Origin of the sequence: Psychroserpens luteus (genome assembly GCF_015319355.1) — a bacterium.
GTDB classification, from domain to species: domain Bacteria; phylum Bacteroidota; class Bacteroidia; order Flavobacteriales; family Flavobacteriaceae; genus Psychroserpens; species Psychroserpens luteus.
Genome location: NZ_JADILU010000009.1, coordinates 1 through 57,671, shown reverse-complemented (window position 1 = coordinate 57,671; position 57,671 = coordinate 1). Strand labels below are relative to the sequence as shown.

The 57,671-nt window shown below is 31.9% G+C and carries 54 protein-coding genes and 2 tRNA genes (1 of these 56 running past the window's edge); 30 read left to right on the top strand and 26 right to left on the bottom strand.

Annotation, left to right across the window (positions count from 1 at the left end):
• The 5 genes from IM744_RS18480 to IM744_RS18460 form a co-directional block, all read left to right on the top strand.
• On the top strand, positions 1-493 hold the 3' end of the coding sequence (locus tag IM744_RS18480) for an imelysin family protein (RefSeq protein ID WP_194509661.1). Its footprint begins 620 nt before the window's first position; 493 of the gene's 1,113 nt are visible here — the last part of the coding sequence; its start codon lies beyond the left edge, outside the window; its stop codon occupies positions 491-493.
• 95 nt (positions 494-588) lie between these two features.
• A complete protein-coding gene (locus IM744_RS18475) occupies positions 589-1,956 on the top strand; it encodes an HTTM domain-containing protein (protein WP_194509660.1) in 1,368 nt (455 codons plus the stop codon).
• Positions 1,937-4,363, top strand: a complete 2,427-nt coding sequence (locus tag IM744_RS18470) for a TonB-dependent receptor domain-containing protein (RefSeq protein ID WP_194509659.1) — start codon at positions 1,937-1,939, stop codon at positions 4,361-4,363. Before IM744_RS18475 ends, IM744_RS18470 begins: the two co-directional genes overlap by 20 nt.
• A 93-nt stretch (positions 4,364-4,456) precedes the next feature.
• The gene (gene guaB, locus IM744_RS18465; RefSeq protein ID WP_194509658.1) at positions 4,457-5,929 is read left to right on the top strand and encodes an IMP dehydrogenase; all 1,473 of its coding nucleotides are present in this window, start codon (positions 4,457-4,459) and stop codon (positions 5,927-5,929) included.
• Between the two features lie 118 nt (positions 5,930-6,047).
• Complete coding sequence (locus tag IM744_RS18460) at positions 6,048-6,191, top strand: hypothetical protein (RefSeq protein ID WP_194509657.1); 144 nt, start codon at positions 6,048-6,050, stop codon at positions 6,189-6,191.
• A gap of 106 nt (positions 6,192-6,297) precedes the next feature.
• On the opposite strand, the gene IM744_RS18455 is transcribed toward IM744_RS18460, so the two are convergent.
• The 3 genes from IM744_RS18455 to IM744_RS18445 form a co-directional block, all read right to left on the bottom strand.
• Positions 6,298-6,984, bottom strand: a complete 687-nt coding sequence (locus IM744_RS18455; RefSeq protein ID WP_194509656.1) for a hypothetical protein — start codon at positions 6,982-6,984, stop codon at positions 6,298-6,300.
• 79 nt (positions 6,985-7,063) lie between these two features.
• Complete coding sequence (locus IM744_RS18450) at positions 7,064-7,906, bottom strand: mechanosensitive ion channel family protein (RefSeq protein ID WP_194509655.1); 843 nt, start codon at positions 7,904-7,906, stop codon at positions 7,064-7,066.
• 86 nt (positions 7,907-7,992) lie between these two features.
• Complete coding sequence (locus IM744_RS18445; RefSeq protein WP_194509654.1) at positions 7,993-8,415, bottom strand: PH domain-containing protein; 423 nt, start codon at positions 8,413-8,415, stop codon at positions 7,993-7,995.
• Positions 8,416-8,673: 258 nt separating this feature from the next.
• Here IM744_RS18445 and IM744_RS18440 point away from each other — a divergent pair, with 258 nt between their 5' ends.
• Together IM744_RS18440 and IM744_RS18435 are read left to right on the top strand one after the other, a co-directional pair.
• Positions 8,674-9,591, top strand: a complete 918-nt coding sequence (locus tag IM744_RS18440) for an ABC transporter ATP-binding protein (RefSeq protein WP_194509653.1) — start codon at positions 8,674-8,676, stop codon at positions 9,589-9,591.
• A gap of 5 nt (positions 9,592-9,596) precedes the next feature.
• The gene (locus tag IM744_RS18435) at positions 9,597-10,379 is read left to right on the top strand and encodes an ABC transporter permease (RefSeq protein ID WP_194509652.1); all 783 of its coding nucleotides are present in this window, start codon (positions 9,597-9,599) and stop codon (positions 10,377-10,379) included.
• Between the two features lie 423 nt (positions 10,380-10,802).
• Here IM744_RS18435 and IM744_RS18430 read toward each other — a convergent pair whose 3' ends face one another.
• The 3 genes from IM744_RS18430 to IM744_RS18420 all read right to left on the bottom strand — a co-directional run bounded on the left by IM744_RS18430 (position 10,803) and on the right by IM744_RS18420 (position 13,447).
• Positions 10,803-12,659: a M1 family metallopeptidase gene (locus IM744_RS18430; RefSeq protein WP_194509651.1), complete on the bottom strand. Its 1,857-nt coding sequence runs from the start codon at positions 12,657-12,659 to the stop codon at positions 10,803-10,805.
• A 103-nt stretch (positions 12,660-12,762) separates the two neighbouring features.
• The gene (locus tag IM744_RS18425) at positions 12,763-12,999 is read right to left on the bottom strand and encodes a hypothetical protein (RefSeq protein ID WP_194509650.1); all 237 of its coding nucleotides are present in this window, start codon (positions 12,997-12,999) and stop codon (positions 12,763-12,765) included.
• Positions 12,992-13,447 carry an SRPBCC family protein gene (locus IM744_RS18420; protein WP_194509649.1) on the bottom strand — a complete coding sequence of 152 codons (456 nt, stop codon included), beginning with the start codon at positions 13,445-13,447 and terminating at the stop codon, positions 12,992-12,994. The genes IM744_RS18425 and IM744_RS18420 overlap by 8 nt, the downstream gene beginning before the upstream one ends.
• Before the next feature lie 394 nt (positions 13,448-13,841).
• On the opposite strand from IM744_RS18420, the gene IM744_RS18415 reads away from it, so the two are divergent.
• Genes IM744_RS18415 through IM744_RS18395 form a run of 5 tightly spaced genes read left to right on the top strand, consistent with a single transcriptional unit; the run spans position 13,842 to position 19,216 of the window.
• Positions 13,842-15,788 (top strand): peptidylprolyl isomerase, encoded by a 1,947-nt coding sequence (locus tag IM744_RS18415; RefSeq protein WP_194509648.1) that lies wholly within the window; start codon positions 13,842-13,844, stop codon positions 15,786-15,788.
• A gap of 1 nt (position 15,789) precedes the next feature.
• Positions 15,790-16,641 carry a peptidyl-prolyl cis-trans isomerase gene (locus tag IM744_RS18410; protein WP_194509647.1) on the top strand — a complete coding sequence of 284 codons (852 nt, stop codon included), beginning with the start codon at positions 15,790-15,792 and terminating at the stop codon, positions 16,639-16,641.
• A complete protein-coding gene (locus IM744_RS18405; protein ID WP_317175405.1) occupies positions 16,625-18,061 on the top strand; it encodes a peptidylprolyl isomerase in 1,437 nt (478 codons plus the stop codon). The genes IM744_RS18410 and IM744_RS18405 overlap by 17 nt, the downstream gene beginning before the upstream one ends.
• 5 nt (positions 18,062-18,066) lie before the next feature.
• Positions 18,067-19,020 carry an AAA family ATPase gene (locus tag IM744_RS18400; protein ID WP_194509645.1) on the top strand — a complete coding sequence of 318 codons (954 nt, stop codon included), beginning with the start codon at positions 18,067-18,069 and terminating at the stop codon, positions 19,018-19,020.
• A 1-nt stretch (position 19,021) separates the two neighbouring features.
• Positions 19,022-19,216, top strand: coding sequence for a GldL-related protein (locus tag IM744_RS18395; protein ID WP_194509644.1), 195 nt, complete (start codon positions 19,022-19,024; stop codon positions 19,214-19,216).
• Here the strand turns inward: IM744_RS18395 and IM744_RS18390 are convergent.
• Both IM744_RS18390 and IM744_RS18385 read right to left on the bottom strand, forming a co-directional pair.
• Positions 19,213-19,806, bottom strand: a complete 594-nt coding sequence (locus IM744_RS18390) for an SCO family protein (RefSeq protein ID WP_194509643.1) — start codon at positions 19,804-19,806, stop codon at positions 19,213-19,215. The two genes, IM744_RS18395 and IM744_RS18390, sit on opposite strands and share 4 nt — an antisense overlap.
• 3 nt (positions 19,807-19,809) lie before the next feature.
• A complete protein-coding gene (locus tag IM744_RS18385; RefSeq protein ID WP_194509642.1) occupies positions 19,810-20,952 on the bottom strand; it encodes a hypothetical protein in 1,143 nt (380 codons plus the stop codon).
• A gap of 38 nt (positions 20,953-20,990) precedes the next feature.
• On the opposite strand from IM744_RS18385, the gene IM744_RS18380 reads away from it, so the two are divergent.
• The 5 genes from IM744_RS18380 to IM744_RS18360 all read left to right on the top strand — a co-directional run bounded on the left by IM744_RS18380 (position 20,991) and on the right by IM744_RS18360 (position 27,019).
• A complete protein-coding gene (locus IM744_RS18380; RefSeq protein WP_194509641.1) occupies positions 20,991-22,127 on the top strand; it encodes an acyltransferase family protein in 1,137 nt (378 codons plus the stop codon).
• A gap of 191 nt (positions 22,128-22,318) precedes the next feature.
• Positions 22,319-24,589: an aconitate hydratase gene (locus IM744_RS18375; RefSeq protein WP_194509640.1), complete on the top strand. Its 2,271-nt coding sequence runs from the start codon at positions 22,319-22,321 to the stop codon at positions 24,587-24,589.
• Between the two features lie 126 nt (positions 24,590-24,715).
• Positions 24,716-25,387, top strand: a complete 672-nt coding sequence (locus tag IM744_RS18370; protein ID WP_194509639.1) for a Crp/Fnr family transcriptional regulator — start codon at positions 24,716-24,718, stop codon at positions 25,385-25,387.
• An 83-nt stretch (positions 25,388-25,470) separates the two neighbouring features.
• Entirely contained in the window at positions 25,471-26,346 is an 876-nt protein-coding gene (locus IM744_RS18365; RefSeq protein ID WP_194509638.1) for an anti-sigma factor, read from the top strand.
• Positions 26,347-26,440: 94 nt separating this feature from the next.
• Positions 26,441-27,019 (top strand): TlpA family protein disulfide reductase, encoded by a 579-nt coding sequence (locus IM744_RS18360; RefSeq protein ID WP_194509637.1) that lies wholly within the window; start codon positions 26,441-26,443, stop codon positions 27,017-27,019.
• Here IM744_RS18360 and IM744_RS18355 read toward each other — a convergent pair.
• From IM744_RS18355 to IM744_RS18325, 7 genes are all read right to left on the bottom strand, one after another.
• Positions 27,006-28,151: a lycopene cyclase family protein gene (locus IM744_RS18355; RefSeq protein WP_194509636.1), complete on the bottom strand. Its 1,146-nt coding sequence runs from the start codon at positions 28,149-28,151 to the stop codon at positions 27,006-27,008. The genes IM744_RS18360 and IM744_RS18355 overlap by 14 nt on opposite strands.
• 15 nt (positions 28,152-28,166) lie before the next feature.
• Complete coding sequence (locus IM744_RS18350) at positions 28,167-28,616, bottom strand: sterol desaturase family protein (protein ID WP_194509635.1); 450 nt, start codon at positions 28,614-28,616, stop codon at positions 28,167-28,169.
• A 4-nt stretch (positions 28,617-28,620) separates the two neighbouring features.
• Positions 28,621-29,460, bottom strand: a complete 840-nt coding sequence (locus IM744_RS18345; protein ID WP_194509634.1) for a phytoene/squalene synthase family protein — start codon at positions 29,458-29,460, stop codon at positions 28,621-28,623.
• 1 nt (position 29,461) lies between these two features.
• Positions 29,462-30,928: a phytoene desaturase family protein gene (locus tag IM744_RS18340; RefSeq protein ID WP_194509633.1), complete on the bottom strand. Its 1,467-nt coding sequence runs from the start codon at positions 30,926-30,928 to the stop codon at positions 29,462-29,464.
• A gap of 54 nt (positions 30,929-30,982) precedes the next feature.
• A complete protein-coding gene (locus IM744_RS18335) occupies positions 30,983-31,882 on the bottom strand; it encodes a MerR family transcriptional regulator (protein WP_194509632.1) in 900 nt (299 codons plus the stop codon).
• 199 nt (positions 31,883-32,081) lie between these two features.
• A tRNA-Leu gene (locus tag IM744_RS18330) sits at positions 32,082-32,165 on the bottom strand.
• A gap of 56 nt (positions 32,166-32,221) precedes the next feature.
• Positions 32,222-32,294: transfer RNA gene (locus IM744_RS18325), tRNA-Lys, on the bottom strand.
• A 129-nt stretch (positions 32,295-32,423) separates the two neighbouring features.
• On the opposite strand from IM744_RS18325, the gene IM744_RS18320 reads away from it, so the two are divergent.
• The gene (locus IM744_RS18320) at positions 32,424-32,942 is read left to right on the top strand and encodes a shikimate kinase (RefSeq protein ID WP_194509631.1); all 519 of its coding nucleotides are present in this window, start codon (positions 32,424-32,426) and stop codon (positions 32,940-32,942) included.
• Here the strand turns inward: IM744_RS18320 and IM744_RS18315 are convergent.
• Positions 32,934-33,437 carry a phosphoribosyltransferase family protein gene (locus IM744_RS18315; protein ID WP_194509630.1) on the bottom strand — a complete coding sequence of 168 codons (504 nt, stop codon included), beginning with the start codon at positions 33,435-33,437 and terminating at the stop codon, positions 32,934-32,936. The genes IM744_RS18320 and IM744_RS18315 overlap by 9 nt on opposite strands.
• Positions 33,438-33,494: 57 nt before the next feature.
• Positions 33,495-33,875 (bottom strand): RNA-binding S4 domain-containing protein, encoded by a 381-nt coding sequence (locus IM744_RS18310; RefSeq protein WP_194509629.1) that lies wholly within the window; start codon positions 33,873-33,875, stop codon positions 33,495-33,497.
• Between the two features lie 126 nt (positions 33,876-34,001).
• Between IM744_RS18310 and IM744_RS18305 the strand changes: the two genes are divergently transcribed.
• Positions 34,002-34,937, top strand: a complete 936-nt coding sequence (locus IM744_RS18305; RefSeq protein WP_194509628.1) for an FKBP-type peptidyl-prolyl cis-trans isomerase — start codon at positions 34,002-34,004, stop codon at positions 34,935-34,937.
• Positions 34,938-35,014: 77 nt separating this feature from the next.
• Here the strand turns inward: IM744_RS18305 and IM744_RS18300 are convergent, their stop codons facing one another.
• The 3 genes from IM744_RS18300 to IM744_RS18290 all read right to left on the bottom strand — a co-directional run bounded on the left by IM744_RS18300 (position 35,015) and on the right by IM744_RS18290 (position 37,593).
• A complete protein-coding gene (locus IM744_RS18300; protein WP_194509627.1) occupies positions 35,015-35,605 on the bottom strand; it encodes a porin family protein in 591 nt (196 codons plus the stop codon).
• Positions 35,606-35,772: 167 nt separating this feature from the next.
• Entirely contained in the window at positions 35,773-36,726 is a 954-nt protein-coding gene (locus IM744_RS18295) for a transketolase family protein (RefSeq protein ID WP_194509626.1), read from the bottom strand.
• 21 nt (positions 36,727-36,747) lie between these two features.
• Entirely contained in the window at positions 36,748-37,593 is an 846-nt protein-coding gene (locus IM744_RS18290) for a transketolase (protein WP_194509625.1), read from the bottom strand.
• Positions 37,594-37,815: 222 nt separating this feature from the next.
• On the opposite strand from IM744_RS18290, the gene tgt reads away from it, so the two are divergent.
• The 10 genes from tgt (at position 37,816) to IM744_RS18240 (ending at position 49,153) form a co-directional block, all read left to right on the top strand.
• Positions 37,816-38,946: a tRNA guanosine(34) transglycosylase Tgt gene (gene tgt, locus IM744_RS18285; protein WP_194509624.1), complete on the top strand. Its 1,131-nt coding sequence runs from the start codon at positions 37,816-37,818 to the stop codon at positions 38,944-38,946.
• A 3-nt stretch (positions 38,947-38,949) separates the two neighbouring features.
• Positions 38,950-40,020: an LptF/LptG family permease gene (locus IM744_RS18280; protein WP_194509623.1), complete on the top strand. Its 1,071-nt coding sequence runs from the start codon at positions 38,950-38,952 to the stop codon at positions 40,018-40,020.
• Positions 40,007-40,918 (top strand): DMT family transporter, encoded by a 912-nt coding sequence (locus IM744_RS18275; protein WP_194509622.1) that lies wholly within the window; start codon positions 40,007-40,009, stop codon positions 40,916-40,918. Before IM744_RS18280 ends, IM744_RS18275 begins: the two co-directional genes overlap by 14 nt.
• Positions 40,919-41,093: 175 nt before the next feature.
• On the top strand, positions 41,094-42,047 hold the full coding sequence (locus IM744_RS18270; protein WP_194509621.1) for an acetyl-CoA carboxylase carboxyltransferase subunit alpha: 954 nt from the start codon (positions 41,094-41,096) through the stop codon (positions 42,045-42,047).
• A 166-nt stretch (positions 42,048-42,213) separates the two neighbouring features.
• Positions 42,214-43,752 (top strand): replicative DNA helicase, encoded by a 1,539-nt coding sequence (gene dnaB / locus IM744_RS18265; protein ID WP_194509620.1) that lies wholly within the window; start codon positions 42,214-42,216, stop codon positions 43,750-43,752.
• A 1-nt stretch (position 43,753) separates the two neighbouring features.
• On the top strand, positions 43,754-44,641 hold the full coding sequence (locus tag IM744_RS18260; protein ID WP_194509619.1) for a hypothetical protein: 888 nt from the start codon (positions 43,754-43,756) through the stop codon (positions 44,639-44,641).
• Between the two features lie 263 nt (positions 44,642-44,904).
• Positions 44,905-45,951, top strand: coding sequence for an AI-2E family transporter (locus IM744_RS18255; RefSeq protein WP_194509618.1), 1,047 nt, complete (start codon positions 44,905-44,907; stop codon positions 45,949-45,951).
• Positions 45,952-46,082: 131 nt separating this feature from the next.
• On the top strand, positions 46,083-47,003 hold the full coding sequence (locus tag IM744_RS18250) for an aminotransferase class IV (protein WP_194509617.1): 921 nt from the start codon (positions 46,083-46,085) through the stop codon (positions 47,001-47,003).
• Positions 46,981-47,724 (top strand): sulfotransferase, encoded by a 744-nt coding sequence (locus IM744_RS18245; protein WP_241738368.1) that lies wholly within the window; start codon positions 46,981-46,983, stop codon positions 47,722-47,724. Before IM744_RS18250 ends, IM744_RS18245 begins: the two co-directional genes overlap by 23 nt.
• A 244-nt stretch (positions 47,725-47,968) precedes the next feature.
• Complete coding sequence (locus IM744_RS18240) at positions 47,969-49,153, top strand: asparagine synthetase B (RefSeq protein ID WP_379660217.1); 1,185 nt, start codon at positions 47,969-47,971, stop codon at positions 49,151-49,153.
• Between the two features lie 42 nt (positions 49,154-49,195).
• On the opposite strand, the gene IM744_RS18235 is transcribed toward IM744_RS18240, so the two are convergent.
• Positions 49,196-49,342: a hypothetical protein gene (locus IM744_RS18235; RefSeq protein WP_194509615.1), complete on the bottom strand. Its 147-nt coding sequence runs from the start codon at positions 49,340-49,342 to the stop codon at positions 49,196-49,198.
• A gap of 112 nt (positions 49,343-49,454) precedes the next feature.
• Here IM744_RS18235 and IM744_RS18230 point away from each other — a divergent pair, with 112 nt between their 5' ends.
• Entirely contained in the window at positions 49,455-50,531 is a 1,077-nt protein-coding gene (locus IM744_RS18230) for an adenylate/guanylate cyclase domain-containing protein (protein ID WP_194509614.1), read from the top strand.
• Between the two features lie 36 nt (positions 50,532-50,567).
• On the opposite strand, the gene IM744_RS18225 is transcribed toward IM744_RS18230, so the two are convergent.
• From IM744_RS18225 to thrS, 5 genes are all read right to left on the bottom strand, one after another.
• On the bottom strand, positions 50,568-53,837 hold the full coding sequence (locus tag IM744_RS18225; RefSeq protein WP_194509613.1) for an amidohydrolase family protein: 3,270 nt from the start codon (positions 53,835-53,837) through the stop codon (positions 50,568-50,570).
• A 166-nt stretch (positions 53,838-54,003) separates the two neighbouring features.
• Positions 54,004-54,348: a 50S ribosomal protein L20 gene (gene rplT / locus IM744_RS18220; RefSeq protein WP_194509612.1), complete on the bottom strand. Its 345-nt coding sequence runs from the start codon at positions 54,346-54,348 to the stop codon at positions 54,004-54,006.
• Between the two features lie 102 nt (positions 54,349-54,450).
• Positions 54,451-54,648 (bottom strand): 50S ribosomal protein L35, encoded by a 198-nt coding sequence (rpmI, locus tag IM744_RS18215; RefSeq protein ID WP_055435293.1) that lies wholly within the window; start codon positions 54,646-54,648, stop codon positions 54,451-54,453.
• A 65-nt stretch (positions 54,649-54,713) separates the two neighbouring features.
• Positions 54,714-55,259, bottom strand: a complete 546-nt coding sequence (gene infC / locus IM744_RS18210; protein WP_194509762.1) for a translation initiation factor IF-3 — start codon at positions 55,257-55,259, stop codon at positions 54,714-54,716.
• A 34-nt stretch (positions 55,260-55,293) separates the two neighbouring features.
• Entirely contained in the window at positions 55,294-57,237 is a 1,944-nt protein-coding gene (gene thrS, locus IM744_RS18205; RefSeq protein WP_194509611.1) for a threonine--tRNA ligase, read from the bottom strand.
• Positions 57,238-57,671: the final 434 nt, after the last annotated feature.

Here is a 57,671-nt window from a genome sequence, read left to right as displayed (position 1 = left end):
TACAGCAACAAGTTCTACCAATAAATTAACTAACGATTTTATATACTATTATGAAAAAGGATTGCGAGCTAATAAATTTGGAATTCCTGCAGGTGTATTTTCAACATTGCCTTTAAATGATAAAGTAGAAGCATATTATAGTAAAGACGCATCTAAAATATTGGCATTAGAAGGATTACAAGCTGTCCAAGATTTTTTCAACGGAAAAGCATATAATTCATCAGTAAATGGAGAGAGTTTCAGTTCTTATTTAAACTATCTAAATACGATAAGTGAAGGTGAGAATTTAAGCACGTTGATTAATAATCAGCTTAATGAAGTTAGAACTAAAATTCAACAACTTAACAATGATTTGTCACTACAAATAGAGACAGATAACGCCAAAATGTTAGAAGTCTATGATGAGTTACAAAGAGCAGTTGTACTTTTAAAAGTAGATATGATTCAGGCGATGAATATAAGCGTTGATTTTGTAGATGCAGATGGAGATTAATCTCACTCACATAAAACAATTAAGATTCTTTAGTGATGCAAATCGCTAAAGAATCTTTTTTTTTAATATACACTAAGTGCTTGATAAACTAATTAATGATTACTAAACTTAAATCATACCTAAACAAAACCACAAACGCTGCACCACTAGCAGTATTTCGTGTGTTTTTTGGTATCATGATGTTTTTTAGTATCATTAGATTTTGGTATCATGGCTGGATTGAAAAGCTCTACATCGATCCTAAATTCCATTTTAAATATTACAATTTTGAATGGGTAAAATCTCTTGGAGACTATAATTATCTTTTATTTTTTATCTGCGGAATTTCAGCACTATTCATCGCATTTGGTTTAAAATATAGAGTAGCAATTATTGTATTCTTTTTGAGCTTTACATATATAGAACTCATAGATAAAACCACGTATCTTAATCACTATTATTTTATAAGTGTATTGAGTTTTTTGATGATTTTTTTACCTGCAAATGCTAAATTTTCGGTAGATAATTTACTTCGGAAACGCAGCTACAATCAAATCCCAAACTGGACAATTGACAGTATAAAACTACTGTTAGGGATTGTTTATTTCTACGCAGGAATTGCAAAACTAAATAGTGATTGGCTATTCAAAGCCATGCCTTTGAAAATCTGGTTACCTTCAAAATATGACCTACCAATTATTGGGAACAATCTTATGCAACAAGATTGGTTTCATTATGCGATGAGTTGGTCTGGGATGTTGTATGATCTAACGATTCCTTTTTTATTGTTGTATAAACGAACACGTCGGTTTGCTTTCGTTTTGGTCGTTGTTTTCCACGTATTCACACGCATTTTATTTTCAATTGGTATGTTTCCTTATATCATGATTGTGGCTACCTTAATTTTCTTTGACGCTAGCGTACATGAAAAAATAATAACAGTAATTAAACGACTGCTTAAACCCTTCCGAAGACAAATAAAAGCACCAAAAACTCAAGATATATATCAATTTTCTAGCCGAAAGATCTTACTCCCAATCCTCGCTATTTTTTTTGCCTTTCAAATTGTATTTCCGTTTAGATATGCGTTTTATAAAAATGAACTATTTTGGACAGAAGAAGGTTACAGATTGTCATGGCGAGTAATGCTCATGGAAAAAGCAGGATTGACGACCTTTAAAATTGCTAATTCTAAAACTGGACAGTACTTTTACGTCCAAAATTCAGATTTTTTAACCGCTTTTCAAGAAAAGCAAATGAGCTTTCAACCTGATTTTATATTAGAATATGCTCATTTTTTAGGCGATCATTTTAAAGCACAAGGACATGAAAATGTACAAGTTTTTGCAGATAGTTACGTAGCACTCAATGGTAGATTAAGCAAGCAATATGTTGATCCAACCATAGATTTATATCAAGAAAAAGAATCATTTAAACCCAAACACTGGATTTTACCATTTAAAGATGAAATTAAAGGATTTTAAATTAATTATAGTACTATTTTTATTTAGTTTGCCAATCATTGGTCAAACCAAAATTTCTGGATATATAACCAATGGCAATACCAATGAAGTCATTGCCAATGTTCAGGTTTTTGATAAGGTTTCAGGATTGTTAGCCACGTCAGATGCTAAAGGTTATTATGAGTTTTCTTCAATAAAAACGAAACTCACAATAGTGTTTTATATTTCAGAATTTGAAATTATTGAATTAGAACAAACCCTTGAGAATGACAAGAACTTAAACGTGGTGTTATTACCATTACAAGAAGATCTTTCAGAAATCATAATCAACGCAAGACGAGCTAAAGTATTTGAACTCAATAGACTCAAGGATGTTGAAGAAACTTCAATTTTTGCAGGTAAAAAAACTGAGGTTGTTCTCGTAGATCAATCGCTGGCAAATTTAGCGACTAATAATGCTCGTCAAATTTATAGTCAAGTTGCAGGATTGAATATTTACCAAAATGATGATGCAGGATTGCAACTTAATATTGGAGGTCGAGGTTTAGATCCAAACCGTACAGCAAATTTCAATACCAGACAAAATGGCTATGATATTAGCGCAGATGTCTTGGGTTATCCAGAAAGTTATTACACACCAGCAGCCGAAGGTTTAAAAGAAATTCAAGTGATTCGTGGTGCAGCATCATTACAATATGGAACACAGTTTGGCGGACTCATAAACTTCAAAACCAAAGCGCCAAATCCAAACAAACCAATTGAGGTAATCACAAGAAATACTGTAGGTAGTTTTGGTCTCTATACAAACTTTACGAGTCTTAGTGGTACAAAAGGTAAGTTTAGCTACTATACTTATTTTAACTATAAAAAAGGGGATGGGTTTAGACCAAATTCAGAATTTGAATCTAAAAATGTGTTTGCACATTTAGGTTATAAATTCAATGAAAAAACCAACATATCTGCAGAGTTTACGCATTTGCATTATCTCGCTCAGCAAGGAGGAGGTTTAACAGATGCTCAGTTTAATGAAGACGCGCTACAAAGTAATAGAGAACGTAATTGGTTTAAGGTGAATTGGTTGCTTTATAACTTAAAATTGAGTCATAAATTTTCAGAAAAAACAAACTTCACATTTAATGCTTTTGGTCTTAATGCGTCTCGTGATGCTTTAGGTTTTAGAACCAATCGTGTAGACCAAATAGATCCAAATGGAGAGCGTGATTTAATTAAAGGTGAATTTAAAAACTATGGAGCAGAAGCTCGATTATTGAGTCAATATAAGTTCTTCGGAAAAGAAGCAACCTTCCTAATAGGTTCTAAGTTTTATAAAGCGAACAACAACGAACAACAAGGTCCAGGATCTGACGGAAGCAGTCCTGATTTTGACTTTTATAACGATGAATTTCCAAATTATTCTGCACAATCACAATTTGATTTTCCAAATTTAAACGTCGCTGTATTTGGAGAGAATATCTTTTACTTAAATGATAAATTTTCTGTTACACCAGGATTTCGATTTGAGTATATAAAAACCGAAAGTGAAGGTTTTTTCAAACGCATTAATACAGATGCAGCAGGAAATGTCATTTTTGAAGAAACCATAAATGATGATCGAGATTTTGAACGTAACTTCGTATTGTTTGGGCTTGGTTTGAGTTATAAGCCTACAACAGCTTTAGAAATTTATGGTAATATTTCACAAAACTACCGTTCTGTAACTTTCTCAGATATTAATATCAATAATCCAGCATTTGCAGTCAATCCAAATATTACAGATGAAGATGGGTTTACCGCAGATTTAGGTTTCCGAGGAAATTATAAAAACAGTGTGTCTTATGATTTAGGAGTTTTCGCTTTATACTATAATGGTAGAATTGGGTTTATCCAAAAATCTTTTGATGATGGTCGTGTGATTAGCGAACGTGGTAATGTTGGTGACGCTAGAATATTTGGAGTAGAATCTTTAGTGGATTTTAATTTGAAAAAGATTCTTAAAATGGATAACGACTTTAGCCTTAACTATTTTGTGAATGCGTCTTTTATTTCTTCGGAATATACAGACTCGCAACAATCTGGTGTTGAAGGTAACGAAGTAGAATTTGTGCCAGATGTCAACATCAAAACTGGATTTCGATTTGGTTATAAAAATCTAATGGCTAATGTGCAGTATTCTTATTTAGGACGTCAGTTTACAGATGCTACAAACTCTGAAGAAGCAAATCTAAGTGGAGTCATTGGAGCGATACCGCAGTATGATATCATGGATGTGTCATTATCATACACATACAAACGTTTTAAATTAGAAACAGGTATCAATAATTTACTAGATGAAACCTATTTTACAAGACGTGCAACGGGTTATCCTGGACCTGGAATAATTCCGTCGGCACCAAGAAATTTTTATGCCACATTGCAAATTAAATTATAATGTTTCTATAGTTTTAGTTTAAGATTTAACCTAGACTTAATACAATTTCTTATTTATATTGTATCTTTGCATGCAATTAATTCTAATTGCATCATGACAGCACACGAAAACAAAATTGTTGGAGAAGGTCTTACTTACGACGACGTACTATTAGTTCCAGCTTTTTCTGAAGTCTTACCAAGAGAAGTTAATATTCAAACCAAATTCACGCGTAACATTACGATAAACATTCCTGTGGTTTCTGCAGCTATGGATACGGTTACAGAGAGCAAAATGGCAATAGCTATGGCTCAAGAAGGTGGTATTGGTGTACTTCATAAAAATATGACGATAGAGCAACAAGCCGAAAAAGTACGTAGAGTAAAACGTGCAGAAAGCGGTATGATTATCGATCCAGTAACATTGCCATTAACAGCAAAAGTGAGTGATGCTAAGCAAAATATGGCAGAACACAGTATTGGAGGAATTCCAATTGTGGATGATAATGGTTTACTTAAAGGAATTGTGACAAATCGTGATTTGCGTTTTGAGCATGAAAATGACAGACCTATTGTTGAAGTAATGACTTCGGAAAATTTAGTAACTGCAAAAGAAGGCACTTCTTTGAAAGATGCCGAGAAGATATTACAGCAAAATAAGATTGAAAAATTATTGATTGTTGATGATCATTTTAAACTAAAAGGACTCATTACATTTAGAGATATTACTAAAGTAACCCAAAAACCAAATGCAAATAAGGATACCTACGGAAGGCTTCGCGTTGCAGCTGCTATTGGAGTTACAGGAGATGCTGTTGAACGCGCAACTGCATTAGTAAATGCAGGAGTAGATGCAGTTATTATTGATACAGCACATGGTCATACTAAAGGTGTGGTTTTAGTATTAAAAGATATAAAGAAGAAATTCCCCAAGTTAGATGTTATCGTAGGAAACATAGCAACAGCAGAAGCAGCAAAATATCTTGTTGACGCAGGAGCAGATGCTGTAAAAGTTGGGATTGGTCCAGGATCTATTTGTACGACTAGAGTTGTTGCAGGAGTTGGATTTCCGCAGTTCTCAGCAGTATTAGAAGTCGCAGCAGCTATAAAAGGATCTGGAGTACCAGTGATTGCAGATGGCGGAATTCGTTATACAGGTGATATTCCAAAAGCAATAGCAGCAGGAGCAGATTGCGTGATGTTAGGGTCGTTATTAGCAGGAACAAAAGAAAGTCCTGGAGATACCATTATTTATGAAGGACGAAAGTTTAAATCGTATCGTGGAATGGGATCTGTAGAAGCTATGAAACAGGGAAGTAAGGATCGTTATTTCCAAGATGTAGAAGATGATATTAAAAAATTAGTACCAGAAGGTATTGTTGGTCGTGTACCGTATAAAGGTGAATTGGTAGAAAGTATTCATCAGTTTATTGGCGGATTGAGAGCAGGAATGGGTTATTGTGGTGCAAAAGATATTGAGACTTTAAAAGAAACAGGACGTTTTGTGAAAATTACTGCGTCTGGTATTAATGAAAGTCATCCTCATGATGTGACAATTACTAATGAATCTCCTAATTATTCGAGATAGAATTAATATTACATATAATAGAAAGCACAACGTTATGTTGTGCTTTTTCTGTTTTATAATAGTTTGTTTATGAGATAATCATTCTAAGGTGTCTTGATTTTTAGTTTTAATACAATGGATGAGAGATATAAAAGAGACGATTGTTCAAACTCTTTCCAGTAAAATGACAGGTAAGTTTAATAAAACAAAAACTAAACAGGCTATTGTTGCTCCAGATAGATTTAATAATTCAAAAGATTTTTACATTTCCGAAGGTATTTAATACATAAGAAAGGAGAATTTAAAATATACCAATGGATCCAATCTAATCTATGGTCGTCATTTAGTTTTTATTGAAAGGTGTGTTTTGATTATTAGCAAGATGCTTTTTACAATTCTTGCAAAGGCGTTTTATTATTGATTTGAATTTTTACTTCAGATTTTTTTACTTTTCTTTCTATAATTGATACTGCCTTAATTTGTTGTTTCCAATAGACGCCTTTATTAATAGTTTCAATTGCTATTCCTTTACCAGATTTTATGATCTCATTAAAATTACCTTCTTTGTAATTTACATACCAATCTGGATTTACAGGCAAATCTTTGGCATATTTAAAGATTCCTTCTATTTCAAAAGGCTCTTCGTTATGGTTTTTTAAAGAAACAGCAGATTTAGTTTTTATGATTGTACAAGGATGATTGAGAATTGTGCTATCTTTTAATACCTCGAAAGTAGTTTTTGACGTGTTCTTTGTAATATCTATCCAGAAGATAGTATCTGAGTCTTTAGTACTCATATAGGATTTATGATCTTTTAAATTCAATATTCTTTCCTGAAGTAATTCGCCATTTGGAGAAAAATATTCCTTTTTATAATTACCTTTTTTGAATGTAAGGATCATTTTTGAACCAACCATTTCTTTAATTCTATCTGGAGAGAAGTTCTTATTATAGGGCGTATATTCAATATTATAGATTACTTGCCCTTCAAAGTATTTTGTTTTTTCTAAACTTGAGTTATAATCACTAGGAGAAAGAAGTGTAATTGAAAATATTAGTAAAATTAGTCTTTTCATAATTTTCAAGTTAATTGTACACTTTCATGTTTACGATTAATTACTCTGGTTTGAACTAAGATAATGAATAGAAAATTAATCAATCTTGTTTCATTTCAGATTTTATATGCACATCCATTTGAGGAAAAGGAATCGTGATATTATTTTCAATAAATTTATGGTTTATTATTCTGCGTATATCACTTTTCATTCTATCTGAACCAAAAATAGTACTACTATAAAAGAGAACTTGGAAGTTTAATGATGAATCTCCAAAATTTACAAGTCTAGCTTCTATTAGTTTTTCATCATTAACTTCTGGATGTTCTTTGGCACTTTCTTCAAGAATCTTAATAATGAATTCTACATCACTACCATAAGCAACTCCAATTTCAATTCTAAATCGATTTTGTTTTTTCTGAAGACTCCAATTAATAACTTTGTTTGTCGTAATTAAAGAATTAGGAATTATTATTGAAATATCATCTGTATTTAATCCTTTTGATGTTCGTAATCCAATTTGTTGTATTTTTAAAATTCCGCCATCTATTTCCAAAATATCACCAACTCTAATTGTTCTTTCAGAAAGTAAAATGATTCCAGATATAATATCGTTAAATGTTTGTTGTAAGCCCAAACCGATACCTACGAGTAAAGCTGCAGAACCAGCTAATAAAAGGGAGAGCTTAACTCCAAATGCTTCTAGAATGATTCCAAAAGTAATGACCCAAACGACGTATTTTATAATTTGATATAAAGAATATGTATTTCCTTCGTTGAATTGATCTTTATTTCTTCTACGAAAAATAGTTTTTTTAATGATCCATAAAATAGCTTTAGTTAAAACAATAAGTAATAATACCAACACCAAAGTACCAACCTTCAAACTATATGTTGAGATACTAAAAAGCTCAAATTCTAAAAATTTATTTAACAATTCCATGTAGTATGATTAGTGGTGTGTTTAAGTACATAATTTAGTAAATAAAAACCGAAAATAAAATCTATAAGAATTTATGTAAATGGTTTTTATTCCGTTATTTTTATTTTAGATTTTAATTTTAGTAAATCCGAAATCAGTTCATTATTATTTTCAGGCGCAATATAAATTTCATCATATTTATTGAACTTGATAACAAGACCATTTCTCGCCAATGCTGGTTTAATTCCGCTCCACATAGTTTTTCCTTTCAATATTTCTTTTATGGTTAGAATTTCAATTTTTCCTCTTAAAAATCCAGAACGATAAATCAGTTCGTTCTTTTCAATTTTATAAAACGTATCATAATAAATCCAAAATATTAAAATCAAAGGACTCAATAATGGTAAAAGAATAAAAGGTTTTTCCGTAAACGTATTCTTATCAAGAAAGAAAACCACTATCGGTAATATCACAGAACCAATTAATAAATAATTGATAAACCCTTTTCTATTTGCTTTATAAATTTTCATTCTATTCAATTTTTTTCAGTTTACACATAACAGTCTTTTATATGAAACGTACCGCTGAAAAGAAGCGATAAAATTTGGCGACTTTCCAAAAAATGCCTAAACCATTGTGTTCGCTAGGACTTGCACTATTTTTATATACGTTGTTTTGCAACATTTTAATTCAATTGAAATATATTAAATTATCATGAATCTGTATAACAGATTGTTACAATTCGTCAATTGATTCGTTTAGTTAGTAAGTAAATCAATCAGACTAGTATGGAACAACTTATTGTAAACACACAAAACCTCAATTTTTCTTATAATAAAACAAAACAGGATATTGAGAATTTGGAACTAAAAATTCCTAAAGGAAGTATCTATGGATTTCTAGGGCCAAATGGTTCTGGGAAAAGCACTACAATTCGGTTGTTGCTAGGACTTCTAAAGAAAAATTCAGGATCAGTTGTTCTATTTGGAGAAACATTTAATAATAAAACTAGGCTTAAAATTTTAAATAGGGTAGGAGCCTTAATCGAGAATCCTTCTTTATATGATCATTTAAATGCGGTTGATAATTTAAGAATTGCAGCTAACTATCGTCAAAATATAGCATCTAACAGAATAAATGAAGTATTAGAAGTTGTAAAATTAACGGATGCAAAAAATAAAAGAATAAAAGAATACTCTCTCGGAATGAAGCAACGCTTAGGGCTTGCAATTTCATTATTAAGTAATCCTGAACTAATCATTTTAGATGAGCCAACAAACGGTTTAGACCCAAAGGGGATTATTGAAATGAGAACACTTATTAAAGATTTAAATGAAACGTATGGGACTACCATATTTATTTCTAGTCATTTGTTAAGTGAAATTGAAAGAACGTGCACACACGTTGGTATTATTAGAAATGGTAAGATGATCTATCAAGATACTGTAGCGAGTTTAAAAGCCTCTAAAGGCTCAAATATAAAATTAGATATAGAAGTAGATAAGCCAATTGAAGCTTTGTCAATTCTAAGGAATTTAAAAATGGAAAATATCTCTTTGCTTGATGATTTTTTACAAATTGAAGTGAAAAATAAAGAAGAAATTACAGGAATTATAGATGTTTTAAGAGCTGAAAAAATTAATATTTATCAAGTATCTATTAAAAATAATTTAGAAGAGCTTTTCTTATCACTAACTGAAAACTAAAAATCATGACAGCATTATCATTCTATATATCAAGTATAAAAAATGAATTTATTAAGTTAAAAAGAACATTTGCTTTTTGGCTTACTATTATTAGCGCACTACTTTTTCCTATATTATTTTTTATAGCATATTTTTTAAAACATAAAACAAATACACCAGAAGTTGGAGTTAATCCTTGGGAAAAATTCATGACTATCCAAATTGAAAATTCCATTCCTTTTTTTATACCAATGTTTATTGTGTTAATTACAAGTTTAATTATGCAGATAGAACATAAATCATTAGGGCTAAAGCATTTGTTTGCTTTGCCAATCCCGAAATGGAGCATCTATTTTGGAAAATTAAGCATAGTGATTTTCGCTATAATTACGACTTATATCTATTATTATTTAGCCATTTTATTATCAGGATTTTTATTAGGATTAATACATCCAGATTTGGCTTTTTTGAATTTTCAGCCAGAACATTTAAAATATATTAAAATGCTAATAATTTCTTTTGTGGCTTCTTTAGGAATTATAGGAATTCAATTTTGGCTAAGTTTTAGATATAAAAACTTTATTGTCCCTTTAGGAATTGGGATGTTTTTAGCAATTATTGGGATAATTGTTTCTCAAGCTCCACAATCTATTTATTTTCCTTACTCTTTTAGTGTGTTATCTGTTTCTTTAGGTGATAAAATGCCTTTAATTTTAGGTGTTTCGTCTGTTACAGTTTTTAGCGTAATATGTTTTTTAGTAACTAGTATTTTGGGTTATATCCATATAAAAAATTTAAATATCAAATAAATATTTATATCTAATTAATGTCAAATTAGTATTTATTTAAATAAATTGAATTCATTATATTTTTAAATAATCTCTCTCTCTGAAGCTGGGTTTTCCGAAATGACGAACAACGTGTTTCTTTAGTTTGTATTACATATCTTTAAATAGGAAAAGAGGAGAGCTCTAAAGTGTTTTAGAATTATAGATTCACTACGCGTACGAGTTCTTTCTTTCTATATAGTTGTCAAGAACCATTTGGAATACCAGGAGAATAATCTCCCAATAAAGTAAGTAGTCAAAGTAACTAATTTAGCAAATAAAAACAGCATACAAAATCTGTAAAAATTTTCGTAAGTAGTCAATAACAACTCAAATATACACTCAAGTTTCAACGTGATTAATGTCTAAAGCAGTGAGTGTGTTAGGTAATCTCTGAGCTTAAAGTTACTTCCCATCATAACCCAATAACTCATCAATTGTATAAGCAGTAACACTATGATAATTAGGTCTAGATTTTTTGTAAATAGCTAAAGCTTCATCAACCTTATCTGCTTTTTTAAAGGCCTTAAATAATGTAGAAACATACCAACGTCTCCCAACTCTTATTAAAAAGTCTTCTATTTTTTGATCAACACTATTACCATGATAATCATGATTAATAGCTTGTTCATACCAAACCATTGCAATATGAGAATTTGTCGAGTTTGTGAAATTAAAAGCGTTATCTAATCGCGTTAAATCATCGGTTGTAATAGTTTCTGGGAAGTTTCTTATAAAATGCACCCATTCTTGTGTGGTCCAGTCTTTAGTTTTAGACACGTCAACAGATTTGGTGTCTAAAAATGATTGCAAGGTTTTCTCAGCATTCTCAAATTTATTAGAAACGATTATAGATTGATTGTCTGGAATTCCTGGTTGGTAAATCCATTCATCAACATTAAAAGTAATAGTGTTAGGTTCTAATAAATTACTATTTAGATACTCAACGAAACCTTCAGTTGTTACTGTAGAAAAGGCATTGGTTTTAAAATAGTTTTTTAGAAATGCATCAAATTTCTCACGACCTACGGTATCTTCCAAAGTTCTTAAAAATAAATAGCCTTTATCGTAAGCAATACTATTCATTCCATCGTCAGGATTTTTGTCGCTCAAATCTAATTTGAGTTTCGTCATATCTGGTTCATCTTTAAAACCTTCAACTTCTTCTTCCAAATCTTGTCTGCCAATTAACGCAATCATGTTTGCTCTATCTTTTCCGTAGAGAGCCTCCATAATTCTAATTTCAAAATAAACCGTAAACCCTTCGTTAAGCCAAAAATCATCCCAAGTAGCATTAGTTACTAAATTTCCAGACCATGAGTGCGCCAATTCGTGAGCAATTAAAGACGTTAGACTTTTATCTCCTGCAATCACAGTTGGAGTTGCAAAGGTTAAACGCGGATTTTCCATACCACCAAACGGAAAACTAGGTGGTAAAACAATGACATCAAATTGATCCCAATCGTAGGCACCATATAAGTTTTCGGCAGCTACGACCATTTTTTCCATGTCACTAAATTCTGCTTGAGCTTTATCAACCATAGATTTTTCGGCATAAACACCAGTACGATTACTCACAGGTTTGTACTCTAAATCTCCAACTGCCAACGCAATAAGATAAGGCGAAATAGGTTGTTTCATTTTAAAATTATAAACACCATCTGCAGTTTTTTCTTTTGGGTTTTCGGCACTCATAACTGCCATCAATTCTTTTGGGACAACGACTTTTGCATTGTATGTAATACGAATTTGCGGACTATCTTGAATAGGAATCCAAGTTCTCGTTAAAATTGCCTGACCTTGTGTAAATAAAAACGGATGTGTTTTATCTGCTGTTTGCTGAGGACTCAACCATTGCAAGGCTTCAGTTTTATTAGTCGTTTTATAGTGTATTGCTATTTGTTTTGTTTCTTCGGAAATTGGAATACGCAAAGCTTGTCCTAATTGTTTATCAAATGTTCCTAATTTGAATGCTGCTGGTTTTCCGTCGGCTTCTGTGCTAATAATATTTAGAAATTTTGTGTCTAGGACGATTTCCGAAGCATTATTATTTTCAATCTTATACGTTGCAGTACCATCTATAATAGCGTTTTCAAAATCAACAACAATATCTAAGTCTAAATGTTTAATTACAGCCTCATTTGGCTTTGCATTAGAGTGCAATTCTTCAACGTATTTAGGAGTCATAGATGTTTCTTTTTTTTCTTCGGCACAATTAAAAGCAAGAATAATTAGCGCACACAAAAGCATTTGTTTTTTCATAATATAAAATTGAAAATCGTGAAATTTATAGTGTAGTGAAAAGTAAATAATTTATATGGAAATGAGAGAAGATTTAGTCCTAAATTAAAATTAGACTATAAATTTAATCTTCATACAATGTGCCACGATGTGGTTTTAGAGCATCTCTAATAGGTTTCATTTCGTCATCTGTAACCACCATAAATGCAATACTATGTGCATCATTGATTTGTTCAAAGCCAGTGATATCGAGGTTTGTGTTTTTAATGGCGATAAATTCTTTGAGATGTTTTTCGTGGTGCTCAGCAATTTTTTGAGCGTCAGGACCTCTAAAGTCCCAAATGAGTTTTAGTTTACGCATTGGTGACAGAGATTCCGTTTTCTGCAAAATTTTTAAAATCTTGCATGTATTTTTGCGATTGTTTTTTGAAGGTTCTTGGCATAAAAAATAACATGAGTCTCATTGAGAAATTTAAAGGTACATACTCACTCTTAGATGTCCATTTTGTGAATCCTTCACTAGTTTTTTCAAAATAATTTTGCTGTACATTATGCATGGATTTTGTGGTGTAATTGGCATGAAACTCGTTTGGGAAATTACGTTTTGTTATGGTTTCAATAATTTGCATTTTACGCTTTCCAAATTTATAATTGAGTTTCATTTTGGCGCCTAATTGACCTAAGTCACCAGATATATGCTCTGCAGAAACCAATCCACGTTGCCAATGTTTCATGTTGTCAACATTATCCATTTTTTTTATAAACTCATCTAAAGGAACATTAACCTTTATTTCTGTTGTGTATTTCATTTTGAATTTAGAGGGATTATTCAAGCTTAAAGATAAGTTATTTTTAAAATATATAGACGATTGGAAAGTCCAATAACCATAATATTAGCCAAGCGGTTAAAGTTATGATTTTAAGCGTTAATTAAGCATACTAAATACAATGGTCTTAACGTTTGTTAAAAGCGACTTGTTTTATATGACAATTGTTTTATTTTTGCTGAAATTGGATACACAAATTCAATTTCAATAAATAAATTTAAACATGTATCATGCAATACCTTTTGACATGATGGATGTACTACAATTATTAAATTATATTTAACCAAATGAATCGAGCATGTTAAAATCTCTATTATTCATAACAATGATTAATAGAGAACAACATGTGAACTTCAAAAAAAATAAATTATAACACATGAAATTATTAGTAAGCATAGTTTGTTTCTGTTTTGCTTTTTTAGCTCAAGCACAAGTAAAAAATGATGATGTTTTATTCACAGTTGATGGAGATCCTATTATGTCTTCTGAATTTGTAAGGGTATATAACAAAAATTTAGACCTTGTAAAAGATGAGAGTCAAAAAGATATTGATGCTTATCTGGAACTTTTTATTAATTACCAATTAAAAGTAAAAGAAGCACGTCGTTTAGGTTTAAACGAAGATGCTAAATACATTAGAGAGTTTAATAATTATAAAAAGCAACTCATCAAAAATTACATGTCAGATAATAAAGTGACAGATGTTTTAGTTAGAGAAGCTTATGAACGTACAACTAATGATGTGAAAGCATCACATATTTTAGTTCGTATAGATGAATCTGTAACAGATGATACCTTAGCAGTGTATAATAAAGTGCTCAAATTACGAGAACGTGTCATCAATGAAGGTTTTGAAGCAGTTCAAAAAGAGGTGCATGATGGTAAAAGTGTTTTTGCAGAAGATTTAGGTTATTTTGGCGGATTTAAAATGGTATATCCTTTTGAAACAGCTGCATTTAATACTCCAGTTGGAGATGTCTCAATGCCTTTTAGAACTCGTTTTGGGTATCATGTTGTTAAAGTGTTTGAAAAACGTCCATCTCTTGGAGAGGCAACGGTTGCACATATTATGGTGTCGATAAAACAAAATGATAGTACCGTAAATCCAGAAGAACGAATCAATCAAATCTACAAGAAATTGCAACAAGGTGAGAAATTTGAATCTTTGGCTAAGCAATTTTCAGATGATAAAAGCTCATCTCAAAAAGGAGGTGCATTAGCTCCATTTACAGGTGGTCAATTGCGAGCAAAAGAATTTGAAGATGTGGCTTTCTCTTTAGAAAACAAAGGAGATATGTCTAAACCTTTTAAAACAGATTATGGATGGCACATTGTTAAATTAATCAATAAAAAAGGAATCCAGCCTTTTGAAGAGGTTAAAGGTGAACTTGAAAATAGGGTAAAGCGAGATTCTAGATCAGAACTCATAAATTCTGCATTAGTGAAAAAACTAATGGCAAAATATAAAGTTAAAGAAAATAAAAAAGAAGGTTTAGCTTATATGGAAACAATCCTTAATGAAGGATTTTTTAAGCAGTCTTGGAAAACTCCAGAAGACATAAAAGATGGAGCTTTAATTACCATTAGAGATACTAAAATTTCTTATGATGATTTTGCAGGTTTCTTAATGAGTATTCAACGTAAATATAATAATAGAGCTGTAGATTTTAAATCACTTTTAAATACAGAGTATGATGCTTTTTTAGAACAACAAATATTAAAGTATCATGAAGATAATCTAGAATTTGAAAATGAGGATTTTGCTTTTGTTTTAAAAGAATACAGAGATGGACTTTTATTGTTTGATCTTATGGAAAAAGAAGTTTGGAACGCAGCTGTAAAAGATACAGTTGGTTTAAAAAAGTTCTTTAAAAATAACAGTTCTAATTATGTTTGGAGCAATAGAGTGGATGCTGTCATTTTATCTTCGGCTTCTAAAGAAACTATAGAGAAGGTGAAAGCTGACTTACAAAAAGATATTTTCGTAGAAACTATTTTATCAACTATAAATAAAGATGATATTCATAAAGTGATTTCAACAGCAAATACTTTTGAAGAAGGAAGTCAAGTATTGCCTCAAGATTTTGAATTTAAAGAAGGTGTGTCTCAAATTTATGAGCATAATGAGTCTTATCATGTTATACTTGTTAAAAAGGTATTGCCTGCAACTAATAAAACACTTGATGAGGCTAAAGGTAAAGTGGTGAGTGATTATCAAAATTATATCGAAGATAATTGGGTCGCATCACTTAACAAACGCTTTAAAGTAGAAGTTGATAAAAAAGCACTAAAACGTGTTAAAAAACAAATCTTAAAAAACTAAGTTGAGACAACTCTTTGTTATACTATTATTTGCTTCACTAGTTGTGTCGTGTGATTTTTTTAAAGAAACCGACGATAGAATTCCTGTGGCTAGGGTTGGTGAGAGCTATCTTTATGAAGAAGATATTGAAGGGTTAATAGTTGAAGGAACTCCAGCTAATGATAGCATTCAAATCATCACTAGTTTTATCAATCGTTGGGCAACACAACAACTATTATTAGAAGGAGCCGAGCGCAATTTATCTGAAGACAAGCAAACCGATTTCAATAAACTCATAAAGCAGTATAAAAATGATTTGTATACCAAAGCTTATCTAGAAGCTTTAGTTAAAAAAAGTATTGATACAACGATGAATGCTGCACAAGCTCAAGCTGTTTATGAAGCCAATCAAGAAACATTTAAACTCAATGAAGAACTGGTAAAGTTTAGATATATTACGATTCCACAAAATGCAATAAATGAGGATGATATAGAAAAGCGATTTAAGCGTTTTGATGATAAGGATAAACGCTTTTTAGATTCTATATCTGTTCAATTTAAAAGTTATTCTCTCAATGACTCTATTTGGATTAAAGCGTCACAAATTACCGAAAAAATTAAAGTTCTAAATTCTGAAAACAAAAAAGAACTGTTAAAAAAATCTAATTTTATACAACTCAAAGATTCATTAGACCTATATTTGATGCAAATTGAAGATGTCCTTTCTCAAAACGATTTGGCACCTTTAGAGTACGTAAAGCCTACAATTAAACAAATTGTAATTAACAAAAGAAAATTAGAGTTGATTAAACAACTTGAAAAAGATATTACTAAAGATGCAATTAAAAATAAACAATTTGAAGTCTATAAATAAATCAGTAATTACAGCACTTGTTGTAACCTTATTTGCTGCAAATATCACAGTAGCACAAGAAATTATTGAAGATGTGGTTGACGCATCTGCAAAACAAAGAGATACAACGAGTACTACTGGTCGTAAAAAAGTAGATGGTGTTGCAGCAGTTGTTGGAGATTTTGTCGTTTTAGACTCAGATATAGATAAAGAGTACATCCAATTACAAGCAAGAGGTGTTTCTATTAAAGAGATTTCTAGATGTCAGCTCTTCGGAAAATTGCTAGAAGATAAATTGTATGCTCACCATGCAATACAAGATAGTATTACAGTAAATGAACTAGAGATTCGTTCTAATATTGAGCAACAAATTGAAGCGTTCTTAGAACAAAAAGGAGGTTCTATGGCAGAGCTTTTAGAGTTCTATAATAAGGATAGCGAGCAAAGCTTACGTGAAGAAATGTTTGAGATCAACAAGAACTCAAAGTTGGCAGGTGATATGCAACGTAGAATTATTGAAGACGTTGAAGTAACTCCAGAAGAAGTTAGAGAATATTATAACAGCATCCCGAAAGATTCTTTGCCAACGTTTGGTACAGAACTTAAAGTGGCTCAAATTGTTGTGATCCCAGAAGTTTCAGAAGAAGCAAAACAAGCAGTTATTGATAGACTTAAAGAGTACAAGGCAGATGTTATAGAAAATGGAGCAAGTTTTACAACTAAAGCTGTTTTTTATTCAGATGATACTGCTGCACGATCTAAAGGTGGTAAATACACACTTAATAGAAAACGTCCTCAAATGGTTAAAGAATTTCGTGATGTAGCGTTCTCATTACAAGAGGGTGAAATCTCAGAGCCTTTTGAAACAGATTTTGGATTCCATATCATTTTATTAGAAAAAATTAGAGGTCAAGAATATGATGTGAGACACATTTTATTGCGTCCAGAAGTTACAAATGAATCTGTAAAAGCTGCCAAAGAAGAAATTACTAAAGTAAAAGAACGTATAGAATCTGGTGATTTAACATTTGCAGATGCAGCTCGTGAGTTTAGTGATGAAGAAGAAACGAAGTTTGAAGGCGGACAATTAATTAATCCATACACACAAGATTCTAGTTTAGAGTTAACAAAAATGGATCCTGAATTGTATGGCCAAATTCAAGATTTAGCAGACAACGAGATTAGTTTAGTGCTGCAAGATCAAGATAGAGTTAATCCAATTAAATTTAAAATATTAACCGTTACAGATAGAACTGAAGATCACCAAGCAGATTTTGCTCGTGATTATCTTAAAATTAAAGCACTAGCTTTACAAGAGAAACAATTTAAAGCTATTGAAAAGTGGCAAGAAGAAAAGATTTCTGACACGTATGTGAAAATCAATGATGATTTTAAAAGCTGTGAATTTAGTAGTAACTGGTTAAAAACTGAAAAAGAATAATATTTATGTCTGACGTTGCTGCAATAGAACAGTTTGTAAAAAAGTATAATGCCCTAAAAACCGAAGTTGCCAAAGTTATTGTTGGTCAAGATGAGGTTGTAAATCAGATTTTGATTTCTATATTTTCTGGTGGTCACTCTTTATTAATTGGTGTTCCTGGTTTAGCAAAAACCTTAATGGTAAACACGATTGCTCAAGCTTTAGGCTTAGATTTTAAACGTATTCAATTTACTCCAGATTTAATGCCTAGTGATATTTTAGGTAGTGAAATCTTAGATGAGAACAGACAATTTAAATTCATCAAAGGTCCAATATTTGCCAATATTATTTTAGCAGATGAGATCAACCGTACACCTCCAAAAACACAAGCTGCATTATTAGAAGCGATGCAAGAACGCTCAGTTACTGTTTCTGGTCATAATTATAAATTAGAATTACCGTATTTTGTATTAGCAACTCAAAACCCTATTGAGCAAGAAGGAACGTATCCTTTACCAGAAGCACAATTAGACCGTTTTATGTTTGCTATTAATTTAGAATATCCATCATTTGCAGAAGAAGTGCAAGTTGTGAAAGCAACGACTTCAGATCATAAAGCAACTGTAAACGCTTTGTTTTCTTCACAAGAAATTATAGATTTTCAAAACGTGATTCGTCGTATTCCTGTTGCAGATAATGTGATAGAATACGCTGTAAAAATGGTAAGTAAAACAAGACCAAAAACATCTACTTCTTCAGAGCTTGTTGCAGAGTTTGTTGATTGGGGAGCAGGACCTAGAGCCTCACAAAACTTAATCTTAGCAGCCAAAACTCATGCTGCTATTAACGGGAAGTTTTCTCCAGATATAGAGAATGTTCAAGCTGTAGCCTCAGGGATTCTACGTCATAGAATTATTAAAAATTATAAGGCAGAAGCCGAAGGTATTACAGACGAACAAATAATTAAAAGCTTATTTTAAAATGAATCTAAGAAAACTTATTCCAGCAGCAATCATACTACTTTTAGGAATTGGAGCAACTATTTTAGGAGCGCTTTTTAAAATTCAACATTGGCCTTATGGTGCAATGATTTTAACTTTTGGGACATTTTTAGAATTAATAGCAATTATAATAGCTATTTACACGCTTATTAAAATGTACAGAAGTAAAAGCTAGTCGAGCAAGCTTTCAATATCTCGTTTTAAAAGGGTTACCTCTTCATCCAACAAAATATTATAGAATCCACGTATATACTGTTCTTTATCAATTAAAGCAACATAGCTAGAGTGGTAAAAATCAGTACCATCTTCATTAGGTTTGAAGTTCGTTTTTAATACACTTGCTATGTCTTCTAGTTTTTCTTCGGAAGGTGCTCGCAGTAAATTCCATTGCGTAGAATTGATGTTGTGAAGCTCAGCATGTTTTTTGAGTTTATCCACAGTATCATTTTTAAAATCTATAGAAATTGAATACTGTTTGAAATTCTTTTCTTCGGAAAACGTCTCAGCAAGATCCTGTTGTTTAATTCGCATTGGCGGACAAATAGAAGGGCAACTCGTGAAGAAGAAATTCATGGTATGCACTTTCCCTTCCGTAGAAGATGACGTTACAGTTTCTCCATCCTGATTTGTAAATATAAAATTATCAATTTTATAGAGTTCCTTTTTTCCATCGATATAATTAAAACTCAAAACAGGAAGTTTAGGAGTTTTGTTTTTGCAAGACATCAATACAACTAGAACAACTAAAAGGAATTTAATTTTCAAAAGCTATAATTTTAGTTCTTTGATTTTATGATCCATGTCAGCATCATAATAAAAAATAGCCATACTAGCCATCATCTCTTGGTCTTTATCAGTTATATTATCAACTTCTAGAAGCATTTCATAGGTATGATCTTTATACATCCAAATTCCTTTTTGATTTGAGAAAGATGGTGTATTTTTTAATCCAATCTTATCTGTAAAATTTTCACTTTTGCAATCATAAATGACTTCTCCTGTAGTTTTATCTTTCAGTTTAAAACGGTCAGCAAAAGGATGTAAATGTGAGGTAATTTGATGCAATCTAATACTATCTTTTATCTGTAATTGCTGAGAAGTATCATAAGAATAACTGTGTTTTCCTGGCGTAATAATCCAATGACCAGAAAGTGCGTTGCCATCGTTATCAAGATATGAATGGTTTTTCGTTTCAACAGGAATACATGCATTTGGTAACATTTCTGTTGGACCTTCAAATGGGTTTTGAGGATCATAAGGAAACATCATAAAAACTGTTTTTGGTTGTAAAGGAATTAGTGTTTTGTCACTATTTTTTGTAAAACCAATTTTTATTTTATGCTTTATATTAAAAGTAGAATCTGTAATGTTATGATTGAGCGCTTGTGCATTAATAAAAAGACGCTCGTTTGAAAATACAGGGAAACCAAATCCATCTGGCAAATCAAAAGCTTCAACACCATTACTTATAGATGTAATTCTTGGGTATTGAGAATTGATGCGCTCTGTCATGTTCCAACGGTTGTAATGCTCTGCATCACGATATTCAAAATTAGTATGACATACAAAATCATTAGACATTTTTCGTTGCTCGTCAGATGAAACTGCATTGGTTTTAAAAGACGTCAACCATAGTAATTCTTCTTTACTATCATCAATCATGAGGTATTGGTCAGATTTTGGACCTTCCATAGATTTGTAAATATTACTAATCACAAAAGTAGGAGAGGTGAAGGTGACACTGTTATCGGTTAATTCCGTTTTCCACTCAGAATCCACGATACCTAAAGTATAAAAGACTTTAGATTTTATTAATTCCTGATGTCTTGTCTTTAGGGATTTGAAATAAATAAAACCACCAACAAGAATTAATACTAGAAAAATTAATATAAATTTAGATCTTCTTTTCATATATAATCAAATGTAATGAAACCACATTTATAAAAAAAATGAAGATAAACTACGATAAGCGAATTTTTGGACTCGACATCATGAGAGCAGTTGCCATTTTGTTGGTGGTTTGCTCACATGCGGTTTGGATTTTTCCACAGACAAAAAACATACTCACAGATTTAATGAGTTTGGCTGGTGTTATTGGAGTCGAAATCTTTTTTGTGTTGAGTGGATTCCTCATTGGAAGACTAATTTATAATCTTTTTGTGTCTTCGGAATTTACGCGAAAACAAATCACCTATTTTTGGGTAAGACGTTGGTTTAGAACCTTACCTAACTACTATTTAATTCTTGTGTTTAATGTTGTTTTGGCGATCATGTTAGGTGTAAGTATGCCAGATAATTTATGGCAATACTTCTTTTTTATGCAAAACTTCTCATGGGAAATGCCTTTGTTTTTTGGAGAATCTTGGAGCTTACCAATTGAAGAATTTGCTTATATTATTGGACCATTACTCTTGTATCTCGTGTTGTTTCTGAAATTGAAAATCAACAAGTCTAGATTATTTTGCATCGTTACATGTCTTATAATACTTTTCTTTATGATGACAAAAGTGTACTATAACATCAGTCATCGAGGAACAGGTATGATGTTTTGGAATGTCAACCTAAAGGCAGTCACCATATATAGAATAGACGCTATTTATTATGGCGTTTTAGCAGCTTGTATTTCTTTAGTTAAACCCAATTTCTGGAGACGATTTAGAGTCTTGTTTTTAATCATTGGAGGACTAATATTTGTAGGACTAAACTTTATAATCCCAACTCAGCAAATCTTTATAGAAAGTCATCCATTTTTTTGGAATGTCTTGTATTTACCAATTAATTCTATAGCCATTGCTTTGACGCTTCCTTTGTTGTCACATATAAAATCAGCTCCTAAATTAATTGTTGTGCCAATTACAATTATTAGTTTAATCTCGTATTCAATGTATTTGATTCACTATTCTGTAGTGATGCAATTGATGAAATTTTTTTTTCCTACGGAAGGCTTATCAAACTCAAATCTCATGATATATCTTTCAATTTATTTTACAATTACTCTAATTGGTTCTTATGCGCTTTATGCGTTTTTTGAAAGACCTATGACGAATCTTCGTGATACAACCAAAATTAAGAATCGTTTTAAATAGTGTCTAGTTGTTAATTTTATAATTTTCGCCTAGTTTAATTGTTAAATCATCAATATAGTGATGAGTTTTGACTCTTTTATTGACATATCTGCACAGTATTCTACATTTTGTTACATATTTTAGAGTCTCCTTTAAAATTCGTAAATTTGCTACACTAAAAAAAATAAAAATCAACCTTATAAATAATACATATGGCATTTGATATTGACATGATAAAGAAGGTTTATTCTAATATGACTGAGCGTGTAGATGCAGCTCGTGATATTGTAGGTAAACCATTAACGCTTTCAGAAAAAATATTATACTCTCACCTTTGGGAAGGAAAACCTACCAAAGCGTTAGTTAGAGGTAAAGATTATGTTGATTTTGCGCCAGATAGAGTAGCATGTCAAGATGCAACAGCGCAAATGGCATTGTTGCAATTTATGCAAGCTGGTAAAACTAAAGTAGCAGTACCAACTACTGTGCATTGTGATCACTTGATTCAAGCAAAAAACGGAGCTTCAATAGATTTACAGCATGCAATAAGCACAAGTAATGAAGTTTTTAATTTCCTTGAATCTGTTTCTAATAAATTCGGAATTGGTTTCTGGAGACCAGGTGCAGGAATTATTCACCAAGTTGTTTTAGAAAATTATGCATTTCCTGGAGGAATGATGATTGGTACAGATTCTCATACTGTAAATGCAGGAGGATTAGGTATGGTTGCCATTGGAGTTGGTGGAGCAGATGCTGTTGATGTAATGGCTGGTATGGCTTGGGAGTTGAAATTTCCGAAGTTAATAGGAGTAAGATTAACTGGTAAATTATCTGGTTGGACAGCGCCTAAAGATGTGATCTTAAAAGTTGCAGGAATATTAACCGCTAAAGGTGGTACTGGAGCTATCGTAGAATATTTTGGACCTGGAGCAAAAGGAATGTCTTGTACAGGAAAAGGTACCATTTGTAATATGGGAGCTGAGATTGGAGCAACAACTTCAACTTTTGGTTATGATGAGTCTATGGAGCGTTATTTACGTGCTACAGATAGAGCAGATGTTGCAGATGCTGCAAATCAAGTAAAAGAATATTTAACAGGAGATGATGAAGTTTATGCAAATCCTGAACAATACTTTGATCAAGTTATTGATATTAATTTAACAGAATTGAATCCATTATTAAATGGACCATTTACTCCAGATTTATCAACTGCAGTAGGTTCTGCAATGACTGAAAAAGCTAAGAAAAACGATTGGCCATTAAAAGTAGAATGGGGTTTAATTGGTTCTTGTACCAATTCATCTTATGAAGATTTATCTCGTGCATCTTCTGTTGCGCAACAAGCTTTAGATAAAGGTTTGAAGATGAAGTCTGAATTAGGGATTAATCCAGGATCTGAAATGGTAAGATATACCACAGAAAGAGATGGGATTTTAGAAATTTTCGAAAAATTAGATGCTAAGATTTTCACAAACGCTTGTGGACCATGTATTGGTCAGTGGGCTCGTTATGAAGATCCAAAAAATGCACCAAAAAATAGTATTGTACACTCATTTAACAGAAACTTTGCAAAACGTGCAGATGGAAATCCAAACACGCATGCTTTTGTTGCGTCTCCAGAAATAACTGCTGCAATTGCCATTGCTGGTCGCTTGGATTTTAATCCAATGACAGATAAGTTAATCAATGAAAATGGTGAAGAAGTGATGTTAAGCGAACCAACAGGATGGGAATTACCTCCAAAAGGTTTCGCAGTTGATGATAATGGGTATTTAGCGCCTATGGCAGATGGAAGTGGAGTGCAGATTACTGTAGCTTCAGATTCTGAAAGACTTCAATTATTAACACCTTTTGAACCTATTGGAAACGATATTTCAGGAGCAAAATTATTAATTAAAGCCTTTGGTAAATGTACTACAGATCATATTTCTATGGCTGGACCTTGGTTACGTTTTAGAGGACATTTAGATAATATTTCTAACAACTGTTTAATTGGAGCAGTTAATGCTTTTGGTAAGAAAACAAACTTTGTTAAGAATCAATTAACTGGTGAGTTTGGTGGAGTTCCTGATACTGCAAGAGCTTATAAAGCTGCAGGTGTTAAATCTATAGTTGTGGGAGATCATAATTATGGTGAAGGATCTTCTCGTGAGCATGCTGCAATGGAGCCTAGACATTTAGGTGTTGTTGCTGTAATCGTAAAGTCTTTTGCACGTATCCATGAAACAAACCTTAAAAAACAAGGAATGTTAGGATTGACATTTGCTAACGAAAGTGATTATGATTTAATTCAAGAAGATGATACATTTAACTTCTTAGATTTAAATGAATTTGCTCCAGAAAAGCAATTAACAATTGAAATTGTTCATGCAGATGGAAGTAAAGACACTATTAAAGTGAATCATACGTATAACCAATCTCAAATTGATTGGTATAATGAAGGTTCTGCTTTAAACTTAATTAAAAAAGAAAATGCAGCATAATATCTGTATTTGAATTAAATATGAAAAAGCCTTAACAATTCTGTTAGGGCTTTTTTTATGGATTTTATTGTAAGGTATTTTATATTCAAACGACTGCTATAAGCATCTAACAATAAAATACGCATCATGCATTCACTCTGGTTTTTTGACGATGTTAACCTTTTTAAGGTGCTTTGTCCACATAAATTTAAGAAGTATAAAAAAGAGCATGACTTCGATGCTTATAAAAAGAAAGACTACATCTACTTTGAAGATGACTCTGCTAATAAAATTTATCTAATAGAAAACGGGAAAGTTAAAATTGGATACTACAATGAAAATGGAGATGAAGTCGTAAAGGCTATTCTGTCTAAAGGCGAATTGTTTGGTGAGAAAGCTATTTTAGGTGATAATGTTAGAGACGAATTTGCACAGTCTATTGATAATTCTACTTCTATATGCCCTATTGGTGTCACAACGATGCATGACTTAATGAGAGATAATCAAACCTTTAGCTTCAAAGTCTATAAGTTTATTGGTTTTAAATTTAAAAAATTAGAACGTAGATTACAATTATTGATGTTTAAAGACACAAAAACGAGACTAGTAGAATTTATAGATGAATTGTGTGCTGATTATGGTTATGACTGTGAGAAAACTGGAGATAATGTTATTCTACACCCTTATACACAAAAAGATATTGCATCTTTAATTGGTACTTCTCGACCTACACTTAATATCCTTCTCAATGAGCTTAAAGAAGAGAACTACATTAATTTCAATAGAAAAGAAATAAGAATTTTAAAAAAATCTGCATAAAATTTCACTTGTGTTAGCTAGCTAACATTTTATGATTCAACTAAGCTATAATTTTGAAGTATAAATAATAAAATTATAAAGCGATGATTAAAAAAATGTTTTTAGCAGTTTTGGCATTAGGAATTTTTGCCACATCATGTGATAGTGATGACGATGGAGTTAGTATTCCTACAAATTCAGATTTGACTCTTGATCTTGATGGATTAGAATCACTAGGAAGTGATTTTGTATACGAAGGTTGGATAATTGTAGATGGAGCGCCTGTGTCTACAGGTACATTTACGAGTGTAACTTTTCCTCAGACATTCTCTGTAAATACAGTACAATTAAATAGTGCAACAGCATTTGTGCTTTCAATTGAACCATCTGTTGATACAGATCCATTACCAGCAGCAACAAAAGTTCTTAGCGGTGAATTTTCTGGAAATTCAGCAGCAGTAAATACAGGTCTTATTGGAGATTTTAGTTCTGCATCAGGCGAGTTCTTTTTAAGAACACCAACAGATGAGACGGGAACAAACAATATGAATGATCAAAATGGTGTATGGTTTGGAACACCAGGAACACCACCATTACCAAACTTCAACTTACCAGTTTTACCAGCAGGCTGGGCTTATGAAGGATGGGTAGTAGGTGAAACAGGACCAATAACAACAGGAACATTTACTGCTTTTGATGCAGTAGATAGTACAAATGGTTTTAGTGGAACAGAAAATAATGTAGGACCTCCAGTACCAGGAGAAGATTTTTTATTAAATGCACCAGCAGGCGAAACGTTTCCTTTAGATGTTAGAGGACGAACAGTTGTAATTTCTGTAGAGCCAGTACCAGATAATTCTCCAGCACCATTTGCTTTGAAGCCATTGGTAGGAACTGCAGGTGATGAAACTGCACCAGCAACGCATGCTTTTGATCAAAACTTAGGATCTTTACCAACAGGTTCTATTTCAAGAAACTAGTTTGAAATTAGTATTAGACAAAATTTATAATTTTGTTGTTAGATTTGAAACGCATTACCGACTATGGTAATGCGTTTCTTAATTTTAATATATTATGGCAAAGTCCAAAAAATCAAAAGTATTTAATCTTATAATTTTAATTGTTATTGCGTTGATGATTATTCCGCAAACAAGACAGCCTATTCAAGTGTTTTTACAAAAGGGAATTGCAATGATTGTAAAACCTAGTGTTATTGATACTTCGGAAAGAGTTAAACTTTCAAGCTTTGACTGGAAATTACAAGATATTGAGGGTAACAACTTTGATTTCTCTTCTGCTGAAGGAAAAGTGATTGTTATTAATTTTTGGGCAACTTGGTGTCCGCCTTGTATTGCAGAAATGCCTAGTCTTGAAAAGTTGTATCAAAATTATGAATCTAATGATGATGTGATCTTCTTGTTTGTGTCAAATGAAGAAACTACTATAATAAATAATTTTATTAAAAAGAAAGGCTACACTTTTAATGCCTTTCAACCTTTAACTAATTATCCTCAAGAATTTAATGTATCTTCAATACCAAGAACATTCATTATAAGTAAAAAAGGAGAGATCGTTATTGATAAATCTGGAGCTGCAGATTGGAATAGTGAACGTGTAACTAATACTATTGATGAGTTGCTTAAAGCGTTTTAAAAAAAGCCTTTATAAAACTCCAGGAAAATAAAGACATCATGATTTTAAGCTCTTCTCTAAACGAAGACTCTTCATCTAAAAACCTAAACAACGTTTGTACTGAGTTTTTTGCATAGAAACTTTCAAAAATCCATTCGCCTTTGTGGTTTTCGTCTTTGAGGACTTTAAGAAAAACTTTATCGTAAAACTTATATTTTCTTCGGAATAATCCATGAGATGGTATTCGTCCAGTTTTTAAGTTGTCTATAATTATGGCAATTTTCTTTTCGGTGTGTTTAAAGGAATAACCGGTTGACCCTTTTACCCAACCACCTCCTGTGCCAATTTTAGTTATTTTTTTGGTGTTAAATTTTGAGAAATTATAATTGGTCATTGGTATTTGACCAGCTTCGGTTTCTAAGATAGAGTAGGAGTCTATTTTTAAATACTCTTTGATATAGGTTTTAATATAGGTGTCATAAACCAATTCGTCTACAGTATTTGCTGTGAAATAGGTGAATTCTACTAAAGCTTCCCTTTTTGAAAATGGCAAGACGTAAGTGAATGTGGTTTGATTTCCATCCTTTAGACGATAGTCCATCATGGTCACTTTATCTTCATCGAAAACATCAGATTCTGTTTTAATTATCCAACCTTTAAAATGCTGAATGATAGAAATGCTGTCATTTGCTTCGGTAGAAAATTCTTCAGGAATTCTACTATCAAAAACGTGAGTAGAAGTGTAAGAATTTTTATTCGTTGTTACAGTAACTTGATCTTTTTCTTGTACAGAACTCACACGCTCTTCAATAAAGTAAATGTTGTCCTTCTGGTTGAGTTGTGCTTTAGCTTCCGTGTAAAAATCTATAGCACATATCGTCTTGTAAGAATAAGGTGTGAGGTTTAAATTGGTTGTTTTTTTTGAAGTAATTATAGAAGCCTTATTCCAAGATTTATGAATGATTGCATTCCATTGTGAAGGCTTAGTTTCCCAGAAACTCCATGTTTTATCATTGGTAGTCTTATCTGATGGATCAATTAATGCGATAGTTTTTTGGTCAAAGGACGATTCCGAAGTCAACTTTAAAGCCAATTGAAGTCCTGCTAGTCCGTTTCCAACAATGATAAAATCGAAATGGGAAGGCGTTGTCATAGATAAGGTAAACTGCTATTTTTTGAAATATTTGAAAGGTACAAATAACATTCCAAAGCATTCTCCATCTCCTTTACCTAAATGCTTATGGTGCATTTTGTGAGCACGTCTCACACCTTTTGCATACCAATTATTAGCATTTCTAAACAGTTTAAATCGTTGATGAATAAAAATATCGTGCACTATAAAGTAAGTTACACCATACGTCATTATACCCAGTGCAATGGGCAAACAATACCAAACGCCTTCATAACTCCATAAATAAAAACAGGTCATGCTCACAATGGCATAAAATATAAAAAAGGCATCATTGCGTTCAAACCAACTATCATGGTCTTTATGATGGTGGTCTTTATGTAAGCTCCATAAGAAACCGTGCATTACATATTTGTGAGTAAACCAAGCCATAAATTCCATGGTGCTAAAAACGCCTAAGAAAATTATTATCCAGTATATAGTATGCATTCTATTATAATAAGTTTAATTGATATTTGACATAGCTTCTCGTGAGTAACTCAATTTTTTTATAGTTAGGCACTCTAATTCTTGTCGATTTTATTTCTAATGCTGGTGTTTTCTTTAGCTTTTTAAGCAACTGACTGTAATATCTATAGGCTACAAAAACACCAAATTTTGCTTCTATTGGTAATCTTTTAATACCATGTAGTCCTTTTGCAAAATCATTTTCTATATCTTCAATAATTGCTTGCTTAGAGATTTCATCTAGTTGGTTTAAATCTGTGTTTGGAAAATAGCTTCTACTTAAATCTTCAAAATCTGCTTTTAAATCTCTTAGAAAATTCACTTTTTGAAATGCAGATCCTAAGCTCATAGCTGAGTCTTTTAATGATTCATACTTTTCTTGATCACCTTTAACAAAGACTTTTAAACACATTAAACCCACAACATCTGCAGATCCATAAATATACTCTTTGTATTCCTCATCTGTTAAATACGTGTTTTTATGCAAGTCTGTGCGCATACTTTTCATAAACGAATCAACGAGTTTTTTATCGATACTGTATTTATGATAGGTTTCTTGAAATGAATTTAAAATTGGATTTAAACTGATTTTTTGTTCTAATGCGAGTTCTAAATCTTTAGTAAAATTATCAAATAGCATCTGTTTGTCATAATCATGAAAGGTGTCTACAATTTCATCTGCGAAACGAACAAACCCATAAATATTGTAAATATCTTGACATATGGAATTAGACAACATTTTTGTTGCTAATGAAAAAGAAGTACTGTAAGATTTTGTTACAGTCTTACTACACTTGTGGGAAACAGAATCAAAGATTGATTTCATACTAGTTGCTATGATGTTTTTTAATAAGCTCTGCTACTAATTTTCCTGAAATTAGTGATGGCGGAACTCCTGGTCCTGGAACCGTTAATTGTCCTGTGAAATAAAGATTATCTACCTTTTTACTTTTTAATTTAGGTCTTAAAAATGCAGTTTGTAATAATGTGTTTGCCATACCATAAGCATTTCCTTTATATGAATTATAATCCTTTATAAAGTCATTGACGCAAAATGACTCTTTAAATATAATATTTTTTTTGACGCTTTGAGAAGTTAAATTTTCAAATCTGTCAATTATTTTTTTAAAGTATAATTCTCGTAATTCTTCGGTGTCTTCTAATCCTGGAGCTAACGGTATTAAGAAAATACCAGCTTCTTTACCATCTGGAGCAGAACTCGCATCTGTTATAGATGGAAAACTGGCATAAAACAACGGATCGTCTGGCCATTTGGCTTTGTCATAAATATCTTTTGCATGTACATCAAAATCTACATCAAAAAATAAGGTGTGATGGTTGACGTTTTTTAATTTTTTATCAAAGCCTACATAAAATAATAGTGATGAAGGCGCAAATGTTTTTTTCTCCCAATAGTTTTCAGAATATTGAACATATTGAGAATCCAATAAGGTTTCAGTATGATGGTAATCTGCTCCACTCAAGATAACGTCACTTTTATATTCAATACCATTTGAAATCAAAGCGGTTGCTTTACCATTGTCTACGATAATTTTATCAATAGGGTTTTCTGTGAGTATTTTTACTCCTAAGCTTTTTGCTAAGGTTTCCATAGCAAGGATGACTTGATACATTCCTTTTTTAGGGTGAAATGTGCCGATACCAAAATCGGCATAATTCATAAAACTATAGAATGATGGTGTGTTATCTGGTTTTGCTCCTAAAAATAGCACAGGAAATTCGAGGATCATAGCTAACCTATCATTCTTAAATTCTTTTCTTACATCTTTTTTTATAGTGCTAAAAAACTGACCTATTTTTTTTATAGTTACTGGAGTTACTAACTCAAATGGTGAAACACCAGGTCTATATACTAAATCTTTAATGGCAACGTCGTAATTATTTTGAGCGTTATCAATGAATTCCATTAGTTTTTTAGAACTGCCTTTCTCTTCATTTTCAAATGCTATGCAAATTTTTTCTAAGGTGTCTTCTATCGTTATAAAATCCTCTTTTCCGAAGTAAACACTGTAAGCAGGATTTAGTTTTTCTAAAGTATAATAGTCTTCAGGTGTTTTATTGAAATCTGCAAAAAAACGTTCAAAGACATCTGGCATCCAATACCAGGTTGGACCAATGTCAAAGGTGAATCCGTCTTTTTTGAGTTGTCTAGCACGACCACCAATAGTTTTGTTTTTTTCAAAAATGGTAACCTCGTAGCCCTCTTTTGCTAAATAGCAAGATGCTGCAAGAGCTGAAAATCCAGAACCAATAATAGATATATTTTTATTCATTGTTTAACAAATGTAATGCAAAGTTAAACAAAACTGACTTTTGCTGAAGTTTTTTTATAAATTTTTAACTAAATTTTCAATAGAGTCAAAAGTTGTAACCTGTTTAGGGAGTGTTTTTAAATCGAAATCGGTTAACATTCTTCCTAAAACCCAGAGTTTAATAGATTTTTTGATTAGTAACTTTTCTGAAAACTCCTTGAGGTAATCTACTAGATGTTCTCTCTCTGGTTTGACTGTGAAGTAAGATAAGAAAGTGATGTCATCGTAATAGTTGAGTAGGTCTTTTAAGCTATCTAGAGGAACGCTTTGCCCTAAGAATATAGATTTATATCCATTGGCTATTAATTGATAGTTAATAATCATTAATCCCAATTCATGAACTTCATTTTCGGGAAGATATAGAACAAAGACCTTGTCGTTTTCAATTTGACTTTGAGATTGAATTTTCTCAGTATTAACTAAAATTTTCTGTCTAATTAATGAGGTTAAAAAATGTTCGTGTGCTGGTGTAATGGTATCGGTTTGCCAAAGCATGCCAATTTCAGAAAGTAATGGGATGAAATCTTGATAGAACATTTCAAGAAATGATTTCTCTTTTATTAAAGTTTCATAAGTATCATAAAAGAGTTTTTGATCAAAATTTAACATTGACAGTTTAAATATATCAATCGCATGATTGTTTGTGAGGTCGTTTTGGGCAACCTCTTTCACTAATATGGGTATTTGCTTAGCATGAAGTGATGCAATTTTAGATATTTTATATCCATTACTGTTTAAGTAACTAATGTTTAAAAGCTTTTGTAGGTTAGCTAAGCTATAGTATCTAATATTAGTGTCTGTGCGTTCTGGTTGGAGTAGGTTGTATCGTTTCTCCCAAATTCTAATAGTATGTGCTTTGACGCCTGTTAGGTTTTCAAGATCTTTAATACTAAAAGTACTTTTTATATTGTTCATTTTTAACTTAGAAATGTTAAACAAAAATAGTATTTTTTTGGAGAGACAGCTAAATTTTTATTTTTTTAATACTAAGCTTATAAAAAAAACAGAAATCAGATTTTAAAAAATAAAGAAAGTAAATTAAAAATACACAAGATAATTCTAAGGCTTTTGAATTAAAGTATTAATGTGATTTGGATTTGAAGAGATTTAAAAGTGCGCACGAGAAGACTCGAACTTCCACGGACTAATGTCCACCAACCCCTCAAGCTGGCGCGTCTACCAATTCCGCCACGTGCGCATTATTTAAATAAAGGTAAAAAAAAAGTTAAGCATATGCTTAACTTTTTTTTGTTGTGACCAGTCTGGGGCTCGAACCCAGGACCCTCTCCTTAAAAGGGAGATGCTCTGCCAACTGAGCTAACTGGTCAATAAGTTTCTCTAACGAGGGTGCAAATATAAAACGATTAATCAATAATCCAAGCCTATTTTAAAAATTTTTTTTGTTTTTTTGTTTTATCATTAATTATGATTTTAATAATCAATATATAATAATAGTATGATGTTTTTTTTAGTTGGGTATATGGGGTCAGGTAAGTCCGTAATAGGCAATAAATTAGCTGAAATTTTAAAGTATGATTTTATTGATTTAGATGAATACATAGTTCAAAAAGAAGGCATAACTATCAAAAAAATATTTGATAAAAAAGGTGAAATTTATTTTAGAAAAATTGAAAATCTTTATTTTAAAGAGTTAATTGGTTCAAAAAACACAGTAGTTTCTTTGGGAGGAGGTACACCATGTTATGGAAATAACATGAATTTAATTCTAGAATCTGAAAATTCATTAAGTATTTACTTAAAAGCATCTATAGGAACATTAGTAGATAGATTGTATGAAGAAAAATCGAAAAGACCTTTAATAGCACATTTAGAATCTAAAAGTCAACTTACAGAGTTTATAGGTAAACATATATTTGAACGAGCTCCTTTTTATGAACAGTCCAGTTTAATTATTAAAACAGATGGTTTAATGGTAAAAGAGGTTGTAGATAAATTGGTTCTAAAATTATTTTAGAAAAGCTTGATATGCTTTACTAGTTAAATCAATTTCAACGTGCTCATGAAGCGATGTTGATAAAGAAATCCCTTTAAAATCTGCTTTCACAGGATATTTCTTGTGATTTCTATTTACTAAAACAGCGGTTTTGAATTGTTTTAAAGGCACATCTAAAAAATGTTTTACACCGTAAATTAAAGTGCTTCCTGAGTTTAATACATCATCAATTAAAACTATTGATTTATTAGAGTATTCTTCTTTGGTGAGTGATGTTTTTATATCATTAAGCGGATTCTTTTTATCAATAGTAACTTTACAGAGAACAGGTGTAATATCAGAAATTTTTTCTAAAACTTGTTTTAACTTTTTTGCCAGAATGAATCCATTATCTTCTATACCTGCTAAAATTATTTCTTCCTCCTCAATATTACATTCATAAATTTGATAAGCAATACGTTTTATTTTATGTTGTATTTCCTGATGATCTAAAATAATGTTCTTGGTAATGCTCATAGGTGCTTTCCTTTTCTTCAAAGATAAAAAAGAGTTTTCTTAATCGTCCTTTAAATTTTAGATATCTTCTTCTGGTGTTTCGTGAAAATCGTCAATATCCCTTCTGTCTTTCTTTGTTGGTCTACCAACTCCTTTCTTGCGATAATAATCTTTTGAATATTTAAGCAAATCTTTAGCATCAAATGCTTCTTTGGGAGTTACATCGGTCACGTATAGATTAACAATTTTAGCACCAACACGACTTTCGGGTAGATCATTAACAACTAGCTGGTACTTGACTTGGTCCTTTCTAAATTCAATTTTATCTGTTGCATAAACATCTCTACTTGGTTTAACAACTTGACCATTGACTTTTACATGACCTTTTTTACATGCATTTGTTGCAATACTTCTCGTTTTGCAATATCTAATGCACCAAAGATATTTATCTATTCGCATATTAAAACTGTGAAATTGACGTTAATTGTATTGTGCAAAAGTATTATATTATTGTATCTTGCGCCTTAAAAATAAGCAATATTGAACAATTCAAATTTAATTTGAATTAAAGAAAAATTAATCACCATGAATTCTAAATACATAACAATTTTAATTGTCATTTTGTTTGCAACACTTGGGGCTTGTACTCCAGACGATACAGATGTAGTTATTGTGCCAGCTCGTGATAGAGGTGAGCAACAAATCGTAGATAACGATTCTCTTTTAGATTATTTACAGACCCATTACTACAATAAATCTTTTTTTAGTGACTCATCTGCAGACTATACCAAAGAAGATATTATCATTTCAGAATCACCAACAGATGGAGATGGTAATCCAAATGAGTTATTGATAAATGATGTTGTTACCTATACAACATCATACCAAAGTCAAGTCTATGAATATTACGTTTTAGATTTAAATCCAGCATTATTTGATGGAGATGGAGGCCCTAAACCAAATTTCACAGATGACGTAAGTATTAGTTACACGGGGTTTGAGCAAGATGGGGATGTTTTTGATAGTACTGTTAATCCAATAACATTAGATTTAATTGGTGTAATTCCAGGTTGGAGAGATGTAATACAAGATTTTAAAACTGCAGAAAGTGGACCTGTTATAAATGAAGATGGTACAGTAAGTTATAGTAATTATGGTTTAGGTGTTATGTTTTTACCATCAGGTTTGGCATATTTTAATTCACCTCCATATACTATTCCAACATACTCCAACTTGATATTTAAGTTTGAATTATATACTTCAGAACCTAATGATCATGATGGTGATGGTGTATATACACATCTAGAAGATCTTGATGGAAATGAGAACATAACAGATGATGATACAGATGGTGATGAGATTCCAAATTATATTGATATTGATGATGATGGAGACGGAGTATTAACAATATATGAAGATTTAGATAATGATGGAGATCCAACTAATGACGATTCTGATATGGATGGAATACCAAACTATTTAGATGAGGATTCAACTGAGTCTAATCAAATAGATAGTTAATATAGATCCTATTTTAAATACAAACAAAAAAAGACGCTAAATGCGTCTTTTTTTATACTATAACTTTTACTGATGAATTATAAAGCAATAGACAAACTCAAAATTAATTGATCTGGTCTTGTGTCAATTCTACTCACAACGCCTTCTCCTAAATTATTACCAATAAATGTGGCTTCATTGTTACTAAATCCTCTTTCGTATCTTAAATCAATACCAATTTTGTTGAAGTTTAATCCAACACCAAAATTTAGTCCAACCGAAAAATCATCTTCTACATTATCAATATTAATACCATCAAATTCAGTATCTAGAATATATTGTAAAGATGGTCCTGCGAAGACACTAACTGGTCCAATAACTTTAATACCTACAAGTAAAGGAGCGTCAATTTTTTTCATTGTGAACTCATCACTGTCGTAGTCACTTTTTGTACTTGTGTACATAAGTTCTGGTCTAAAATATAATTGGTTTCCAATTTTACCAAAGACACCTAGATGATAACCAACATTACGATCTGGATTTTGTGCATTCTCACCAATAGATTCAAAATAATCTCCATTCGCATTGTAATTAAGTCCACCTTTTATACCAAATGAACTTCCCTTTTGTGCTTGAGCACTGAAACAAATTAACGTTAATAAAAACGTACTAATAACTAATTTTTGCATAATATTCGTTTTTTTTGATTTGGATGTATAATATCAAAAACGTTGCCAAACGATAATTATTTCTTTATTTCCTGAAATTTGCCAGATAATATTTACAAATAAAAATAAAAAAAATCTAGCTGATTAGAGCTAGATTTTTAAGTGTTACTTAATAAGAGAAGTCTTAATTACTTTCTTTTTGTGACCAATTCTGAAGCTTTGATAATAGCATTCGCATTTAATCCATATTTTTCCATGAGTTGATCTGCAGTTCCAGATTCTCCAAATGTGTCTTTTGTACCAACAAATTCTTGAGGAGTTGGTTGATGTTGAGATAATACTCTGGCAACACTTTCTCCTAAACCACCTATAACGCTATGCTCTTCAGCAGTAACGACACAACCAGTTTTTGCAACAGAGTCTATAATGGCTTTGTCGTCAAGAGGTTTTATGGTGTGTATATTAATAACTTCTGCAGAAATCCCTTTTTCATTTAATGTCTTTGCAGCTTCAAGCGCTTCCCAAACTAAATGTCCAGTAGCAAGAATGGTAACATCATTACCTTCGGTTAATTTTACAGCTTTACCTATTTCAAAGTTTTGATCTTCTGGAGTAAAGTTGGCTACTTTTGGTCTTCCAAAACGTAAATAGACAGGTCCATGATGCTTTGCTATTGCAATAGTTGCAGCTTTAGTTTGATTGTAATCACAGGTGTTAATTACAGTCATTCCTGGAAGCATTTTCATTAAACCTATATCTTCAAGGATTTGATGAGTTGCTCCATCTTCTCCTAATGTTAATCCTGCATGAGATGCACAGATTTTTACATTTTTATCAGAATAGGCAACACTTTGTCTTATTTGGTCATAAACACGACCTGTAGAAAAATTCGCAAAAGTTCCTGTAAAAGGAATTTTTCCTCCAATAGTCATTCCTGCTGCAAGACCAATCATATTAGCCTCTGCAATTCCCACTTGGAAAAAACGTTCTGGATGGTTTGCTTTGAAATCATCCATTTTAAGAGAACCAATCAAATCGGCACAAAGTGCAACAACGTTTTCATTTGTTTGTCCTAATTCTGTTAATCCTGCTCCAAATCCTGAGCGTGTATCTTTATTTCCTGTATTTGTATATGTCTTCATGTAATTTCTAGATTGTGATGGTTAGTAGTCTCCTAAAGTTTCAGCATTTTGAGACAATCCTTCGGCTAATTGTTCATCATTAGGTGCTTTACCATGCCAAGCATGCGTGTACATCATAAAATCTACACCATTACCCATTACTGTATGTAGTAATACACATACAGGTTTTCCTTTACCTGTTAGTGCTTTTGCTTTAGCCATTCCTTCTAAAATAGCATCTATATCATTTCCTTTTTCAATATCTAAAACAGTCCAACCAAAAGCTTCAAACTTAGTTCTTATACTACCCATTGGTAATACAGTATCTGTAGATCCATCAATTTGTTGTCCGTTTAAATCTATAGTAGAAATAATATTATCTACGTTATTACCAGCAGCATACATGATACCTTCCCAGTTTTGACCTTCTTGTAACTCACCGTCACCATGTAAACTATACACCAAATGGTTATCACCATTTAATTTTTTAGTTTGTGCAGCTCCTAAAGCGACGCTAAATCCTTGACCTAATGATCCAGATGCAATTCGTACTCCAGGTAAACCATCGTGAGTTGTTGGATGGCCTTGTAATCTTGAGTTAATTAATCTAAATGTATTTAGCTCTTCTACAGGAAAATATCCTGATCTAGCCAAAACACTATAAAAAACAGGTGAAATATGACCGTTTGATAAAAAGAATAGGTCTTCACCAATTCCATCCATATCAAAAGTGTCTTTTCTATCCATAATCTCTTGATAGAGTGCTACTAAAAATTCGGCACATCCTAATGAACCTCCTGGGTGACCTGAGTTTACTTTGTGAACCATTCGTAAAATATCTCTACGAACTTGGGTTGTTAAATCTTGTAATTGTTGTGTGTTTGGCATATAAACAGTGTGAATATTTTAAGCATCAAAAATAAAGTTTTCAAAAGGGGAATCAAAAATAGAGAGGATGCACTTATTAACGATTTCAATCATTTGCTAACAATTTTTATTCAAATGAAATATGAAAACTAGATTTAAAGTTTCCGAAGTCATAATTTTATTAAATGTTTAAGACCATAATACATCGAGATAATTATCTTTGTCCACTTACGAATACGTTTTATGAAATTTGAATTAAAAGCAAGTGACACTCAAAGTAAAGCTAGAGCTGGTGTAATTACAACAGATCATGGTCAAATTGAGACTCCTATATTTATGCCTGTTGGTACTGTTGCATCTGTGAAAGGTGTGCATCAACGCGAACTTAAAAATGATATAAATCCTGATGTAATTTTGGGAAATACTTATCATTTATTTTTGAGACCTCAAACGCCTATTTTAGAGAAAGCAGGAGGTTTGCATAAGTTTATGAATTGGGATAGAAATATCTTAACAGATTCTGGTGGTTACCAAGTCTATTCATTATCTGATAATAGAAAGATTAAGGAAGAAGGAGTGAAGTTTAAATCACACATTGATGGTAGTTATCATGTATTTACTCCAGAGAATGTGATGGAAATTCAACGTAGTATTGGAGCAGATATCATCATGGCATTTGATGAATGCACACCTTATCCTTGTGATTATAATTATGCAAAACGTTCTATGCATATGACACATCGTTGGTTAGATCGTTGTATATCACATTTAGAAAAAACGCCATTTAAATATGATTATGAGCAAACTTTTTTTCCAATAGTTCAAGGTAGTACATATAAAGATTTACGTCAACAATCTGCAGAGTATATTGCGAATTCTGGAGCTCAAGGAAATGCTATTGGAGGATTATCTGTTGGAGAGCCAGCAGAAGAAATGTATGCCATGACAGATGTTGTTTGTGAAATTCTCCCTTGGGACAAGCCAAGATATTTAATGGGAGTTGGAACACCAATTAATATTTTAGAGAATATTGCTTTGGGTGTAGATATGTTTGATTGTGTGATGCCAACGCGTAACGCAAGAAACGGAATGTTATTTACAGCTCATGGTTCTATAAATATTAAAAACTTAAAATGGGCAGATGATTTTTCTCCTGTTGATGAAATGGGAATTACGTTTGTTGATTTAGAGTATAGCAAAGCATACTTAAGACATTTGTTTACTGTAAATGAATTATTAGGAAAACAAATAGCAACAATACATAATCTAGGATTCTATTTGTGGTTAACACGAGAAGCTAGAAAACATATTATAGCTGGAGATTTTAGAGCTTGGAAGGATAAAATGGTGAAACAAATGGATAAAAGATTATAATACGTGAAGATTCTCGATTGGTACATATTAAAACGCTATTTGCTCACATTTTTAATGATGTTATTACTGTTTATTCCTATTGGGATTACAGTAAATCTCGCTGAGAAAATTGATAAGATTTTACAACAAGAGGTTCCTTTTGTGGCAGTAGCTCAGTACTATCTAGATTTCACAGTTTATTTTGCCAATTTATTATATCCAATATTTTTATTTATATCAGTAATTTGGTTTACATCTAAACTAGCAAATAATACAGAGATTGTTGCTTTTTTAAGTTCAGGAGTGTCTTTTTGGAGATTTTTGAGACCTTATATGATTGGAGCTACAATTATTGCTGGTTTAGCGCTGATAATGGGATTGTATCTAGCTCCTAAAGCAAGTAAAGGGTTTAATGAGTTTAAATATAAGTATCTTAAAAAAAATGCTCAAATTACTCAAACCACAAACATTTATCGGCAAATTAATGATAATGATTATATCTATGTAAGTAGTTTTAATCCTGTGACTAAACGTGGGAGTAACTTTACTTTAGAACATTTTGAAGGTAATAAACTTACCTACAAAATTACTGCGTCTTCTATTGTTGACCAAGATTCTACATATCGTTTGAATAACTACACAAAGCGTGTTTTTGGTACAGATAATGATCTTATTGAGACTGCTAGAAGAAAAGAAATGAATTTTGAGTTTGATACAGATGATTTAACTCCAGAAGAATATATTGCCGAAACCCTTCAATACGGAGAACTCACCAGATTCATTGAAAAAGAAAAACGAAGAGGATCTTCAAACATTGGTCGTTACGAGGTCGTGAAATACAAAAAATGGAGTTTACCAGTTTCGGTATTTATTTTGACTATTATTGCGGTTTCTGTATCCTCAATTAAACGTCGAGGAGGTATGGGAATTAATCTAGCTTTTGGGATTACAATTGCTATGGTTTTTGTCTTTTTTGATAAAGTCTTTGGTGTGATGGCAGCGCAGTCTAGCTTTTCGCCAATAGTAGCAGTGTGGTTGCCCAATTTAGTTTTTGGTATATTAGCTGCTTATCTGTTGTTCAATGCCAAGCGTTAAGTTTAAAAATTATCTCCATTTACATTTTCTGGTTTTTATAGCTGGTTTTACAGCTGTTCTTGGAGAATTAATTTCTATTGGTTCGTCAGCTTTAGTTTGGTATCGCATGCTCATTGCAGGCATTTTAATGTTTTTATATATCAAAATTATTAAGCTGAAAATACAAGTCTCAACAAAAGCCAAGCTTAAGTTTTTTGGAGCAGGAATTATTATTGCATTGCATTGGATTACGTTTTTTGAAGCCATCAATCAATCCAATGTTTCTATAACTTTGGCGATGTTTTCTACAGGTGCTTTTTTTGCTTCTTTTATAGAACCTTTGGTTTATAAACGGAAAATTATATGGTATGAAATTCTCTTCGGAATAATTGTCATACTAGGCGTTTTTCTAATCACACAAAGTGAAATCAAATATCTTAATGGGATTTTATTAGGCATCACCTCAGCATTGTTCTCCACATTATTTGCTGTCATTAACGGAAAATTTATTGCAGAACATCGCGCTACAGTCATCTCATTTTATGAATTTATAAGTGGTGTTGTATTTCTCTCTTTATTTATTCTATTATTTCAAGGTGGTTTTTCTGCGGAATTTTTCATCCTATCAACATCAGATTGGATTTACATTTCAATACTAGCATCTATCTGTACAGCTTATGCATTTATAGGCTCTGTAGATGTGATGCGACATTTAAGTCCGTATACTGTAATTCTCACCTACAATCTAGAACCTTTATATGGTATTGCTTTAGCTTTATTGTTATTTCCTGAAACCGAAACCATGAGCACACAATTTTATTATGGTGCATTTTTGGTATTAGCCACAGTATTAGCAGATGGCATTCTTAAAAACTACAAGAACCATAAAAACCGAAAGTCAGTAACAAGCAAATCTTAATAGAACTTTAGTATTAATTGGTGTGTCAATAGAATCATTGTGATTTATTTTGGCTCATTTCCGAAGAAAACAAAATTGAAAACAATATTTCTTTTCAAGTATATTCAATCTTTAACTGATAGAAAGTTTTTATATTTGTACTAACTAACTACAAATTTAACTAATCAAAATTTCTATGGAATATTTAGATTTTGAACTACCAATAAAAGAACTTCAAGACCAACTTGAAAAATGCCAAATAATAGGCGAAGAGAGTGAAGTTGATGTGACACAAACGTGTAAAAAAATCGAAAAAAAGTTACTCGAAACTAAAAAAGATATATATAAAAACTTGACTGCATGGCAACGTGTACAAATGTCAAGGCATCCAGAAAGACCTTACACATTAGATTATATCAAAGCGTTATGTGGAGATTCATTTTTAGAGTTACATGGTGATCGTAATGTTAAGGATGACAAAGCGATGATTGGTGGTTTAGGTAAGATTGGAGATCAATCATACATGTTTATTGGTCAACAAAAAGGATTTAATACCAAAACTCGTCAATATAGAAACTTTGGGATGTCAAATCCAGAAGGCTACCGTAAAGCATTGCGTTTAATGAAATCTGCCGAAAAATTCGGAATTCCTGTAGTCACCTTAATTGATACTCCAGGAGCATATCCAGGATTGGAAGCAGAAGAACGCGGACAAGGAGAAGCAATTGCTAGAAACATTCTAGAGATGACACGTCTTAAAGTGCCAATAATAACAATTATTATTGGAGAAGGCGCATCTGGTGGAGCTTTAGGTATAGGAGTTGGAAATAAAGTATTGATGTTAGAAAACACATGGTACTCTGTAATCTCACCAGAATCTTGTTCATCTATTTTATGGAGAAGTTGGGAGTATAAAGAACAAGCAGCAGAGGCTTTGAAATTAACATCACCAGATATGAAACGCCTTAAATTAATTGATGAGATAATTAAGGAACCATTAGGAGGAGCACATACAGATAGAAAAGTAACATTTTTAGCAGTTAAAAATGCTATTGAAAAAAATTATGAGGCCCTTAAAAACTTATCACCAAAAGATTTAGTGAATCAACGTATGGAAAAATACTTAGAGATGGGAGTTTATAAAGGCTAATCCTTATAAAACATAGGCTTAAAAAAAACTGAAACTTTTTGTTTCGGTTTTTTTTGTCGCTATTAACAATATAATCAAGTTATTAACAGTTAAATTGTTGATGACCTGTTAAGATTGAGAAATTTCAAATTCATTATTAGAATACATTTTATTTACTTTCGCACTTATGAAGCAACCCAACCAAATACAAGGATATCCAATAGATAAAAGCACAATTATTAGCTTAGAGAAAGGTAAAATACCTCCTCAAGCCCTTGATTTAGAAGAGGTTGTGCTTGGCGCTATGATGATTGATAAAAAGGGTGTTGATGAGGTTATTGATATTTTAAGTGTTGATGCTTTTTACAAAGATGCTCATAAACACATCTTTGAAGCAATTTTTAAATTATTTGAAAACAGTGAACCTATTGACTTATTAACCGTTTCTAGTCAATTAAAGAAGGACGCAAAACTAGATTTGATAGGTGGTGATTTTTACTTAATTTCTTTAACCCAACGTGTATCATCTTCTGCACATATTGAGTTTCATGCTCGTATTATTCTGCAAAAATATATTCAGAGAAGTTTGATTAAAATTTCTAACGAAATTATTGAAGAAGCTTATGATGAAACCAAAGATGTTTTTGATTTATTAGATACTGCAGAATCTAAACTTTATGAAGTTACCCAAGGTAACGTTAAGAAATCAACAGAGTCTGCTCAAAGTTTAGTAATTCAAGCAAAAAAGAAGATTGAAGAGATTTCTAATAAAGATGGGACGAGTGGTATTCCAACAGGATTTACCAAATTAGATAAATTGACTTCAGGTTGGCAGCCAAGTGATTTAATTATTATTGCTGCACGTCCAGGTATGGGTAAAACAGCATTTACTTTAACAATGGCAAGAAACGTTGCTGTAGAGAGTAATATTCCTGTAGCATTTTTCTCATTAGAGATGTCATCTGTACAATTAATTACACGTTTAATTTCTTCGGAAACGAACCTATCTTCAGAAAAGTTAAGAACAGGTAAATTAGAAAAGCACGAGTGGGAACAATTGAACGTCAAGGTGAAAACTTTAGAAAAAGCACCTTTATTTATTGATGATACGCCTTCGTTATCTATTTTCGATTTACGTGCAAAAGCAAGACGTTTGGCGTCTCAATACGGAATTAAAATGATAATGATTGATTACCTGCAGTTAATGACAGCAGGTGGAAGTCAAAAAGGAGGAAATCGTGAACAAGAGATTTCAACCATTTCTCGAAACCTTAAAGCATTAGCAAAAGAATTAGCGATTCCTGTAATTGCATTATCACAATTATCTCGTGCAGTAGAAACGCGTGGTGGAAGTAAGCGTCCATTACTATCAGATTTACGTGAATCTGGAGCTATTGAGCAGGATGCAGATATTGTATCCTTTATTTACAGACCAGAATACTATAAAATTGACGAATGGGATGATGATGAACGCTCACCAACCGAAGGTCAAGGAGAATTTATTGTCGCTAAACACAGAAATGGTGGACTAGAAAGTATAAGACTTAAGTTTATTGGACATTTAGGTAAGTTTGATAATCTAGATGATTTTGATACACCATTTGGAGAATTCCATTCTAAAATGAATGCAGCTTCAAATGATGATTCGTTTACTCCAGATAAATTCCCTTCTGCTTCTGATGCTTTTGGAACTCCAGAGGAAGATGATAATGATGTGCCTTTTTAAAATGAAACAAGTAGTTACTTTTTTATTGCTTTGTATTTGTAGTAATGCTTACTCTCAAGATGATAACTATTTTGATAGATTACAAGCGGTTATTAATTCAAATGCTGTTTTTTATAATGTTGATGGTATAGATATTACTTCAAAATCTTTTAATTCAAAATTCAATGAGAAGGATTTAAAAAAAGTTTTGCGTACCTATAAAATTAAAAAAAATGATCCAAAGTCTAAAGACTCAGAATTAGCAGTAGATAATTACGTGTATGATAAGTCAGAAATTCTAACAGAAAATCTAAAATTAAATGTCGTCTATTACATTCTTGATAATAATACAAAAGTTACCATCATTTCATTCACATACACAAAAGAAAGAGATCTGGTGTTTGAAAGACAGTTTGTAAATGATTTTCTTACAGAACACATACCTGAAAAAACTTTTGTTTCTTCTTCTATAGATAGTATAGAGTTTGCTGGAAGGAAAATAGGCTTAGGCGGTAATTGCAGATGGATGAATGTAAGAAATATGCAATGTCCTTATTATGGTCAAATGAATTGGTCTATTCATAAAACAATAGAAAGCGCAAAACAAAATGTAGAGGAGCAGTTTCTTGTCACAAAACACAAAAAAGGAGGCAAAGTTATTTCTGAAAAATCTATTACAATTATTTTTGAAGGAAAAGAGACGATTGCTAAATCTGCTGTTTACGATGTGACTGGAGTAAACTCATTACTCGTAGGAATGTCTGGAGCTAAGACACTTACAATTTATTATGTAGCAGAAGAGATTAGAGGTCGTTTTGTAAGTTGTGTATTGAGCTTCTGGAATAATGATGCGATAAATGAATCAGGTTTGCCAGCTCTTTTAGAAGAAGTAATGTCTCTAAAACAATGAATTTTTTAACATTTATTTATTAAAACTCGTTTCGTTTTCTACCTCAATAACAACATTTTCCCCTAAATTTGCTTTTCAGAATTTATTTTGATTTTTAGTTTTAAACCGAAAGGTTTCGCTTTTGTGATGTAATGAAGCTGTTTTTTATTTAACATAGCATCGCTACGTTAAATAAAATAGCGAAATTAGAGTGCAAAATGGAAATTTTGCAGGTAAAAGACAAAGTCAAAATGAATTCTTGATTAAGAAACAAACATTGCCTCATGTTAGAACAAAGACGAACAACTAATATTCTACTATTATTTATAGTGGTTCCTGTCGTATTTTATTTACTCAAAATTTTATCATTTATATTCATTCCGTTGATATCTTCAATGTTTATCGCATTATTGTTTTTGCCATTAATGCGTTGGTTGGGAAGACGTAATGTGCCTAGATTACTCAGTATTGTTATTGTATTAGCTCTAATTGTAGCTGGTGTGATGATAGGAGTGGAGCTTGTGCAATTGTCAAGCAAACAAATATTATCTAATGATACTAGCTTTTTTGCAAAAGCAGAAGTTAAAATACATGATCTCATGCTTTATATGCATGATCGATTTGGTATAGATTACAATCAAAATGGTAACTTCTTAGCTCAATTTTTTGCAAAAGAGAACATAGGTTCTACATTTGATTTTATTAGAAAGTTTCTTACCAATATTTTAATGATAGTCTTCTTTACCATTTTATGGTTATCAGAATCTATCAATATGCACAACGTATTAAATAATACTATTTTAAAACGAAAGCATACCTCAATAAAAGCATTTATGAGAATTGAAAGAGACTTAATTACTTTTATCAAGGTTAAGTTTTTGGTGAGTTTATTGACAGGGATTTTTACAGGATTAGCTTGTGTATTCTTTGATGTGAGTTTCCCAATATTTTGGGGATTATTTGCATTCTTAATCAATTTTGTTCAAATGGTAGGTTCGTTTATATCTGTCATATTGCTATCTATTTTTGCTTTTGTGGAATTAGATCCTACAAGCACATTATTCTTCTTTATTGTTTCTATTACTGGAGTTCAAGTAGTATTTGGAGCCATATTAGAACCTGTGTTTATGGGGAAATCATTTTCTATCAATGTAATAGCTGTATTAATTATGTTAATGCTTTGGGGATTTATTTGGGGAATTCCAGGATTAATTATGGCAATCCCAATTACAGTATTTATTAAGATTATTTTGGAACAATTTCCAGGAACCAAAGTTATTGCATCATTGCTTTCTGGACCAGAACCTACTATTAAACCACGTAGAAAATAGATTTATTTCTAGTCTTTAATCTTTTTTCTTACTTCTAATTCAAACTCTATATTCTCTAAACAGATAAACTTTTATCTCAAACTGTCATACAAAATAATTATCTTTCTAGAATCATCTCTAATTTAGAAAACATGGTTCATGGAACGCATAATGCTGTCGCAGATGACAGAAACAAAGACATCAAAATTTATATTAACGGAGAATATTTCCGAAGAGAAGATGCTAAAATCTCAGTATTTGATAGTGGTTATCTTGTAGGAGATGGAATTTGGGAAGCGTTACGTTTACACAAAGGCGTATTGGTTTTTATTGATGATCACTTGGATCGCTTATGGACATCTGCAGCAACTGTTGGTATGAAGTTTCCGTTTTCTAAAGAAGAACTAATAGCTATAATTTGGGAAGTGCTTAATAAAAATAATATGACAGATCATGTTCATGTTCGGATCATGATTACACGCGGAATAAAAAAAACACCATCCCAAGATCCCAGACTAACAATTTCTGGACCTAATATTGTTATTATTCCTGAATATAAAAAAGCTTCCGAAGAAAGTAAAGAAAAAGGAATTACCCTTTTTACTTCTACAATAAGACGTGGTTCTCCAGATTATTTAGATCCTAGATTGAATTGTCACAGTAAACTACACGAAGTTCAAGCACTTATTCAAGCTATAGAAGCTGGAGCAGATGAGGCGCTAATGCTAGACGTTAATGGTTTCGTGTCTACGTGTAATGCAACTAATTTTTTCATTATAAAAAATGGAGAAGTATGGACATCAACTGGACAATATTGTATGAATGGAATTACCAGAGCGAAAGTTATTGAAGCTTGTCATATCAATGGAATAACGTGTCATCAAAAAGATTTTTCTCTATTTGATGTCTATGGTGCTGATGAAGCTTTTGTTACTGGAACTTTTGGTGGTTTAACACCTGTAACTAAAATTGATGGTCGCCAAATAGGTTCTCAATCTTATGGTGATTTTACCAGAAAATTAAGTGCTCTTTATCATGAACTAATTGAGGATGCTGTGGCTTATGAGAAATGATGGTGTAAAACGAATTTCGGTTTGGTCTGGACCTCGAAATATATCAACTGCCTTGATGTATAGTTTTGCTCAGCGTAATGATACAAAGGTTTTTGATGAACCTCTTTACGCTTATTATCTAAAAAAATCTAATGCTAAAGAATATCATCCTGGAGCTGAAGATATTTTGTCAACTATGGAAAATGATGGTGATAAAGTATTAGAAATGATGATGAATTCTTCGGAAAAACAAGTCCTATTCTTTAAAAACATGACGCATCATTTGTTAGATTTAGATCGTTCATTTATGAAAGGATTGACCAATGTGATTCTTACTAGAAACCCTTTGGAAATGTTACCCTCTTTTGATAAAGTCATTAAAAACCCAACTATTGATGATGTTGGCTATAAATTGCACATAGATTTAATTCAAGAATTCAGAAAAAATAATATTGATTTTGTTGTACTCAATTCTAAGAACGTATTATTAAACCCTGAAGGTGTGTTGAGACAATTATGTGAGCACATTGGGATTCCGTTTGATGAAAATATGCTTAAATGGAAACCATCTCATCGCAAAGAAGATGGAGTTTGGGCAAAATATTGGTATGATAATGTGCATAAATCTTCTGGTTTTTCAGAATATAAACCTAAATCAGAACCATTTCCGAAGCATTTAAAACCATTATTACAAGAATGTTTGCCTTATTATAAAGAACTCCAAAAGTTAGCATTGACTTAAATGAATACATTTGTGCTAAAAAATCTATAAAACTATATTAAAGGGTTTAGCTTCGGAATAATTTTTGAGTATATTTCAAGTATGAAACGAGCATGTTAATAGCGTTATCATTAAAGAGAATGATTAATCGTAAACAACGTATGACCGTTTAAAATTTTACATATAATACATGAAAAAGACAATTATAGTATTGGTTTTGTTTCTTTTTTCCATTCAAGTATATGCCTCATATATTTTAATCCCAATGGATTCTGAAGGTCAGGGCAACCATTTAAAAGCCTATGGTATTACGTATTGGACATTAGAAAAACAATTAAAAGTCAAATGGCTTTTAAATTATAAAGGCGGATCTTTTTTATTACCAGATTCCGAAGAAATTCAAAGAGAATGTCAAATTAGAGGTGTTACTTTTGAGGTGATATCCAATTCTAAAGCAGAAGAAATTTTAGAAATGATTGCTAGTCCGTCACAAAATATGGAAGCAGTCGTATTAGAAAAAGCACCTAAAATTGCAGTTTATACACCAAAAGGTTTGCAACCTTGGGACGATGCAGTGACTATGGTATTGACGTATGCTGAAATTCCTTATGAAACCATTTATGACGAAGAAGTACTAAATGATGCTTTGTTATTATATGATTGGTTGCATTTACATCATGAAGATTTTACTGGACAATATGGTAAATTTTATAGAGCTTATCGTTCTGCATCATGGTATATTCAAGAAAAGAAAGATGCAGAAGCATTAGCGACGAGTTTGGGTTATTCTAAAGTTTCCGAAGAAAAATTAGCAGTTGCTAAAAAAATTAGAGAGTATGTTATTGGTGGAGGATTCATGTTTGCCATGTGTAGTGCGACAGATAGTTTTGATATAGCATTGTCTGCAGATGGAATTGACATTTGCGAGCCTATGTTTGATGGTGATGGAAGTGATGCTGGATATCAAAACAAGATTGATTATTCTAAAACCATGGCTTTTAAAGATTACTTATTAGAAACAAGTCCTAATGTTTATGAGTTTTCATCAATTGATATGACTAGAAAACGTCGTATCCCAAAAATTACAGATTATTTTACGCTTATGGAATTCTCTGCTAAGTGGGATCCAATTCCTGCAATGCTAAATCAAAATCATACAGCTTTAGTTAAAGGTTTTATGGGACAAACAACGTCTTTTACTCGTGAAGAAATTAAGTCTAACGTCTTAGTTTTGGGAGAAAATAAAACCAATGGAGAAGCTAAATATATTCATGGTATTAAAGGAAAAGGTTTTTTTACATTTTATGGAGGTCATGATCCAGAAGATTACACACATAAAGTTGGTGATCCAAAAACTGAGTTAGATTTGCATCCAACGTCTCCAGGATATCGACTAATACTTAATAATGTATTGTTTCCTGCAGCAAAAAAGAAGAAGCAAAAGACTTAATTCAATTTGTTTTTAAATGTATATTTGGATTCAAAAAAGAAATTACTCAAGAAAATTCAAATTGTCATTACTAATCATTTCAATTCTCCAGAAAGAAGCATTGGCATTTTTAGATAAGGCTAGTGGTGATAAATTGTCAAAAGGTGAGATTGTTAAACTCTTATAATAAGCAGAAATTAGCGTTTTCATTAAAGGTTAAGTCGCATCAATGTTAATTGAAAGTTGGGATAATGATGGAGATGAACCATTAATTGGAGAGAATTTAAATTTGTTATAGATGAAATATTAAGTAAAATACATAATGTATAATCTCAAACAGTTTACAAAACAACTATTTTTCGCTATTATCTTTTGGGTGATAGCTTTTTCTGTTTTTATACTTATTCGTTTTATAGCGCATGGAGAAGAACAAGGGCTTACTTATATAAACCCAAAAAATGATGTACCAATCACAGAGTGGATTCACTTTGGTATTATCCTTGGTATTTTAGTAGGAGTTCTTTATGCAATCATTGAATTCATATTTGAAAAACTCATTACGAATAACATCTATTTAGGATTGTCAATACTATTAAAAACAGTATTATACATCCTTGTTTTAATATTTTCGTTAACATTTATTATTACTCTAATAGAAAATGAGATGGATGTTGATTTGCAAAATGAACGAGGTTGGTGGAAAAATAGTGCACTTTTTTGGTTAGCAACATCATATTTCTTCTTAGCATCTTTTATTTTTTTATTTCTGAAATTGGCCTTAGAGAAATTTGGTAAAGGTGTATTGTTTAATATGCTTATAGGTAAATATAGAAATCCAACAGAAGAAGACCGTATTTTCATGTTTATTGATTTAAAATCATCTACCACAATTGCAGAAGAGCTTGGTCATAATAAATACAGCAAATTATTACAGGATTGTTTCTTCGATTTAAATAAAATTGTAACTCGATTTGATGGTGAAATATATCAATATGTTGGTGATGAAGCGGTCATTTCATGGAAATTAAAAAAGGGATTAAAAAGTAATAACTGTATAGGATTGTACTTTGCATTTGCAAACCAACTAAAAAGGCGCTCTAAATATTACATTAAAAACTATAATCTCGAACCCTTTTTTAAAGCAGGTGTGCATGGTGGTGAATTAATTATTACTCAAGTAGGTACAATTAAAAAAGAATTAGCATTTCATGGAGACGTTATTAATACAACAGCAAGAATACAAGACGAATGTAACAAATATGATGAGGCTTTATTAATATCTGATGAGCTTCTAGACCAAATGCAATTAAAGCCTAAATATATTTCAAAAAGTATTGGTGATATTTTGCTCAAAGGCAAGCAAGACAAATTAAATATTATAGCCATCAATGAAAAATAACAAAAAACCGATTCATTTCTGAATCGGTTTTTTGTTTTAATGAGCACCTACATGGCAACCACAAGCACCTCTAGTGAAACTTTGTGTTTCTTCATGCCAAGGGAATGCTTGATTGTATTTAGAATTTTCCCAATAGAACTGTGTTCGTTCTTTGGGTTCATTACCAATTTCATTCATCGTTTCAGTATCATACATACGACCATTAATCATGGTATAAATAATGCTTTCAGAATTTCTAATGTCTTCTAAAGGATTGTCATCCATGACAATTAAATCTGCCAGTTTACCTGTTTTAAGAGAACCAATATCATTACCAGCACCAATATAATTAGCACTATTAATAGTCGCAGCTTTAAGTGCTTCATGATTTGACATGCCACCTTGTTGTAACATCCATAATTCCCAATGAGCGCCAAGACCTTGTAGTTGTCCATGGGCACCAAGATTTACTTTAACACCAGCATCACTTAATGCTTTAACAGTTTTAGAAACCAATATATGTCCATTTTCATATTCTTCATCAGGTATCATAATGCGATGTCTTGAGCGAGAATCAATAATAGCTCTAGGAGTATATTTCAAAAGCTTTTCATTTTCCCAAACGTTTGTATTTTGGTACCAGTACATTTCGCCATTCATTCCGCCATAATTTACAATAAGCGTAGGCGTATAACCTACATTACTTTGTCCCCAAAGTTCGAGTACATCCTTATAAACTGGAGCCACAGGAATATTGTGTTCTACACCAGTATGCCCATCCATCACCATAGTGATGTTATGATAAAATGTAGATCCACCTTCAGGAACGACGAAGATTCCTTCTTCTCGAGCTGCTTGTAAAACCTGTTGTCTTTGTTCACGTCTTGGTTGATTATAACTTTTTACCGATAATGCACCAAATGCTTTTGTTCTTCTAATAGAGGATCGAGCATCTTCTAGATTATTAATGACCGCTTTAAAATCACCGTCTGCTCCATATAAAATAAACCCAGTAGAGTAGAGGCGAGGACCAACGAGTGTTCCATTTTTTTGTAATTCTGAAAGAGCAAAAACTGTTTCAGAGTTTGCCGAAGGATCATGAGAAGTTGTTACACCATAAGCGAGATTAGCATAAAATTGCCAATGTTTTTGAGTTGTTAATCCAGAACGAAACCCTCCAATATGCGCATGTGCATCAACCATTCCAGGCATAATTGTTTTTCCAGTAACGTCATATACCATGGCATCTTTAGGAATTGAGATTTCTAAAGCTTTTCCTATAGCTTCAATTCTATTATTATTGATAATAATCGTTCCATTTTCAATGACTTCATCGCCTTCCATTGTAATAATTCGAGCACCTTTTAAAGCAATTCTCCCTTTAGGTTTATCGGTTTTTACTTCTAAATTGATCTTCGTACCTATTTCTACAAGTTTTATATCTTCGGAAACTTTAGATGAATAATACATATTGCCTAAAGTCCAATGTATAGTCTTACTATCTTTTGACCAATGCAAATTAATACCTGCATCTTTTGAAAGTTGCGTAATTGGGACAAATTTAGATTTGTCTGTCAAATCCAAAGTTGTTCCAACTTTAGGCATTGGAGCTATATATACTTTATGTAAATGAACGAAAGCTATCCAATTTCCGTCAGGACTAGGAACTAGAATATTTCCATGTTTAGATTTTACAAGGGTACGTTCGTCAAAACCATTAAGGTCTACACTTTTTAATTCTTTAGTCAATGCTCCAAAAAACTGACCACCTTTTTGATAAATAATTCTTGTATCATCAGTATTAAACATAGCATAATCACCTTCTTTTGAAACACGTTTAGGATCAGATCCATCAGCATTCATAAGATATAAACCAGTTTTCTTGGTAAAAGTTCTTCCTTGTTCATTGTTTCCACCTTCTTTTCTGTACACAATATGTTTTCCATTATGTGCATACGACAGATTTCTATAGATACCTTTTTCCGAAGATAATTTTATTGGAGTTCCACCATTTGTAGATACTGAATATATTGCTCCTAAATTTTCATCATTCCAAGTCACATAAGTTATTATATTTCCGTCAGGAGAGAAGGCAGGTTCAAATTCAAAATCGGTTCCAGTAGTTAAACGTTTAGCTTTTCCATTGGGTAATTTCTGAGTATATAAATATCCCAAAGCATTAAATACAATTGACTTTCCATTAGGAGAAGTCACAGCATGACGAATCACTTTAGCATCAAAAGTTTCTGGAGCTACAGGAGTATCAAATTCAATGGCTTTTGCAATTTTGATTGTAGCATCAACTTGAAATGGAATATCAGAAACCTTAAGTGTCTTGCTATTAATCTTGTTTATTTTTCCTCCAGACCAAATTACAATGTCTTCGTTATTTGGCATCCAATTGAAATTGGTGTAAACACCAAAAATTGCCCATGCCTCTTGTTGATCTTTATTAAGTTGATCATAAATTGGCCACTCTTCACCAGTTTCTAAGTCATGAATATATAAAACAGATTTGGTTCGAACTCTTTTTATAAAAGCAATTTTTTTACCATCTCTTGAAATTTGTGGACGAGCAGCTCCTCCTGGACCACCTGTGATTCTGTTAATTTTACCGGTTTCCATGTCATAACGATTAATCACATAGATTTGACTGTTTGGATCTTTATTATATTGAAAGAAACCGCCTGGATATACACTTTCGCTATAATAAAGATATTTGCCATTTGGAGACAATGTTGGCTCATTGACGTCTTGTTGATCATTTTTCTTTTTAGTTAATTGAATACCGCTTCCCCCTGTTTTATGATACATCCACATCTCACCAGCACCAAGTGAGCGACCAGAAGTGAAATGTTTTCTGGCAATTAGGTAATTTCCATCTGGTGTCCAGATAGCATTATTTAATAATCTAAATTTTTCTTTAGTGACCTGTTTTGCATTAGAGCCATCACTATTCATAATCCAAATATTATCTCCTCCACCAGCATCACTAGTAAAAGAAATATATTGTCCATCTGGACTAAAACGTGGCTGAATTTCAAAAGGAAGTCCTTCTCTTAAAATCGTTGCCTTTCCACCATTAGTATCTAGTTTGTAAATATCTCCTAATAAATCAAAAACGATAGATTTACCGTCTGGACTTAAATCAAGATTCATCCATGTACCTTCATCAGTAGATAGTTTTAATTCTTTAAAATCCCAATTACCTTCAGGGTTTGAAACATCCCAAGGCTTTTTCTTTTCTTTGTCTTTTTCATCGTCTTGACTAAAACTATTTACAGAAAGAAGGAGGAGGAGGAGTGTGATGAGTTGAATGCGTTTCATTTGATTAGTTTTATTTAAACTGTAAGTTACTTAAAAAAATGAAATAGTTATCTAATCTACTTTTAGCGAGCAGATCTTAATAGGAAAAGTTAAGGCATAAAAAAAACCGATTCATTTCTGAATCGGTTTTTATAAGCGAATTGTTGTTATTGTTTAGGCAAACGCCTTACTTTACTTTGTTTACTATTGCTTCAAAAGCTACAGGATTATTCATCGCTAAATCTGCAAGAACTTTACGGTTCAATTCGATGTTATTAGCTTTAAGTTTTCCCATAAATCTTGAATAGCTCATTCCATGCTGTCTAGCTCCTGCGTTAATACGCATGATCCATAATGAACGGAAATTTCTCTTTTTTACTCTACGGTCTCTATACGAATATTGCATCGCTTTGTCAACCGCATTTTTTGCTACTGTCCAAACGTTTTTACGTCTTCCAAAGTAACCTTTTGCTTGCTTAAGAACCTTTTTTCTTCTGGCTCTCTTTGCTACTGAATTTACTGATCTTGGCATTTTTTTAATTGTTTTTTGTAGTAGGCGGTCTTTACGACACTTGCTAAATATTTTTGCCTAACTCCAGGGTTTATAAATTTGTTTTAACCGATTAAAACAATGTTACTTTAAACGTAACATTACTTTAATATTGTTCTCATCTGCTTTATGTACTAAACCATCATGAGTTAATTTAAGCTTACGCTTTTTAGACTTCTTTGTTAAGATGTGACTCTTAAAGGCGTGCTTTCTTTTAATTTTACCAGTACCTGTAAGCTTAAAACGCTTTTTAGCACTAGATTTTGTTTTCATTTTAGGCATTGTTTTCCTATTTTATTTACGATTCGCTTATTATCTTCAAAACTGTTCCGAAGCGTCGGTTCAGTTTATTTTACTTTTTTTGGTGCGATGAACATTGTCATACGCTTACCCTCTAATCGAGGCATCTGTTCAACCTTACCTAATTCTTCTAGATCTTGAGCTAATCTTAATAATAAGATTTGACCTTGTTCTTTAAATATGATTGATCGTCCTTTGAAAAACACAAATGCTTTCAATTTTGCTCCGTCTTTTAAAAACTTCTCAGCATGTTTCTTTTTAAACTCGTAATCATGGTCATCTGTTTGAGGACCAAAACGAATTTCTTTGATTGTTACCTTTGTTGCTTTAGATTTTAGAGCTTTATCACGTTTCTTTTGTTCATAAAGAAACTTCTTATAGTCCATAACCTTGCATACAGGAGGATCAGCTTTTGGTGAAATTTCAACAAGATCAAACCCTTGCTCGTCTGCAATGGCTAGTGCGTCTTTAGTTGCATAAATTCCTACCTCTATATTATCACCTACAAGTCTTATCTTTTCGGCTCTAATTTTAGAGTTGATTTTGTGTTGATCTTCTTTTACTACTCTCTTAGAGTTGTGTCTTCTACGTATTGCTATGGCTTATATATTTAAGTTAAACTAATTTTTATTTAAACGTTTTTAATGTTTTATTTACTTCATTTGTAACGATTTCTGAAAACTCATCTACACTAATCATGCCTAAGTCTTCTCCACCATGTTTCCTTACAGAAATCATATTTTCACTCTCTTCATTCTCTCCAATGATAATCATGAACGGTATTTTGTTCATTTCCGCTTCACGGATTTTCTTACCAATAGTTTCATTTCTGTTATCTACAAGGGCGCGAATTTCGTGATTTTCTAGCAAACTTAAAACTTTTTCGGAGTATTTTTCATATTTCTCACTTAATGATAATATAATTGCTTGTTCTGGCATCAACCATAATGGGAAATTACCACCTGTATGCTCTAGCAAAATAGCAATAAAACGTTCCATACTTCCAAAAGGAGCACGATGTATCATTACAGGTCTATGTAGTTCATTATCACTACCTTTATATGTGAGGTCAAAACGTTCAGGTAGATTGTAATCTACTTGAATTGTTCCTAGTTGCCAGTTTCTGCCCAAAGCATCTTTGACCATGAAGTCTAATTTTGGACCATAAAAAGCAGCTTCTCCAGTTTCGACAACATAATCCAGACCTTTGTCAATTGCTGCACTTAATATAGCATCTTCTGCTTTTTTCCAATTTTCATCACTACCTATATATTTGTCTGGATTTTCAGGATCCCTTAAAGAGACTTGAGCCTTAAAGTTCTCAAAGCCTAATGAACCAAAAACATAAAGAACTAAATCAATAACATCTTTGAATTCTTTATCTAATTGATCCGGCGTACAGAAAATATGAGCGTCATCTTGTGTAAAACCTCTAACACGCGTTAATCCATGTAATTCTCCACTTTGCTCATATCTATATACAGTACCAAACTCAGCAAACCGTTTTGGTAACTCTTTATATGAAAATGGTTTTGCATTATATATCTCACAGTGATGAGGGCAATTCATTGGTTTCAACAAGAATTCTTCACCTTCATTTGGTGTATGGATAGGTTGAAAACTATCTTCACCATATTTTGCAAAATGACCAGATGTTACATAAAGTTCTTTTTGTGCAATATGAGGCGTAATAACCATTTCATAACCAGCTTTTTTCTGAGCTGCTTTTAAAAAGTTTTCAAGACGTTCTCTTAATGCAGCGCCTTTTGGAAGCCAAAGAGGAAGACCTTGACCAACTTTTTGTGAAAATGTAAATAATTCTAATTCTTTACCTAGTTTTCTATGGTCGCGTTTTTTTGCTTCTTCTAATAGATGCAAATACTCGGTTAATTCTTTTTGCTTCGGAAATGAGATACCATAAATTCTTGTCAGTTGCTTGTTGTTCTCGTCACCTCTCCAATATGCACCAGCGACTGACATGATTTTTATAGCTTTAATTATTCCTGTATTTGGAATATGTCCACCACGACATAAATCAGTAAATGTAGAATGGTCGCAAAATGTAATTGTACCATCTTCAAGATTTTCAATTAATTCAACTTTGTATTCATTGTTTTGAGACTTATATAATGATAGGGCTTCATCTTTAGTGACAGCTCGCATTTTAAAGTCATGTTTTCCTCTTGCGATTTCAAGCATTTTGTTTTCTATAGACTTAAAGTCTTTTTCTGAAATGGTATGATCTCCAAAATCTACATCATAGTAAAATCCGTTTTCAATAGCAGGTCCAATAGATAATTTGATTCCAGGATATAATTCTTCTAACGCCTGAGCTAACACATGGGATGTAGAATGCCAGAAAGCTTTTTTACCTTCATCATTAGACCATGTATAAAGAACTAAAGAACCACTACTATATAAAGGAGTAGAAGTCTCTATAGTTTCTTTATTGAATTTTGCTGAAATTACGTTTCTAGCAAATCCCTCACTTATACTTTTAGCAACTCCCATTGGAGTTGTTCCGTCTTCAAAAGTTTTAATAGTGCCATCAGGCAAAGTAATATCTATCATAATATAGTAACCTAAGTAATTAAGTCTACAAAGATAGTATCTTAAATAGTGACAAACAATAGTTGTCATACTTAATCTTAGATGTTGTTATTCTACCTCAGAAATTAGACTTTCTAATTAAATTATGAGTTTGTCATCTTCTAACACATTCATTAGTAATGCATAGAGGTTCTCTTTAAAATCTATTCAAAAAAAGGTTGCAAAAGATTAGGATAGAAAATAAAAAGGGTAGTATATTTGCACCCGCTAAGCGCAAGACGATTAGCAAAGTTCTTATAAAAAGGTATTGATTTAAAGCTTTAAAAAGTTTTTAAAAATAAAATCAAAATAGAGTTGTGAGAAACAAAAAGGGTGGTATATTTGCACCCGCTAATCGCAAGACGTTTGGTTAAGTTCTTATAAAGATTTATTGATTTTAGAGTTTAAAAAATTTT

What these genes read in the sequence shown, in the direction of transcription:
- IM744_RS18230 (WP_194509614.1), top strand. Translation starts at nt 49,455, where the DNA reads ATGTATAATCTCAAACAGTTTACAAAACAACTATTTTTCGCTATTATC.
- IM744_RS18475 (WP_194509660.1), top strand. Translation starts at nt 589, where the DNA reads ATGATTACTAAACTTAAATCATACCTAAACAAAACCACAAACGCTGCA.
- dnaB (WP_194509620.1), top strand. Translation starts at nt 42,214, where the DNA reads ATGAAGCAACCCAACCAAATACAAGGATATCCAATAGATAAAAGCACA.
- IM744_RS18415 (WP_194509648.1), top strand. Translation starts at nt 13,842, where the DNA reads ATGAAATTATTAGTAAGCATAGTTTGTTTCTGTTTTGCTTTTTTAGCT.
- rplT (WP_194509612.1), bottom strand. Translation starts at nt 54,348, where the DNA reads ATGCCAAGATCAGTAAATTCAGTAGCAAAGAGAGCCAGAAGAAAAAAG.
- IM744_RS18455 (WP_194509656.1), bottom strand. Translation starts at nt 6,984, where the DNA reads ATGAAAAGACTAATTTTACTAATATTTTCAATTACACTTCTTTCTCCT.
- IM744_RS18420 (WP_194509649.1), bottom strand. Translation starts at nt 13,447, where the DNA reads ATGAAATACACAACAGAAATAAAGGTTAATGTTCCTTTAGATGAGTTT.
- guaB (WP_194509658.1), top strand. Translation starts at nt 4,457, where the DNA reads ATGACAGCACACGAAAACAAAATTGTTGGAGAAGGTCTTACTTACGAC.
- IM744_RS18355 (WP_194509636.1), bottom strand. Translation starts at nt 28,151, where the DNA reads ATGACAACGCCTTCCCATTTCGATTTTATCATTGTTGGAAACGGACTA.
- rpmI (WP_055435293.1), bottom strand. Translation starts at nt 54,648, where the DNA reads ATGCCTAAAATGAAAACAAAATCTAGTGCTAAAAAGCGTTTTAAGCTT.
- IM744_RS18345 (WP_194509634.1), bottom strand. Translation starts at nt 29,460, where the DNA reads ATGAAATCAATCTTTGATTCTGTTTCCCACAAGTGTAGTAAGACTGTA.
- tgt (WP_194509624.1), top strand. Translation starts at nt 37,816, where the DNA reads ATGAAATTTGAATTAAAAGCAAGTGACACTCAAAGTAAAGCTAGAGCT.
- IM744_RS18470 (WP_194509659.1), top strand. Translation starts at nt 1,937, where the DNA reads ATGAAATTAAAGGATTTTAAATTAATTATAGTACTATTTTTATTTAGT.
- IM744_RS18315 (WP_194509630.1), bottom strand. Translation starts at nt 33,437, where the DNA reads ATGAGCATTACCAAGAACATTATTTTAGATCATCAGGAAATACAACAT.
- IM744_RS18445 (WP_194509654.1), bottom strand. Translation starts at nt 8,415, where the DNA reads ATGAAAATTTATAAAGCAAATAGAAAAGGGTTTATCAATTATTTATTA.
- IM744_RS18225 (WP_194509613.1), bottom strand. Translation starts at nt 53,837, where the DNA reads ATGAAACGCATTCAACTCATCACACTCCTCCTCCTCCTTCTTTCTGTA.
- IM744_RS18365 (WP_194509638.1), top strand. Translation starts at nt 25,471, where the DNA reads ATGATTAAAAAAATGTTTTTAGCAGTTTTGGCATTAGGAATTTTTGCC.
- IM744_RS18260 (WP_194509619.1), top strand. Translation starts at nt 43,754, where the DNA reads ATGAAACAAGTAGTTACTTTTTTATTGCTTTGTATTTGTAGTAATGCT.
- IM744_RS18360 (WP_194509637.1), top strand. Translation starts at nt 26,441, where the DNA reads ATGGCAAAGTCCAAAAAATCAAAAGTATTTAATCTTATAATTTTAATT.
- IM744_RS18340 (WP_194509633.1), bottom strand. Translation starts at nt 30,928, where the DNA reads ATGAATAAAAATATATCTATTATTGGTTCTGGATTTTCAGCTCTTGCA.
- IM744_RS18235 (WP_194509615.1), bottom strand. Translation starts at nt 49,342, where the DNA reads ATGAAAACGCTAATTTCTGCTTATTATAAGAGTTTAACAATCTCACCT.
- IM744_RS18335 (WP_194509632.1), bottom strand. Translation starts at nt 31,882, where the DNA reads ATGAACAATATAAAAAGTACTTTTAGTATTAAAGATCTTGAAAACCTA.
- IM744_RS18450 (WP_194509655.1), bottom strand. Translation starts at nt 7,906, where the DNA reads ATGGAATTGTTAAATAAATTTTTAGAATTTGAGCTTTTTAGTATCTCA.
- IM744_RS18385 (WP_194509642.1), bottom strand. Translation starts at nt 20,952, where the DNA reads ATGAAAAGAAGATCTAAATTTATATTAATTTTTCTAGTATTAATTCTT.
- IM744_RS18395 (WP_194509644.1), top strand. Translation starts at nt 19,022, where the DNA reads ATGAATCTAAGAAAACTTATTCCAGCAGCAATCATACTACTTTTAGGA.
- IM744_RS18380 (WP_194509641.1), top strand. Translation starts at nt 20,991, where the DNA reads ATGAAGATAAACTACGATAAGCGAATTTTTGGACTCGACATCATGAGA.
- IM744_RS18295 (WP_194509626.1), bottom strand. Translation starts at nt 36,726, where the DNA reads ATGAAGACATATACAAATACAGGAAATAAAGATACACGCTCAGGATTT.
- IM744_RS18350 (WP_194509635.1), bottom strand. Translation starts at nt 28,616, where the DNA reads ATGCATACTATATACTGGATAATAATTTTCTTAGGCGTTTTTAGCACC.
- IM744_RS18430 (WP_194509651.1), bottom strand. Translation starts at nt 12,659, where the DNA reads ATGAAAAAACAAATGCTTTTGTGTGCGCTAATTATTCTTGCTTTTAAT.
- IM744_RS18270 (WP_194509621.1), top strand. Translation starts at nt 41,094, where the DNA reads ATGGAATATTTAGATTTTGAACTACCAATAAAAGAACTTCAAGACCAA.
- IM744_RS18250 (WP_194509617.1), top strand. Translation starts at nt 46,083, where the DNA reads ATGGTTCATGGAACGCATAATGCTGTCGCAGATGACAGAAACAAAGAC.
- IM744_RS18245 (WP_241738368.1), top strand. Translation starts at nt 46,981, where the DNA reads ATGCTGTGGCTTATGAGAAATGATGGTGTAAAACGAATTTCGGTTTGG.
- IM744_RS18370 (WP_194509639.1), top strand. Translation starts at nt 24,716, where the DNA reads ATGCATTCACTCTGGTTTTTTGACGATGTTAACCTTTTTAAGGTGCTT.
- IM744_RS18400 (WP_194509645.1), top strand. Translation starts at nt 18,067, where the DNA reads ATGTCTGACGTTGCTGCAATAGAACAGTTTGTAAAAAAGTATAATGCC.
- IM744_RS18300 (WP_194509627.1), bottom strand. Translation starts at nt 35,605, where the DNA reads ATGCAAAAATTAGTTATTAGTACGTTTTTATTAACGTTAATTTGTTTC.
- IM744_RS18320 (WP_194509631.1), top strand. Translation starts at nt 32,424, where the DNA reads ATGATGTTTTTTTTAGTTGGGTATATGGGGTCAGGTAAGTCCGTAATA.
- IM744_RS18240 (WP_379660217.1), top strand. Translation starts at nt 47,969, where the DNA reads ATGGATTCTGAAGGTCAGGGCAACCATTTAAAAGCCTATGGTATTACG.
- IM744_RS18255 (WP_194509618.1), top strand. Translation starts at nt 44,905, where the DNA reads ATGTTAGAACAAAGACGAACAACTAATATTCTACTATTATTTATAGTG.
- IM744_RS18305 (WP_194509628.1), top strand. Translation starts at nt 34,002, where the DNA reads ATGAATTCTAAATACATAACAATTTTAATTGTCATTTTGTTTGCAACA.
- IM744_RS18460 (WP_194509657.1), top strand. Translation starts at nt 6,048, where the DNA reads ATGAGAGATATAAAAGAGACGATTGTTCAAACTCTTTCCAGTAAAATG.
- IM744_RS18275 (WP_194509622.1), top strand. Translation starts at nt 40,007, where the DNA reads ATGCCAAGCGTTAAGTTTAAAAATTATCTCCATTTACATTTTCTGGTT.
- IM744_RS18425 (WP_194509650.1), bottom strand. Translation starts at nt 12,999, where the DNA reads ATGCGTAAACTAAAACTCATTTGGGACTTTAGAGGTCCTGACGCTCAA.
- IM744_RS18375 (WP_194509640.1), top strand. Translation starts at nt 22,319, where the DNA reads ATGGCATTTGATATTGACATGATAAAGAAGGTTTATTCTAATATGACT.
- IM744_RS18310 (WP_194509629.1), bottom strand. Translation starts at nt 33,875, where the DNA reads ATGCGAATAGATAAATATCTTTGGTGCATTAGATATTGCAAAACGAGA.
- IM744_RS18440 (WP_194509653.1), top strand. Translation starts at nt 8,674, where the DNA reads ATGGAACAACTTATTGTAAACACACAAAACCTCAATTTTTCTTATAAT.
- thrS (WP_194509611.1), bottom strand. Translation starts at nt 57,237, where the DNA reads ATGATAGATATTACTTTGCCTGATGGCACTATTAAAACTTTTGAAGAC.
- IM744_RS18290 (WP_194509625.1), bottom strand. Translation starts at nt 37,593, where the DNA reads ATGCCAAACACACAACAATTACAAGATTTAACAACCCAAGTTCGTAGA.
- IM744_RS18435 (WP_194509652.1), top strand. Translation starts at nt 9,597, where the DNA reads ATGACAGCATTATCATTCTATATATCAAGTATAAAAAATGAATTTATT.